Origin of the sequence: Streptomyces sp. NPDC098781, assembly GCF_044759995.1 — a bacterium.
Classification (GTDB): Bacteria; Actinomycetota; Actinomycetes; order Streptomycetales; family Streptomycetaceae; genus Streptomyces.
The window spans coordinates 743683-796876 of sequence record NZ_JBIWAK010000003.1 but is presented as its reverse complement, the minus strand read 5'-3'; the positions used below and the strand labels follow the sequence as shown (position 1 = coordinate 796876).

General features: G+C 72.3%; 58 protein-coding genes (2 of these 58 running past the window's edge). 34 read left to right on the top strand and 24 right to left on the bottom strand.

The window, feature by feature from the left end; all coding sequences use genetic code 11:
• The 7 genes from ACIQWG_RS15380 to ACIQWG_RS15350 form a co-directional block, all read left to right on the top strand.
• Positions 1 to 398 carry the 3' portion of a Fur family transcriptional regulator gene (locus ACIQWG_RS15380; protein ID WP_404095158.1) on the top strand. 52 nt of this gene lie to the left of the window's left edge, so only the last 398 of its 450 coding nucleotides appear in the window; its start codon lies beyond the left edge, outside the window; it ends in the stop codon at positions 396 to 398.
• A gap of 24 nt (positions 399 to 422) precedes the next feature.
• On the top strand, positions 423 to 2636 hold the full coding sequence (katG, locus tag ACIQWG_RS15375; RefSeq protein ID WP_404095155.1) for a catalase/peroxidase HPI: 2214 nt from the start codon (positions 423 to 425) through the stop codon (positions 2634 to 2636).
• Between the two features lie 170 nt (positions 2637 to 2806).
• Entirely contained in the window at positions 2807 to 3913 is a 1107-nt protein-coding gene (locus tag ACIQWG_RS15370; RefSeq protein ID WP_404095152.1) for an NAD(P)/FAD-dependent oxidoreductase, read from the top strand.
• Positions 3914 to 3998: 85 nt separating this feature from the next.
• On the top strand, positions 3999 to 4691 hold the full coding sequence (locus tag ACIQWG_RS15365; protein ID WP_404095149.1) for a hypothetical protein: 693 nt from the start codon (positions 3999 to 4001) through the stop codon (positions 4689 to 4691).
• Positions 4688 to 4975, top strand: coding sequence for a hypothetical protein (locus ACIQWG_RS15360; protein WP_404095147.1), 288 nt, complete (start codon positions 4688 to 4690; stop codon positions 4973 to 4975). Before ACIQWG_RS15365 ends, ACIQWG_RS15360 begins: the two co-directional genes overlap by 4 nt.
• Positions 4972 to 5736, top strand: a complete 765-nt coding sequence (locus ACIQWG_RS15355) for a metallophosphoesterase (protein WP_404095144.1) — start codon at positions 4972 to 4974, stop codon at positions 5734 to 5736. Before ACIQWG_RS15360 ends, ACIQWG_RS15355 begins: the two co-directional genes overlap by 4 nt.
• 154 nt (positions 5737 to 5890) lie before the next feature.
• Positions 5891 to 6418 carry a hypothetical protein gene (locus ACIQWG_RS15350; protein WP_404095141.1) on the top strand — a complete coding sequence of 176 codons (528 nt, stop codon included), beginning with the start codon at positions 5891 to 5893 and terminating at the stop codon, positions 6416 to 6418.
• A 32-nt stretch (positions 6419 to 6450) separates the two neighbouring features.
• Here ACIQWG_RS15350 and ACIQWG_RS15345 read toward each other — a convergent pair whose 3' ends face one another.
• Positions 6451 to 7014, bottom strand: a complete 564-nt coding sequence (locus ACIQWG_RS15345) for a hemerythrin domain-containing protein (RefSeq protein WP_404095138.1) — start codon at positions 7012 to 7014, stop codon at positions 6451 to 6453.
• A gap of 130 nt (positions 7015 to 7144) precedes the next feature.
• Between ACIQWG_RS15345 and ACIQWG_RS15340 the strand changes: the two genes are divergently transcribed.
• Positions 7145 to 7924 carry an SDR family NAD(P)-dependent oxidoreductase gene (locus ACIQWG_RS15340; protein WP_404095135.1) on the top strand — a complete coding sequence of 260 codons (780 nt, stop codon included), beginning with the start codon at positions 7145 to 7147 and terminating at the stop codon, positions 7922 to 7924.
• An 18-nt stretch (positions 7925 to 7942) separates the two neighbouring features.
• On the opposite strand, the gene ACIQWG_RS15335 is transcribed toward ACIQWG_RS15340, so the two are convergent.
• The gene (locus ACIQWG_RS15335) at positions 7943 to 8515 is read right to left on the bottom strand and encodes a GNAT family N-acetyltransferase (RefSeq protein WP_404095132.1); all 573 of its coding nucleotides are present in this window, start codon (positions 8513 to 8515) and stop codon (positions 7943 to 7945) included.
• Between the two features lie 42 nt (positions 8516 to 8557).
• Positions 8558 to 9211: a phosphoribosyltransferase gene (locus ACIQWG_RS15330; RefSeq protein ID WP_404095129.1), complete on the bottom strand. Its 654-nt coding sequence runs from the start codon at positions 9209 to 9211 to the stop codon at positions 8558 to 8560.
• Positions 9212 to 9367: 156 nt separating this feature from the next.
• Here ACIQWG_RS15330 and ACIQWG_RS15325 point away from each other — a divergent pair, with 156 nt between their 5' ends.
• From ACIQWG_RS15325 to ACIQWG_RS15310, 4 genes are all read left to right on the top strand, one after another.
• Positions 9368 to 10258: an SDR family oxidoreductase gene (locus tag ACIQWG_RS15325; RefSeq protein WP_404095127.1), complete on the top strand. Its 891-nt coding sequence runs from the start codon at positions 9368 to 9370 to the stop codon at positions 10256 to 10258.
• 145 nt (positions 10259 to 10403) lie between these two features.
• Positions 10404 to 10643 carry a hypothetical protein gene (locus tag ACIQWG_RS15320; protein ID WP_404095124.1) on the top strand — a complete coding sequence of 80 codons (240 nt, stop codon included), beginning with the start codon at positions 10404 to 10406 and terminating at the stop codon, positions 10641 to 10643.
• 102 nt (positions 10644 to 10745) lie between these two features.
• Positions 10746 to 11102, top strand: a complete 357-nt coding sequence (locus ACIQWG_RS15315; protein WP_404095121.1) for a hypothetical protein — start codon at positions 10746 to 10748, stop codon at positions 11100 to 11102.
• A gap of 81 nt (positions 11103 to 11183) precedes the next feature.
• Positions 11184 to 11825 carry a phosphoribosyltransferase gene (locus ACIQWG_RS15310; protein ID WP_404095117.1) on the top strand — a complete coding sequence of 214 codons (642 nt, stop codon included), beginning with the start codon at positions 11184 to 11186 and terminating at the stop codon, positions 11823 to 11825.
• Positions 11826 to 11827: 2 nt separating this feature from the next.
• Here the strand turns inward: ACIQWG_RS15310 and ACIQWG_RS15305 are convergent, their stop codons facing one another.
• Both ACIQWG_RS15305 and ACIQWG_RS15300 read right to left on the bottom strand, forming a co-directional pair.
• Positions 11828 to 12946 carry a CapA family protein gene (locus ACIQWG_RS15305; RefSeq protein ID WP_404095114.1) on the bottom strand — a complete coding sequence of 373 codons (1119 nt, stop codon included), beginning with the start codon at positions 12944 to 12946 and terminating at the stop codon, positions 11828 to 11830.
• A gap of 56 nt (positions 12947 to 13002) precedes the next feature.
• A complete protein-coding gene (locus ACIQWG_RS15300; protein WP_404095874.1) occupies positions 13003 to 13461 on the bottom strand; it encodes an archease in 459 nt (152 codons plus the stop codon).
• A gap of 99 nt (positions 13462 to 13560) precedes the next feature.
• On the opposite strand from ACIQWG_RS15300, the gene ACIQWG_RS15295 reads away from it, so the two are divergent.
• The 3 genes from ACIQWG_RS15295 to ACIQWG_RS15285 all read left to right on the top strand — a co-directional run bounded on the left by ACIQWG_RS15295 (position 13561) and on the right by ACIQWG_RS15285 (position 16870).
• Positions 13561 to 14013, top strand: coding sequence for a TIGR03668 family PPOX class F420-dependent oxidoreductase (locus tag ACIQWG_RS15295; protein ID WP_404095112.1), 453 nt, complete (start codon positions 13561 to 13563; stop codon positions 14011 to 14013).
• A 154-nt stretch (positions 14014 to 14167) separates the two neighbouring features.
• Positions 14168 to 15505 (top strand): gluconate:H+ symporter, encoded by a 1338-nt coding sequence (locus ACIQWG_RS15290; RefSeq protein WP_404095110.1) that lies wholly within the window; start codon positions 14168 to 14170, stop codon positions 15503 to 15505.
• A 36-nt stretch (positions 15506 to 15541) separates the two neighbouring features.
• Positions 15542 to 16870 carry an enolase C-terminal domain-like protein gene (locus ACIQWG_RS15285; RefSeq protein WP_404095107.1) on the top strand — a complete coding sequence of 443 codons (1329 nt, stop codon included), beginning with the start codon at positions 15542 to 15544 and terminating at the stop codon, positions 16868 to 16870.
• 15 nt (positions 16871 to 16885) lie between these two features.
• Here ACIQWG_RS15285 and ACIQWG_RS15280 read toward each other — a convergent pair whose 3' ends face one another.
• On the bottom strand, positions 16886 to 17698 hold the full coding sequence (locus ACIQWG_RS15280; protein WP_404095105.1) for an amidohydrolase family protein: 813 nt from the start codon (positions 17696 to 17698) through the stop codon (positions 16886 to 16888).
• 23 nt (positions 17699 to 17721) lie between these two features.
• A complete protein-coding gene (locus ACIQWG_RS15275) occupies positions 17722 to 18168 on the bottom strand; it encodes a PaaI family thioesterase (RefSeq protein WP_404095103.1) in 447 nt (148 codons plus the stop codon).
• Positions 18169 to 18237: 69 nt separating this feature from the next.
• Between ACIQWG_RS15275 and ACIQWG_RS15270 the strand changes: the two genes are divergently transcribed.
• From ACIQWG_RS15270 to ppk2, 3 genes are all read left to right on the top strand, one after another.
• Positions 18238 to 18666: a MarR family winged helix-turn-helix transcriptional regulator gene (locus ACIQWG_RS15270; protein WP_404095101.1), complete on the top strand. Its 429-nt coding sequence runs from the start codon at positions 18238 to 18240 to the stop codon at positions 18664 to 18666.
• A gap of 57 nt (positions 18667 to 18723) precedes the next feature.
• A complete protein-coding gene (locus tag ACIQWG_RS15265; RefSeq protein ID WP_404095098.1) occupies positions 18724 to 19185 on the top strand; it encodes an SRPBCC domain-containing protein in 462 nt (153 codons plus the stop codon).
• An 86-nt stretch (positions 19186 to 19271) separates the two neighbouring features.
• Entirely contained in the window at positions 19272 to 20165 is an 894-nt protein-coding gene (gene ppk2, locus ACIQWG_RS15260) for a polyphosphate kinase 2 (protein WP_404095095.1), read from the top strand.
• Between the two features lie 18 nt (positions 20166 to 20183).
• Here ppk2 and ACIQWG_RS15255 read toward each other — a convergent pair whose 3' ends face one another.
• From ACIQWG_RS15255 to ACIQWG_RS15235, 5 genes are all read right to left on the bottom strand, one after another.
• Positions 20184 to 20567 carry a luciferase family protein gene (locus ACIQWG_RS15255; protein WP_404095092.1) on the bottom strand — a complete coding sequence of 128 codons (384 nt, stop codon included), beginning with the start codon at positions 20565 to 20567 and terminating at the stop codon, positions 20184 to 20186.
• Between the two features lie 87 nt (positions 20568 to 20654).
• On the bottom strand, positions 20655 to 21557 hold the full coding sequence (locus ACIQWG_RS15250) for a YceI family protein (RefSeq protein WP_404095090.1): 903 nt from the start codon (positions 21555 to 21557) through the stop codon (positions 20655 to 20657).
• A gap of 47 nt (positions 21558 to 21604) precedes the next feature.
• A complete protein-coding gene (locus tag ACIQWG_RS15245; protein WP_404095087.1) occupies positions 21605 to 22687 on the bottom strand; it encodes a maleylacetate reductase in 1083 nt (360 codons plus the stop codon).
• A complete protein-coding gene (locus tag ACIQWG_RS15240; protein ID WP_404095085.1) occupies positions 22684 to 23541 on the bottom strand; it encodes an intradiol ring-cleavage dioxygenase in 858 nt (285 codons plus the stop codon). Before ACIQWG_RS15240 ends, ACIQWG_RS15245 begins: the two co-directional genes overlap by 4 nt.
• 25 nt (positions 23542 to 23566) lie before the next feature.
• Positions 23567 to 25309, bottom strand: a complete 1743-nt coding sequence (locus tag ACIQWG_RS15235; RefSeq protein ID WP_404095083.1) for an FAD-dependent oxidoreductase — start codon at positions 25307 to 25309, stop codon at positions 23567 to 23569.
• Positions 25310 to 25491: 182 nt separating this feature from the next.
• Between ACIQWG_RS15235 and ACIQWG_RS15230 the strand changes: the two genes are divergently transcribed.
• Positions 25492 to 27228: a helix-turn-helix domain-containing protein gene (locus ACIQWG_RS15230; RefSeq protein ID WP_404095082.1), complete on the top strand. Its 1737-nt coding sequence runs from the start codon at positions 25492 to 25494 to the stop codon at positions 27226 to 27228.
• A gap of 53 nt (positions 27229 to 27281) precedes the next feature.
• Here ACIQWG_RS15230 and ACIQWG_RS15225 read toward each other — a convergent pair whose 3' ends face one another.
• Positions 27282 to 27866 (bottom strand): hypothetical protein, encoded by a 585-nt coding sequence (locus ACIQWG_RS15225; protein WP_404095079.1) that lies wholly within the window; start codon positions 27864 to 27866, stop codon positions 27282 to 27284.
• Between the two features lie 160 nt (positions 27867 to 28026).
• Between ACIQWG_RS15225 and ACIQWG_RS15220 the strand changes: the two genes are divergently transcribed.
• The 4 genes from ACIQWG_RS15220 to ACIQWG_RS15205 all read left to right on the top strand — a co-directional run bounded on the left by ACIQWG_RS15220 (position 28027) and on the right by ACIQWG_RS15205 (position 32852).
• Positions 28027 to 29220 carry an FAD-dependent oxidoreductase gene (locus ACIQWG_RS15220; protein WP_404095077.1) on the top strand — a complete coding sequence of 398 codons (1194 nt, stop codon included), beginning with the start codon at positions 28027 to 28029 and terminating at the stop codon, positions 29218 to 29220.
• Between the two features lie 154 nt (positions 29221 to 29374).
• Positions 29375 to 31462: a molybdopterin cofactor-binding domain-containing protein gene (locus tag ACIQWG_RS15215; protein ID WP_404095872.1), complete on the top strand. Its 2088-nt coding sequence runs from the start codon at positions 29375 to 29377 to the stop codon at positions 31460 to 31462.
• Positions 31463 to 31484: 22 nt separating this feature from the next.
• Positions 31485 to 31940 carry a (2Fe-2S)-binding protein gene (locus tag ACIQWG_RS15210; protein WP_404095075.1) on the top strand — a complete coding sequence of 152 codons (456 nt, stop codon included), beginning with the start codon at positions 31485 to 31487 and terminating at the stop codon, positions 31938 to 31940.
• A gap of 48 nt (positions 31941 to 31988) precedes the next feature.
• Positions 31989 to 32852 (top strand): fructosamine kinase family protein, encoded by an 864-nt coding sequence (locus tag ACIQWG_RS15205; RefSeq protein ID WP_404095072.1) that lies wholly within the window; start codon positions 31989 to 31991, stop codon positions 32850 to 32852.
• Between the two features lie 102 nt (positions 32853 to 32954).
• Here ACIQWG_RS15205 and ACIQWG_RS15200 read toward each other — a convergent pair whose 3' ends face one another.
• Together ACIQWG_RS15200 and ACIQWG_RS15195 are read right to left on the bottom strand one after the other, a co-directional pair.
• A complete protein-coding gene (locus ACIQWG_RS15200; RefSeq protein ID WP_404095071.1) occupies positions 32955 to 33848 on the bottom strand; it encodes a hypothetical protein in 894 nt (297 codons plus the stop codon).
• 90 nt (positions 33849 to 33938) lie between these two features.
• Complete coding sequence (locus ACIQWG_RS15195; RefSeq protein WP_404095068.1) at positions 33939 to 34775, bottom strand: helix-turn-helix domain-containing protein; 837 nt, start codon at positions 34773 to 34775, stop codon at positions 33939 to 33941.
• A 101-nt stretch (positions 34776 to 34876) separates the two neighbouring features.
• Between ACIQWG_RS15195 and ACIQWG_RS15190 the strand changes: the two genes are divergently transcribed.
• The gene (locus ACIQWG_RS15190; RefSeq protein WP_404095066.1) at positions 34877 to 35584 is read left to right on the top strand and encodes an SDR family NAD(P)-dependent oxidoreductase; all 708 of its coding nucleotides are present in this window, start codon (positions 34877 to 34879) and stop codon (positions 35582 to 35584) included.
• Positions 35585 to 35605: 21 nt separating this feature from the next.
• Here the strand turns inward: ACIQWG_RS15190 and ACIQWG_RS15185 are convergent, their stop codons facing one another.
• On the bottom strand, positions 35606 to 36799 hold the full coding sequence (locus tag ACIQWG_RS15185; RefSeq protein ID WP_404095064.1) for a CaiB/BaiF CoA transferase family protein: 1194 nt from the start codon (positions 36797 to 36799) through the stop codon (positions 35606 to 35608).
• A 121-nt stretch (positions 36800 to 36920) separates the two neighbouring features.
• On the opposite strand from ACIQWG_RS15185, the gene ACIQWG_RS15180 reads away from it, so the two are divergent.
• The gene (locus ACIQWG_RS15180; RefSeq protein WP_404095061.1) at positions 36921 to 37853 is read left to right on the top strand and encodes an NADP-dependent oxidoreductase; all 933 of its coding nucleotides are present in this window, start codon (positions 36921 to 36923) and stop codon (positions 37851 to 37853) included.
• Between the two features lie 28 nt (positions 37854 to 37881).
• Here the strand turns inward: ACIQWG_RS15180 and ACIQWG_RS15175 are convergent, their stop codons facing one another.
• Complete coding sequence (locus tag ACIQWG_RS15175) at positions 37882 to 38340, bottom strand: MarR family winged helix-turn-helix transcriptional regulator (RefSeq protein ID WP_404095059.1); 459 nt, start codon at positions 38338 to 38340, stop codon at positions 37882 to 37884.
• Between the two features lie 225 nt (positions 38341 to 38565).
• Between ACIQWG_RS15175 and ACIQWG_RS15170 the strand changes: the two genes are divergently transcribed.
• A complete protein-coding gene (locus tag ACIQWG_RS15170; RefSeq protein WP_404095057.1) occupies positions 38566 to 38925 on the top strand; it encodes a hypothetical protein in 360 nt (119 codons plus the stop codon).
• Between the two features lie 16 nt (positions 38926 to 38941).
• Here ACIQWG_RS15170 and ACIQWG_RS15165 read toward each other — a convergent pair whose 3' ends face one another.
• Both ACIQWG_RS15165 and ACIQWG_RS15160 read right to left on the bottom strand, forming a co-directional pair.
• Positions 38942 to 39934, bottom strand: a complete 993-nt coding sequence (locus ACIQWG_RS15165) for a helix-turn-helix domain-containing protein (RefSeq protein WP_404095056.1) — start codon at positions 39932 to 39934, stop codon at positions 38942 to 38944.
• Between the two features lie 103 nt (positions 39935 to 40037).
• Positions 40038 to 41015 (bottom strand): alpha/beta hydrolase, encoded by a 978-nt coding sequence (locus ACIQWG_RS15160; protein ID WP_404095053.1) that lies wholly within the window; start codon positions 41013 to 41015, stop codon positions 40038 to 40040.
• A gap of 266 nt (positions 41016 to 41281) precedes the next feature.
• On the opposite strand from ACIQWG_RS15160, the gene ACIQWG_RS15155 reads away from it, so the two are divergent.
• A complete protein-coding gene (locus ACIQWG_RS15155; RefSeq protein ID WP_404095051.1) occupies positions 41282 to 42163 on the top strand; it encodes an LLM class F420-dependent oxidoreductase in 882 nt (293 codons plus the stop codon).
• A 9-nt stretch (positions 42164 to 42172) separates the two neighbouring features.
• Here ACIQWG_RS15155 and ACIQWG_RS15150 read toward each other — a convergent pair whose 3' ends face one another.
• Entirely contained in the window at positions 42173 to 42391 is a 219-nt protein-coding gene (locus tag ACIQWG_RS15150) for a hypothetical protein (RefSeq protein ID WP_404095050.1), read from the bottom strand.
• Positions 42392 to 42506: 115 nt separating this feature from the next.
• Here ACIQWG_RS15150 and ACIQWG_RS15145 point away from each other — a divergent pair, with 115 nt between their 5' ends.
• Positions 42507 to 43412, top strand: coding sequence for a LysR family transcriptional regulator (locus ACIQWG_RS15145; RefSeq protein WP_404095048.1), 906 nt, complete (start codon positions 42507 to 42509; stop codon positions 43410 to 43412).
• Positions 43413 to 43472: 60 nt separating this feature from the next.
• Here ACIQWG_RS15145 and ACIQWG_RS15140 read toward each other — a convergent pair whose 3' ends face one another.
• Positions 43473 to 44036 (bottom strand): NADPH-dependent FMN reductase, encoded by a 564-nt coding sequence (locus ACIQWG_RS15140; RefSeq protein ID WP_404095045.1) that lies wholly within the window; start codon positions 44034 to 44036, stop codon positions 43473 to 43475.
• A 100-nt stretch (positions 44037 to 44136) separates the two neighbouring features.
• Between ACIQWG_RS15140 and ACIQWG_RS15135 the strand changes: the two genes are divergently transcribed.
• The 4 genes from ACIQWG_RS15135 (at position 44137) to ACIQWG_RS15120 (ending at position 48636) form a co-directional block, all read left to right on the top strand.
• The gene (locus tag ACIQWG_RS15135; protein ID WP_404095044.1) at positions 44137 to 44811 is read left to right on the top strand and encodes a TetR/AcrR family transcriptional regulator; all 675 of its coding nucleotides are present in this window, start codon (positions 44137 to 44139) and stop codon (positions 44809 to 44811) included.
• Between the two features lie 46 nt (positions 44812 to 44857).
• Positions 44858 to 45904 carry a LacI family DNA-binding transcriptional regulator gene (locus ACIQWG_RS15130; RefSeq protein WP_404095042.1) on the top strand — a complete coding sequence of 349 codons (1047 nt, stop codon included), beginning with the start codon at positions 44858 to 44860 and terminating at the stop codon, positions 45902 to 45904.
• Between the two features lie 84 nt (positions 45905 to 45988).
• Complete coding sequence (locus ACIQWG_RS15125; RefSeq protein ID WP_404095041.1) at positions 45989 to 47167, top strand: 4-hydroxybenzoate 3-monooxygenase; 1179 nt, start codon at positions 45989 to 45991, stop codon at positions 47165 to 47167.
• 32 nt (positions 47168 to 47199) lie between these two features.
• Positions 47200 to 48636: an aldehyde dehydrogenase family protein gene (locus ACIQWG_RS15120; RefSeq protein WP_404095038.1), complete on the top strand. Its 1437-nt coding sequence runs from the start codon at positions 47200 to 47202 to the stop codon at positions 48634 to 48636.
• Between the two features lie 8 nt (positions 48637 to 48644).
• Here ACIQWG_RS15120 and trxA read toward each other — a convergent pair whose 3' ends face one another.
• Positions 48645 to 49031, bottom strand: a complete 387-nt coding sequence (gene trxA, locus ACIQWG_RS15115) for a thioredoxin (protein WP_404095035.1) — start codon at positions 49029 to 49031, stop codon at positions 48645 to 48647.
• A gap of 122 nt (positions 49032 to 49153) precedes the next feature.
• Here trxA and ACIQWG_RS15110 point away from each other — a divergent pair, with 122 nt between their 5' ends.
• Positions 49154 to 50581, top strand: a complete 1428-nt coding sequence (locus ACIQWG_RS15110) for a dihydrolipoyl dehydrogenase family protein (protein ID WP_404095034.1) — start codon at positions 49154 to 49156, stop codon at positions 50579 to 50581.
• Positions 50582 to 50623: 42 nt separating this feature from the next.
• Here ACIQWG_RS15110 and ACIQWG_RS15105 read toward each other — a convergent pair whose 3' ends face one another.
• Positions 50624 to 51271 (bottom strand): peptide deformylase, encoded by a 648-nt coding sequence (locus ACIQWG_RS15105; protein WP_404095031.1) that lies wholly within the window; start codon positions 51269 to 51271, stop codon positions 50624 to 50626.
• Between the two features lie 143 nt (positions 51272 to 51414).
• Between ACIQWG_RS15105 and ACIQWG_RS15100 the strand changes: the two genes are divergently transcribed.
• On the top strand, positions 51415 to 52812 hold the full coding sequence (locus ACIQWG_RS15100) for a PepSY-associated TM helix domain-containing protein (RefSeq protein ID WP_404095028.1): 1398 nt from the start codon (positions 51415 to 51417) through the stop codon (positions 52810 to 52812).
• 73 nt (positions 52813 to 52885) lie between these two features.
• Here the strand turns inward: ACIQWG_RS15100 and ACIQWG_RS15095 are convergent, their stop codons facing one another.
• Positions 52886 to 53194 carry the 3' portion of a tetratricopeptide repeat protein gene (locus ACIQWG_RS15095; RefSeq protein ID WP_404095026.1) on the bottom strand. Its footprint extends 39 nt past the window's final position, so the window shows 309 of its 348 coding nt (coding positions 40-348); its start codon lies beyond the right edge, outside the window; the stop codon is at positions 52886 to 52888.

Here is a 53194-nt window from a genome sequence, read left to right as displayed (position 1 = left end):
TGAGGGTGACCGCCGCGCGTGTCGCGCTGCTGGACGCCGTCCGGGCCGGTGACCATCTCGGTGTCGAGGCCATCGCCTCCGGGGTGCGTGATCGCGTAGGGCATGTCTCCCTGCAAGCCGTGTACGAGGGCCTCCACGCACTCACCGCGGCGGGGCTCATACGTCGTATCGAACCTGCCGGGAGTCCGGCCAGGTTCGAGGGGCGTGTCGGCGACAACCACCACCACGTCGTGTGCCGGTCGTGCGGTGTCGTCGCCGACGTCGATTGCGAGGTCGGCGAGGCGCCATGTCTGACCGCGTCGGACGACCACGGTTTCGCGATCGACGAGGCCGAGGTCATCTACTGGGGCCTGTGCCCCGACTGTTCCACTGCCGGCAGTGCACCCCGAGCACTGTGATCCACCTAGTTCGGAAGGTTTCCCATGGCTGAGAACCCCGATGCGATCGTCACTGACGCGAAGACGGAGGGCACCGGCGGCTGCCCCGTCGCGCACGGTCGCGCCGCGCACCCGACGCAGGGCGGCGGCAACCGTCAGTGGTGGCCGGAGCGGCTCAACCTGAAGATCCTCGCCAAGGACCCGGTCGTCGCGAACCCGCTCGGCGCCGACTTCGACTACGCCGAGGCCTTCAACGCCCTTGACCTGGCGGCCGTCAAACGGGACATCGCCGAGGTGCTGACCACCTCGCAGGACTGGTGGCCCGCAGACTTCGGCAACTACGGCCCGCTGATGATCCGGATGGCCTGGCACAGCGCCGGCACCTACCGCATCAGCGACGGTCGCGGCGGTGGCGGCCGCGGTCAGCAGCGCTTCGCGCCCCTGAACAGCTGGCCGGACAACGGCAACCTCGACAAGGCCCGCCGTCTGCTGTGGCCGGTCAAGAAGAAGTACGGCCAGTCCATCTCGTGGGCCGACCTCATGATCCTCACGGGCAACGTCGCGCTGGAGACGATGGGCTTCGAGACCTTCGGCTTCGGCGGCGGCCGCGCCGACGTCTGGGAGGCCGACGAGGACGTGTACTGGGGTCCCGAGACCACCTGGCTCGACGACCAGCGCTACACCGGCGACCGCGAGCTGGAGAACCCGCTCGGCGCCGTCCAGATGGGCCTCATCTACGTCAACCCGGAGGGCCCCAACGGCAACCCGGACCCGATCGCCGCGGCCCGCGACATCCGTGAGACGTTCCGCCGCATGGCGATGAACGACGAGGAGACCGTCGCCCTGATCGCCGGTGGTCACACCTTCGGCAAGACCCACGGCGCCGGGCCGGCCGACGCGGTCGGCAACGACCCCGAGGCCGCCGACATGGAGCAGCAGGGCCTGGGCTGGAAGTCCACCTACGGCTCCGGCAAGGCCGGCGACGCGATCACCAGTGGTCTGGAGGTCACCTGGACCACCAAGCCCACTCAGTGGAGCAACGACTTCTTCGACATCCTCTTCGGCTACGAGTGGGAGCTGACCCAGTCCCCGGCCGGCGCCAACCAGTGGGTGGCGAAGGACGCGCAGGAGATCATCCCCGACGCGCACGACACGTCGAAGAAGCGTCTGCCCACGATGCTCACCACCGACCTCTCGCTGCGCTTCGACCCGATCTACGGCCCCATCTCCAAGCGCTTCCACGAGAACCCGGCCGAGTTCGCGGACGCCTTCGCCCGCGCCTGGTACAAGCTGACCCACCGTGACCTCGGCCCGAAGTCGCTGTACCTCGGCCCGGAGGTCCCGGCGGAGACCCTGCTGTGGCAGGACCCGCTGCCCCAGGCCGAGGGCGAGGCCATCGACGCCGCCGACGTCACGGCGCTCAAGGCCAAGATCCTCGACTCCGGCCTGACCGTCCCGCAGCTGGTCAAGGCCGCCTGGGGGTCGGCCGCCACGCACCGCGCCAGCGACAAGCGCGGCGGCGCCAACGGCGGTCGCATCCGCCTGGAGCCGCAGCGCGGCTGGGAGGTCAACGACCCCGACGAGCTCGCGCAGGTCCTGCGCACCCTGGAGAACATCCAGGGCGAGTTCAACTCCGGCGCCAAGAAGGTCTCCCTGGCCGACCTGATCGTCCTCGGTGGCTCCGCCGCCGTCGAGAAGGCCGCCAAGGACGCCGGTGTCGCCGTCGAGGTGCCGTTCACCGCGGGCCGTGTCGACGCGACCGAGGAGCACACCGACGTCGAGTCGTTCGCGGCGCTGGAGCCGACGTACGACGGCTTCCGCAACTACCTCGGCAAGGGCAACCGCCTGCCGGCCGAGTACCTGCTGCTGGACCGCGCCAACCTGCTCGCGCTGAGCGCCCCCGAGATGACCGTCCTGGTCGGCGGTCTGCGTGTGCTCGGCGCGAACCAGAACGGGTCGAAGCACGGTGTCCTCACCCAGACCCCGGGCAAGCTGACGAACGACTTCTTCGTCAACCTGCTCGACCTGGGCACGACCTGGAAGTCCACCTCCGAGGACCAGACCACGTTCGAGGGCCGTGACGCCTCCGGCGCGGTCAAGTGGACCGGCACCCGTGCCGACCTCGTCTTCGGTTCCAACTCCGAGCTGCGTGCCCTCGCCGAGGTCTACGCGAGCGACGACGCCAAGGAGAAGTTCGTCAAGGACTTCGTCGAGGCGTGGGTCAAGGTCATGAACCTGGACCGGTTCGACCTGGTCTGACCGTCCGGAGCATGACGGCCGGGCCGGCCCCTCGGGGGTCGGCCCGGCCGTTGTCTTCGGCACATTCACCGCACGCGCCGCACCTTTCACAGGAAGCACACCCCACCCCATCAACTCTTTAAAGTTCAACGGTTAGGGTCGCTCGCAGGTACGAGCACGGGAGACTCGGTGTGAGCGACGGCGACGTAGTGGTGATCGGCGGCGGCTATGCCGGCGTCCGGCTGGCGAAGCGGCTCGACGCGACCGCACGGGTCACGCTGGTGGACCGCAAGGAGGTCTTCTTCCACCGCATCGCCTCTTTGCGCGCCGGAGTCCGTCCGGACTGGTCGCACAGCCCCTTCATCCCCTACGACCGGCTGCTGAGCAACGGCCGCGTGGCCGTGGGCAAGGCCGTCCGCATCGACACCGGCGAACGTCAGGTGGTGCTCGGGACGGGGGAGCGACTCCCGTACGACGTGCTCGTGATCGCCACCGGCGCCGACTATCCCGAACCGGCCCGCTTCAGCGGCACCACCACCGACGAGGCCGTGAAGTCCTTCGTCACCCACCAGCAGCACATCGCGTCGGCCGAGCACGTCCTGATCGTCGGCGGCGGCCCCTCCGGCGTCGAGCTCACCGCCGAGATACGGCTCGCCCGGCCCGACGCCCGCGTCACGCTCGCCCACTCCGGGCCCGAGCTGCTGCACGCCACGGGCAGTGCGCGGGCCGGGCGCAAGGCGCGGACCTGGCTGGAGGCGCACGCAGTGGAGGTACGGCTGGACTCCTTCATGTCGCCGGGCAACGACTTCGGCACCTACCGGGACACCAGGGGCGCGATCATCGAGGCCGACCGCTCCTTCTGGGCCACCGGCACCACCCCCAACACGCTCTGGCTACGGCTGGCCGGACACGGGGACTGGCTGAACGGCACCGGACACGTCAAGGTCGACGAGGCGCTGCGCCTGCGGGGCCGGCAGGACGTGTTCGCGGTCGGCGACGTCAACGACGCCACCGACCTCAAGATCACCCCGGCCGCGCTCGCCCAGGCCGACCTGGCCGCCCACAACATCCGCGCCTACCTCAACAGCGCCGGCAAGCACCGCAGGCGGCCCCGCTTCTACCGGCCGATGCACCGCACCCCGCTCATCGTCCCGTTCGGCTCGGCCGACGGGGTGACCGTCCTGCCCGTGCCGGGCGGCGACGCCGCCGTCCTCGGTGGCCGTACCACCACCGTCGCCAAGGCGAAGACCCTCATGACGCCCTACATGCGACGCCAGCTCGGCTACACCGCCGCGTAGTCGCCCATCCGGGCCAGCATCGAAACCGGGCCCGCCGGGTACTCGAAGCCTTCATCCAGAAGGCCGGGTGGTGAACGGAGGCGTGATGACGCGGAACCCGGACAGGGCGACAACGACTCGGCGACCGGGATCTCCCGAGCTGCGCCCGGTGGTGGGCGGGCCCGATGTGCCGACCTTGGAACCGTTGCCGCCGAGCGCCCAGGAGCCGTCTCCCGACCGCAGTCAGGCGATTCTCGAAGCGGCCAAGCAGGTCGGCGCGCTGCTCAAGCGCGAAGGACACGCCTTCGCCCTGGCGGGCAGCGTCGCCGTGTACGCCCACGGCGGCAACGGCCGGCTGCGCCACGACGCCGACTTCTGCGTGCGCCGCTCGGACGCCGAAGCGGTGGCGGACACCTTGGCCGCGGCCGGTCTCGCCGTGCGTACGCCGCCGGAGGACTGGCTGATGAAGACGACCTGCCTCGGCGAGGAGGTCGACTTCCTCTTCGAACTGGCGCACCGCCCGGTCACCACGGACATGCTGGCCCGCGCGCAGGAGGTCCCGGTCGACTCGGTGCACATGCCCGTCCTGGCGCCGACCGATCTGATGCGGGGCCTGATCGAGGCCTTCTCGGAGCACTACTGCGACTTCGGGCCGGTGCTCGCCGCCGCCCGCGCCCTGCGCGAGAAGGTCGACTGGCAGGACGTACGCGGCTCCAGCGGCGGGGAGCCGATGCCGGACGCGTTCTTCTACCTGCTCGAACGGCTGAACGTGATCGCCGCGCGGGAGGAGCACCGATGAACGGCCACGGCGGCCCCACGGCCCCCGGCGCGGGCGCACCCCGCAACCTCGACTACCGCGTCGCCCATGTCTCCGAGCACCTCGCCGCGGGGGACCTCGCCGAGCTGGGCGTGCGGATCGAGATCCGGGGCGAGGCGGTCCTGCTGACCGGCACCGTGCCGTCCGAGCGCTGCCGGCACGACGTCCTGCGGGCGGTTCGCGAGGAACTGCCGGAAACCGCCGTCCACTGCGACCTCGTGGTCGCGGACACCTCCGCGCCCGACCACGCCGAGGAGGTCGGATGATCCGGGTCGCGGCCGTCGGGGACATCCACCTGGGGCCCGAGAGCGAGGGCACGCTCCGTCCCTCGTTCGAGACCCTGCACCGCAGCGCCGACGTCCTGCTGCTCGCCGGGGACCTCACCCGCCACGGCACCCGCGAGGAGGCCCAGGTGGTCGCCCGGGAGATCAAGGACCTGGCGGTCCCCGTGGTCGCGGTCCTCGGCAACCACGATCACCACGCCGACTGCCCCGACGAGGTCGCCGCCGTGCTTCAGGAGGCGGGCGCACGGGTCCTGGAAGGGGAGTCGACCGTGGTCGCCAGTGGCGCGGCGCGCATCGGAGTGGCCGGCACCAAGGGGTTCGGCGGCGGGTTCGTGGGCCGGTGCGCCGGTGAGTTCGGCGAGCCGGTCATGAAGGAGTTCGTCCGGTACTCGCGCCGCCGGGCCGACAGCCTGCGCGCCGCCCTGGAGGACCTGCGCGGGCAGGACTGCGACGTACGCATCGCCCTGACCCACTTCTCCCCGGTGCCGGACACCCTGGCCGGCGAGCCTCCCGAGATCTACCCGTTCCTCGGCAGCTATCTGCTCGCCGAGGCGATCGACACGGCGGGCGCCGACCTGGCCGTGCACGGACACGCGCACCTCGGCACGGAACACGGCAGGACCAGCGGGGGCGTGAAGGTGCGCAACGTCGCACAGCCGGTGATCGGCCGGGCCTTCCACGTCTACCACCTCGCGGCACCCGACCGGACGGCACTCGGCGTGCAGAGCCTCCCGGAGGAGTGAACCCGGGGGAGCGGGGACCTGTCGCAGGGCCGAGCAACCCTCGCGGTGTGGGCGAGACCACGCCGCTCACCTGCGCCCAGGCATGTCGGCCGCCCGGGATCACGGGCTACCGTTTGGGGGATTCCCCATCGCCCGTACCCCGGACGGCCCCGCTGTGCTCGCAGATCTCTCCCCGCTCATCGCGGCGACCACCGAATGGCTGACGCGTTCCTACCCCGCGTGCGGCGGCGCCATGGCCGCCGCCCTCGGCGAGGTGCAGGCCCGCCAGGCCGTCACGGTCGCGGCCTGGCTGCGCTACCCCACGCCGACGGACGCGGCCCTGGTCCACATGGCCGGGCCCGGTGGCTCGGCCGGGCTGGACCGGCTCACCGGCGCGGACGCGACCGCCCTCGCCGAGCCGGACGACGTCGCCTGGCGCACCTGGGTCGATGAGGTGGTGGCGAGCTGGGCGGCCTGTCTGCTCACCGACGCCGAGCTGGCCCGGCGCGCGGTCGCCACGGTCACCGACCACGGCCGTACGGCCGCCGCACCCGTCGACTTCCGGCGCCTGATGTCACCCGACGCACACGACCGGGAGGCCGCGGCCCTGCTGCGTCACCCCGACCTCGTGGCCCCGGTGGCGGCCCTGCACCGGATGGCGCTTCAGCAACGCCTCGACCCCGGGCAGGCACTGATCGCCTGAGCCCGAGCGGGACGCCCGCGGTGAGCGCGAGGTCAGGCCTTCTTGCCGCGTCCTGACAGGGCGTCGCGCAGCCGGTCGACCATTCCGGCACCGGGGGCCAGCAGCTTGTTGGCCGGCGGCGTGTCCGGGGCGGACGGGTGCGGTCGGGTCGGTGCCACCTTCTTGGCCTGACGCACCTTGTCGCCCAGCTCGTCCAGGGCGTCCGGGGTGCAGGCCGCGCGCAGCTGGGGGAAGAGGCTGCTCTCCTCGTCGGCGATGTGCGAGCGGACCTCGGTCATCAGCATCCCGATGAGCCGGTCGAACTCCGGGTCCCCGGCGTCGCACCCCTCCAGGTCCTTCATGATCCGCTCGGCCTCGGAGTGGTCCTCGATCTCCCGGTCGGCGATGGCGTCGCCGCCGGGCACGTGCTTGCGTACGGCCGGGTACAGGTAGGCCTCCTCGGCCACCGAGTGCCGCACCAGCTCCATCGTGACCTGGTCGGCGTACAGCTTGCGGTCCTTGTGACCGGGCGTGAGCCCCTCGATCCGGCCGAAGAGCTCCTCGACCTCGTGGTGATCGGTCACGAGCTCGTCGATGACGTTCCCGCCATGACCCACGTTCTCCACCTCCAGTCAGGGACGGCGGCCCGGACGGGCGCGCCGTGCGCATCGAGTGCCCTCGGTCGGCGCGCTCACACGATGGCGCCCCGCGCATCCGGGCGGTCGCGGCGCCGCCTAGGGTGCGGGCATGACCTCGCAGGCGTATCTCTCCGAACTGTTCTCCCTGGAAGGCCGGGTCGCCGTCGTGACGGGCGGAAGTTCCGGTATCGGCCGCGCCATCACCGAGGCCCTCGCACGGGCGGGGGCGGCTGTCGTGGTCGTGGCCCGCAGGGAGTCCGAGCTGGCCGCGACGGTCGGCGAGCTGGAGGCGCGGGGCTGCCGGGCGGCCTGGGTGAGCGCGGACCTGGGCACGCGGGACGGGGTGCGCGGGGCGGCGGAGGAGGCGGCCGAGGCGTTCGGGGAACCGGACATCCTCGTCAACTGCGCCGGGATCAACCTGCGGCCGCCGATGGGGGAGCTGGGTGAGGACGTCTGGGACACCACGATGTCCGTGAACCTGGAGGCGCCGTATCTGCTGGGTCAGCGGTTCGGCCCCGGCATGGCCGAGCGCGGCTTCGGACGGATCATCCACGTCACCTCGCAGCAGGCGCACCGGGCGTTCGTGCACAGCGGTGCCTACGGTGTGTCCAAGGGGGCGCTCGAGTCGCTGGCCCGTTCACAGGCGGAGGCCTGGTCGCCGTTCGGTGTCACCTGCAACACGCTCGTGCCGGGGTTCGTCATGACGCCCCTCAACCAGCGGCTGTCGTCCGACCCGGAGAAGGTCGCGGCGCTCGCCGCCCGCACGATGACCGGGCGCAACGGTCTGGCGGAGGACTTCGCGGGCGCGGCGGTGTTCCTCGCGAGCGGTGCCTCCGCCTATGTCACCGGGCAGTCGGTCTTCGTGGACGGCGGGTTCTCCGTGCACTGAGCGCGCTGGAGGGGCCCGTCAGCGCAGGTCGAGCCGCATCAGGACGCGCGGGTGACCGGAGAGCACCGAGGTCGTGTCGGCGGCATGGACGAACCCCGCGCGCTCGAAGTTCTTGCGCAGCCCCGCGTACGCCATCGTCAGGTCGACCCGTGCGTCACCGTTGTCCAGCGGGTACGCCTCGACCACCGGCGCGCCATGGTCGCGCGCGAACTCGACGGCGCCGGCGATGAGGGCGTGCGTGATGCCCTGCTTGCGGTGACCGGGCCGGACCCGGACGCACCACAGCGACCAGACGGGCAGGTCGTCGACGTGCGGGATCTTGCGGTTACGGGCGAACGTCGTGTCCGCCCGCGGGGCCACCGCCGCCCATCCGACCGGCTCCGCACCGTCGTAGGCCAGCACCCCCGGAGGGGGATCGGCGTGGCACAGCCCGGCGACGTACTCACCGCGGGCCGGTCCGAGCAGCTCCTTGTTCAGCTTCGACGGGATCCGGTAGCTCAGGCACCAACAGACGTTCGCCGAGGGCGACTTCGGACCGAGGACCGCTCGTACGTCCTCGAACACGGATGCCGGACGGACTTCTATGGCCATGGCACCACCTTTTCACGCGTCCGGTGTCACGCCGTCCCCGTGTCACGCCGTCGCGTGGAACGTGTGCAGGGTGTTCGTGATCTCGGTGTCGGAGACCTGGCCGAAGTCCTCGTACCACTCTCCGGCCACGTGGAGGCCCGGGGGCTGTTCGAGGCAGACGAGGTCGTCGCATTCGGGGCGCAGGGTGGCGACGGTCAGCGGGCTGCCGACGGGGACCGCCAGGATCAGGCGTGCGGGGCCGTGCCGGTGGATGAGGCGCAGGGCCGCGGTGGCGGTCAGGCCGGTGGTGAGGGCGTCGTCGACGAGGACGACCGTGCGGCCGTTGACGGACGGGGGCGGGCGGTGGCCGCGGTAGAGGTATGCGCGGCGGTGCAGCTCGTTGCGTTCGGCCACGACGACGTCGCCGAGCCGGTCCTCGGACAGATGCATCATCGCCAGGCTCTGCCGGTCGTACAGCGGAGGGTCGTCGGCGACCACCGCGCCGATCGGGGTCTCCGGCCGGATCGGGGTGCTGATCTGACCGGCGACCAGCACGTCCAGCGGGGCGCGCAGGGCACCGGCGACCTCCCGGGCCACGGGAACGCCACCCGGGGGCAGGGCCAGCACGAGCACATTGATCAGGTCCCCGGAGCCGGCCCGCTCGACCAGTCGCAGGCCGAGTTCCTGTCCGGCGTGGGTTCGGTCGCGAAATGGCACGGCGCTCCTCCCTAGTGACGGGGGCAGCCGCCGAGTGCCCGGCGTGCCGTACCGCGAAACGAGCGGGAGGCGGGCCGGAGGCGCTCGAAGCGGCTTTTGAGCGCCGGGAGGTGGGAACCCGGGTCCCGTCCGTCCCCCAGCGCACAGGAGGCAGTCGTGACCGACCCCCAGCCCACCGGGCAGAACCCGGTCACACGGCATCCGCGCCCGGAGTTTCCCGCGCAGGACCAGCCACACCCCGGTTGGACCGGGCCGATGGACCCGCCGCCCGACCACGGTGAGGACAGCTACCGCGGTACCGGCCGGCTGGAGGGGCGCAAGACCGTCATCACCGGCGGCGATTCCGGCATCGGCCGGGCGGTGGCACTCGCCTTCGCCCGCGAGGGTGCCGACGTGCTGTTCACCCACCTCCCGGAGGAGGCGGACGAGGCGCGCGAGACGTCCGGGCTCGTCGAGGACGCCGGCCGCAAGGCGGTCGCCGTCGCCTGCGACATCCGGGACGAGGACAACTGCCGGGACCTGATCGACCGCGCGGTCGCGGAGTTCGGGCACATCGACGTCCTGGTCAACAACGCCGCCTTCCAGATGTCCCAGCCGGACGGCATCGAGGCGATCACGACCGAACAGTTCGACCGGGTCGTGCGCACCAACCTCTACGGCATGTTCTGGCTGACGAAGTTCGCCCTGCCGCACATCCCCGAGGGCGGCAGCGTCATCAACTCCACGTCGGTGCAGGCGTACAAGCCCAGTCCGCATCTGCTGGACTACGCGATGACCAAGGGCGCGATCGTGACGTTCACCCAGGGGCTCGCCCAGATGCTCGCCGGTCGCGGCATCCGGGTCAACGCGGTCGCGCCGGGCCCGGTGTGGACCCCGCTGATCCCGGCGACGATGCCCGACACGGTCGAGTTCGGCAAGCAGAGCCCCTTGGGCCGTCCGGCACAGCCGGCCGAGCTGGCCCCCGCGTACGTCTATCTGGCCTCCCAGGAGGCGGGCTTCGTCACCGCCGAGATCCTGAACGCGACGGGCGGCACTCCGCTGCCGTAGCCGTCCCGTCGGGGGCAGGGCCCCCGGAGCCGGCCGGCGGGGCTTGGTCGGGCTGTACCAACGCCGACGACCCATTTTGGTGACGATTCAACTGTGGCCGGTACGCCGGGCTGCGCGGCCGCCACTCAGAGCGCATGGTGGTGGCATGAGCACGCGTCCCCTAGTGGTGGTGTCCCCGCCGGAGCCGGACGGCGGGCGTCAGGTGACGATCCGTGGCGAGCCGACGGGCACCGCGTACAGCCTGTTCGACGTCATGGACCTGGTGCACCGCGCGGGCCTGCCCGGCGAGGACCGCGCCGTCGACGACCCCGAACTCATCGAGTGGCGCGGCGGCGGCCCGTACGACTGGAACGGCACGGACTCCTCCGAGCCGGCGGACGGCTGACCGCGAGCGCCACCCTGCCAACTCTGAGGTTCCCGCAGAAGCGCCGCCGACCTTCACTGGAGGCGGCAAGTCCGAACGGACCACTACTTCACGGGGACACACATGAACCGCAGGAAGAGCATCGTCGCGGCCGGCTTCACCACCACCCTGTCGGCCCTGGCCCTCACCCTCGGCGGCCTGGCCGCGCCCGCGCATGCGGCGCCCGGCGACGTCGCGACCATGGCGGGCACCGTCGACTGCGACGGCTGGGTGCACAACAACAACCCGGACCACGGCATCGCGGGCTGTCAGAACAACACCGACCGCACGGTCACCTTCCGCGCCGAGGTCGTCTGCGGCTGGGCCCCCGACGTCTCCGGCCAGTGGGTGACGCTCGCGCCGGGTCAGTACGGCGAGTCGTCCGGCGTCTGCGCGATCTACAGCTCGGGCGTGGGCGGCGTCGGCTGGACCATCCAGTAGCCCTCCCCGGCGGGGCCGGGTCCGGTGGGGTGTCCGACCCCGACCGGCGGGGTACGCGGCGACGGACGGAAGGGGAGACCCATGCAGTTCCGTGACCGCACCGAGGCCGGGCGGGAACTGGCGGAGCAACTGCGCCTGCGGCAGGAGAAGGGCACCCTGCCGCGTCCCGTCGTCCTCGCCCTGCCGCGCGGCGGCGTGGCGGTCGCCCGGGAGATCTCCCCGGTGCTGGAAGCCCCACTGGACGTGCTGGTCGTACGCAAGATCGGGGCGCCGTTCCACGAGGAGTTCGGCGTCGGCGCGGTCGCGGGCGACGGCCCGGTGCTCTACGACGAGCCCACGCTGTCCCGGCTGGGGCTGAGCGAGGCCGACCTGGCGGCGGTCGTGGAGCGGGAGCGCAAGGAGCTGCGGCGGCGTGAGGAACGCTACCGGCAGGGCCGCCCGGCGCCGGAGCTGCGCGGCCGTACCGCCGTCGTGGTCGACGACGGTGTCGCGACCGGCTCCACCGCCCGCGTCGCCCTGCGTGCCGTACGCGGTCAGAGCCCGGAGCGCCTGGTGCTGGCCGTGCCCGTCTGCTCCCCGGAAGCGGCGCGGGAACTGGGCAGGGAGGTCGACGAGTTCGTGTGTCTGCACCAGCCCCCGCTGTTCAGCTCGGTCGGCGAGTGGTACGAGGACTTCCGCCAGCTCACCGACGCCGATGTGCTCGAAGCTCTGCGCGGCGACTGAGGTCATCCGAGGGCGGCGGTCCGCCTCAGGGTGAGCGCGCCGTCCGGGGCGAGGGCGACATGGGTGCCGTAGCCGATCCGGTCCAGGGTCGTGTGCAGCCAGCCGCGGTCCCGCTCCGGCGCCGGTTCCAGCCGCATCCGGCGGGCCAGCAGGGGCTCCATACGCAGGTCGACCAGGGCGCCGGTGTCCGCCGCGAGCGTGACGAAGTAGGCGATGCGCAGATCGTCTCGGAACCGCTCGTAGCCGGGGATGCCCTCGTAGTCGTCGATGAAGTCGCCGCAGCCGTGCAGGATCAGCCGGTCCCGGTGGACCTCGACGCCGCGCGGGTGGTGCGAGGAGTGGCCGTGCACGAGGTCGGCGCCGCCGTCCACCAGGGCGTGCGCGAAGAGACGCTGGTCGCGGGGGACGGGGTAGCCCCAGTTCGAGCCCCAGTGCACGGAGACCACCACCAGGTCGCCGGCCCGCTTCACCCGCCGGATGCGCCGGACCGCGGCGGCGGCCGTGGCCGGTGACAGCTCGGGCACATGGGCGACTCCGGGCGAGTCGGCCGTCGCCGCCCAGCTCGCCGGGATGCCACTGCCGGCCGTGCCGAGGGCGAAGACCAGCATTCGGCCGCCGTGCGGGAGCGGCAGCGCCACGGGCGCGTACGCCTCCTCCGCGCCGCGGCCGGCGCCCGCCGTCCGCAGACCCGCTCCGTGCAGGACGTCGAGCGTCTCGCGCAGCCCCGCGGGCCCGAAGTCCCGTACGTGGTTGTTGGCCAGCACACAGACATCGGGCCGGGCCACCGTGAGGGCGGGCAGGTTGGCCGGATGCATCCGGTAGTGGACGGCCTTGCCGGGCTCGAACGCCGCACTGCGCGTGACGGACGTCTCCAGATTGACGATCCGGACGTCCGGGTCGCTCGCCTCCAGCAGCCGCAGCGCCTCGCCCCACGGCCAGGACGGGTCGACCGGCGCCGGGATCGGGCCGTTCACCGACTCGGCCATGCTCACGTAGGACCTGGCGTCCGTGACGTACCCCTCCCGCAGCACCGGGTCACCGGGCCGGGCGAGGATCTGGTCGACACCGCGTCCGAGCATCACGTCGCCGCAGACGAACAGCGTCACCGTGCCGCCGCTCATGTCACCACGGTACGAGCGGGAGCCGACCTCGCGGAACCGCCCCGTACGCGCTCGCCTCACACGTCCACGGTCACCGCGCACGACCAGCCGTAGGGACCCGGCCCGATGCTCAGCCCGTGCCAGGAGACGCCCTGCGCAGCGGCACGGGTGACCGGTACGTCGGCCAGCTCGGCCAGCGCCAGCCGCACGTCCAGGTCGCCGTCCGCGGCGGTGTCCGCCTCCAGGTCGACCGGAACCCGGCCGTCCACGTCGAGCCGCTCGACGACCTCGTCGAGCAGCGCGGTCAGCAGCCCTTCGTCGCTGTCCTCGGCCAGCCGGACCCGCTCCACCGAGGTCGGGCGTACGGCCGCGACGTCGGCGAAGCACTCCACCACCCCCAGCGCTGCCTCCACCAGACAGCGCTCCCGGCTCACCCCCCAGGCCTCGATCCGCACGTCCTCCGGGTGCGGCACGGCCCGGTGGCCGCTGTCCCCGCTCCGCCGCGCCTGGATGTCGTCGTCCGTGTCGCCGACCATCGGCACCACCTGATCCGCCGAGCCGTTCCCGAGGAGTGCTACACGCATAGGGGTACCCGGGACGGAGCATCGCGTACCGCCGGGAGCGAAGGAGCCGACATGCCGAACATGGAGCAGGACGAGGCACGCGGGCGGTTCACCACGGCATCCGTCGCACGGCTGGCCACGGTCGATCCCGAGGGCCGTCCGCATCTGGTGCCGGTCGTCTTCGCGGCGAGCGGTGACGAGATCGTCACGGCCGTGGACGGCAAGCCGAAGCGGTCGCGCGGACTGAAGCGGCTGCACAACATCTCCGTCCGCCCGGCCGTCTGTCTGCTGGCGGACGAGTACGACGGCGACTGGGACCGGCTGTGGTGGGTGAGGGCGGACGGCGGCGCCCGGATCGTGCCGGCCGACGCCCCCGACGAGGCCTCCCGTGCCGAGTACGCCGAGGCTGTCGAGCAGCTGCGGCAGAAGTACGCCCAGTACCGGAAGGAGCCTCCGACAGGGCCGGTGATCGTGATCACCGTCCTGCACTGGAGCGGTTGGCGGGCGGTGCCGGGCGACGGCTGAACCGCGAGGGCGGTGAATCCACCCGCGCAGAACCATTGACCCTTGACCATCCACGAACATAATCTCCGTCCTCATATGTAGACGACGTCTTCATGTGAGGACCCCATTCAGTGGGTTGAACGTAGGCGGCCGGCGTTCAAAGGAGAACTGAGATATGCCGCTCGTGGTGGTCGGGATCAGCGTGCTGGTCCTGCTCGTCCTGATGACCAGGCTCAAACTGAACGGCTTCGCGGCCCTGCTCCTGGTCGCCGTGGGCGTCGGCCTGGTGCAGGGGATCGGGCTGGAGGACATCCCGGACGTGCTCGCCGAGGGCATCGGCGACCAGATCGGCGACACGATGCTCACCATCGGCCTCGGCGCCATGGTCGGCCGGGTGATGGGGGACTCCGGCGCCGCCCAGCGCATCGCCGGCAAACTCCTGGAGGTGTGCGGGCCCCGCTGGGTCCAGGTCGCCATGGTGCTGACGGCGATGCTCATCGGCGTGACGATGTTCTACGAGGTGGCGTTCGTGATCATCGTGCCGATCGCCTTCACCCTGGTCCGGGTCACCCGGGCGAACCTGCTGTGGGTGGGGCTGCCCATGTCGATCGCCCTGTCCACCATGCACAGCTTCCTGCCGCCCCACCCCGGCCCCACCGCGGTGGCCGCCACCTTCCACGCGTCCGTCGGACTCACCCTGTTCTACGGCCTGTTCATCGCCGTACCGGTCGGCGCGTTCATCGCCCTGCTGTGGCCGCGCCTGCCCTTCGTGCGGGCGATGAACCCGTCGATCCCCAAGGGCCTGGTCAGCGAGCGCGTCTTCGAGGACGACGAGATGCCCGGCATCGGCTGGTCGCTCTCCGTCGCGCTGCTGCCCGTCGTGCTGATCGCCGGAGCCGCGGTGACCGACCTCGCGGCCTCCGGCGACAGCGGGCTGCTGCACTTCGTCGCCTTCATCGGCTCGGCCCCGATCGCCCTGCTGCTCACCCTGCTGGTCGCCATCTGGGCGTTCGGCCCACGCGTCGGCCGGAGCCTGGGCGAGGTCAGCGCCTCCTGCAAGGAAGCCGCCCAGGCGATGGCGATGATCCTGCTGGTCATCGGCGCGGGCGGCGCCTTCAAGAACGTCCTCGTCGAGGGCGGCATATCCGACTACATCAAGGACGCCACCGACGGCTGGTCCATCTCCCCGATCATCCTGGCCTGGCTGATCGCGGCCATCCTCCGCGTGGCCCTCGGCTCCGCGACCGTCGCCGTCGTCACCGCCTCCGGCGTGGCGCTGCCCCTGCTCGCCGGCAGCGGCGTCCACCCCGAGGTGATGGTGCTCGCCGTCTCCTGCGGCTCGATCGCCTTCTCCCACGTCAACGACCCGGGATTCTGGATGTTCAAGGAGTACTTCAACCTGTCCGTCCTGGACGCCATCAAGGCGCGCACCACGTACACGACGGTGCTCGCGATCCTCGGCCTCGGTGGCGTACTGGTCCTGGAACAGGCCCTCGACGCCCTCGCCGTCTGACCCCCGCCCGCCCTCACGAGAACGGCACCGCCCGCCATGACCCAGCCCGTCGTCACCCGTCTGTCCGTGTATCCGGTCGCCGGCCGGGACTCGATGCTCCTGAACCTGTCCGGCGCCCACGCCCCGTACTTCACCCGCAACGTCGTCGTCCTGGAGGACTCCGAGGGCCGTACCGGACTCGGGGAGGTGCCCGGCGGGGAGCGGATCACACGGACCCTGCGGGACGCCGAACCCCTGGTCGTCGGCGCCCGGGTGGGCGACTACAAGAACGTCCTGCGCGCGATCGGCGCGACCTTCGCCGACCGCGACTCCGGCGGCCGCGGCGCGCAGACCTTCGATCTGCGGACGACGGTGCACGCCGTCACCGCCGTCGAGTCCGCCCTCCTCGACCTGCTCGGACAGCACTTGGAGGTCCCGGTCGCCGCGCTGCTCGGGGACGGCAGGCAGCGGGACGCCGTACGCGTGCTCGGCTACCTCTTCTACGTCGGCGACCCGGACCGCACCGACCTCGACTACGCCCGCGAGCCGGACTCGGCCGTCGAGTGGTACCGCGTGCGGCACGAGGAGGCGCTGACCCCCGAGGCGATCGTCCGGCAGGCCGAGGCCACCTACGACCACTACGGCTTCCGCGACTTCAAGCTGAAGGGCGGCGTGCTGGCCGGCGCGGAGGAGGTCAAGGCCGTCACCGCGCTCAAGGAACGCTTCCCCGACGCGCGGATCACCCTCGACCCCAACGGAGCCTGGTCGCTGCGCGAGGCCGTCGAACTGTGCCGCCCCCTCGTCGGCACCCTCGCCTACGCCGAGGACCCCTGCGGGGCCGAGGGCGGTTACTCGGGCCGGGAGATCCTCGCGGAGTTCCGCCGGGCCACCGGCCTGCCCACGGCGACCAACATGATCGCCACGGACTGGCGTCAGCTGACCCACGCCCTGGCCCTCGGGTCGGTGTCCATCCCGCTGGCCGACCCGCACTTCTGGACCATGCAGGGCTCGGTGCGGGTGGCCCAGCTGTGCAATGCGATGGGGCTGACCTGGGGCTGCCACTCCAACAACCACTTCGACATCTCGCTGGCGATGATGGCCCACTGCGGAGCCGCCGCGCCCGGTGAGTACAACGCCCTGGACACGCACTGGATCTGGCAGGAGGGGCTGGAACGGCTCACCGTCCGGCCGCCCGCGATCACCGGCGGCGAGGTCGCCGTGCCGGACACACCCGGACTCGGCGTCGAGCTGGACATGGACCGACTCCTCGCGGCACACGCGCTGTACGAGGAGAAGGCCCTGTCGGGCCGGGACGACGCCGTGGGCATGCGCCACCTGATCGAGGGCTGGACCTTCGACGCCAAGCGCCCCTGTCTCGTGCGCTGAGCGCCGCGAGCGGGGTCAGAGGGCGAAGACGCGGCGGGCGTTGCCGTGCAGGAACAGCTCCCGCGTCTCCTCGTCCAGCTCCAGGGCGTCCAGGTGTTCCAGCGCCCGACTCGGCATGATCATGGGGTAGTTGGAGCCGAAGAGCACCTTGTGGCGGCCCCGGCCGCGCAGATACCCCACCAGTTCCGGCGGATAGCGGCGGGCGGTGTAGGCGCTGGTGTCGATGAAGACGTTCTCGTGCTTGTCGGCGACCGCGATCATCTCCGTCGTCCACGGGTAACCGATGTGCCCGCACACGATCGTGAGCTCGGGGAAGTCCAGCGCGACCTGGTCGATGTACGGAATCGGCCGCCCCGTCTCCGACGGCCGCAGCGGGCCCGTGTGCCCGACCTGGGTGCAGAACGGCACCCCGAGGTCCACACAGGCGGCGTACAGCGGGTAGTACAGCCGGTCCGTGGGCGGCAGCTCCCACAGCCACGGAATCACGCGCAGCGCGACGAACCCCAACTCCTCGACGGCACGGCGCAGTTCCCGTACCGCCGCCATGGGTCGGGCGAGATCGGCGCCGGCCACCCCGCGCAGCCGCCCGCCGGACTCCTCGACGAACCCCGCCACCTCGTCGTTGTCGATCAGCGCGCCCCGCGGCCCGTACCAGGCGGCCGCCAGGCCGGTCTCCACGTCCGCGGCTTCCAGCGCCGCCACCGTCACCTGGACGGGAAGCGGCTTTTCGAGCCGCTCCATTCCGGTCCACCGGCGCAGGGACTCGAACATGTCGTGGTTGGCGTGGCGCGGGGTCGGGTGCTGCATCCAGGCGTCGATGACGGGCATGGCCTCGGCCTCTCCGGGAGCGGTCAGGGTGTGCGGGGCTCGGGAGCCGGGGCGCGGTCCGTGGCGGCGAGCGTGCCCTGGGCCACCGCGCACAGGGTGGCCGCGCCGTCGGCGCCGAGTGTCGTGAGGTCGCAGCGGCACACCGCGCGGGTACGGCCCGCCCGGATCACGCGGGCGTGGGAGCGCAGGGTCTCGCCCTTGGCGGGGCGCAGGAAGTCGATGGTGAAACCGGCGGTGACCAGGCCGGGGCCGAGCGCGGTGCCGGCGGCGAACGCGGCGGCGTTCTCCGCCGCGTAGCCGAGGACGCCGCCGTGCGCGGAGCCGTTCTGGTTCAGCAGTTCGTCGCGCAGGTCCAGTTCGAGGATCGCCTCGCCGTCACCGAAGGCCGTCAGTCTGGTGCCCAGCAGAACACTGAAGGGCTGAGCCGCCAGCACCTTGCGGGCGAGGTCCAGGTCGAGGGTCTCGCGCACGGGGACACACCTCACTTCACTAGTGAAGTGAGCATGGCGCCGTCCCGCGGCGTCTGTCAACATCGGTCCATGTCCGAGCCCGATCAGCGACTGTTCTTCCTGCTCCAGCGCGCCGCGCACCAGATACGCACCGCCTCCGACCGGCGCCTGCTCGCCGTCGCCGGCATCACCACGGCGCAGCTGGGCGCGCTGTACGCGGTCCGGGACGAGCCGGGCGTCACCCAGCAGTCGCTGGCCCGCGCCCTGGGGCTGCGCGAGTCCGCCGTCACCGGGCTGGTCGGCCGGCTCACGGCCGCCGGTCTGGTCGCCAAGCGGGCCCACCCGCGCGAACACCGCGCGGTGGTGCTGGAGTTGACCGTCCAGGGAACCGCCGCCCTGGACGCCGCCCAGCCGGAGGTCGACCGGTTCAACGCCGAGGTACGGACGCTGCTCGGCGACGACGGGTTCACCCGGACCGCGGCGGCGATGCGCGCTCTGGCCCACTGGGAGTCGCCGTGACGGGTGCTGGGGCCTGGTCCGGCTGCCGTCGCGCACCCGCGCCACTATGGTGAGGCCATGCACACGACGCGGGTCTCCCGGCACGTGAACTCCACGCGCGCCGCCGTCTACCGGGCGCTGCTGGACGCGGACGCCGTCGCGAAGTGGCGGGTGCCGGACGGCATGACCGCCCGGGTGCACGCGTTCGACGGGAGCGAGGGCGGGGCGTTCCGCGTCTCGCTCACCTATGACATGCCGACCGGCACCGGCAAGTCGGAGGCGCACACCGACACGTACCACGGCCGCTTCGTACGGCTCGTGCCCGACGAGCAGGTCGTCGAGGAGGTCGAGTTCGAGACCGACGACCCGGCCCTGCGCGGCACGATGACGATGACCACCACGCTCACCGACGCCGCGGGCGGCGGCACGGACATCGTGGTCGTCCACGAGGGGATCCCCGACGTGGTGCCCGCCGAGGACAACGAGACCGGCACCCGCATGGCCCTGGACAACCTCGCCCGGCTCGTCGAGTCCGTCTGAACGTCACCCACACCTGACGCGGCGGTCACCTGATCTTTGCCTGTGGTTCGCCGCCCGTATGAAAGCGCTCGCTTCCATGCGGAAGTATGGACACCGAACTGCTGTCAGGGCTGCGCGTCGACTACACCGACCAGGACGACCCCGTGCTGATCCGCCCGGATGGCAGCCCGGTGGACACCTGGCGCGAGAACTACCCGTACGACAAACGCATGGAGCGCCCGGAGTACGAGTGGCACAAGCGGCTCCAGCAGATCGAGCTGCTGAAGCTCCAGAGCTGGGTCAAGGAGACCGGCCGCCGGCTCGTCGTCGTCTTCGAGGGACGGGACGCGGCCGGCAAGGGCGGCACGATCAAGCGGTTCACCGAGCACCTCAACCCGCGCGGCGCCCGCGTGGTCGCCCTGGAGAAGCCGACCGAGCGGGAACGCGGGCAGTGGTACTTCCAGCGGTACGTCGAGTATCTGCCGACCGCCGGCGAGATCGTGCTGTTCGACCGGTCCTGGTACAACCGGGCCGGCGTGGAGCGCGTGATGGGCTTCTGCACCGACGACGAGTACCGGCGCTTCATGCGGCAGACCCCCGCCTTCGAGCGGATGCTGGTCGACGACGGGGTGGACCTGATCAAGTTCTGGTTCTCGGTGTCCCAGGGCGAGCAGCGCACCCGGTTCACCATCCGCCAGGTCGACCCCGTACGGCAGTGGAAGCTCAGCCCCATGGACCTGGCCTCGCTGGACCGCTGGGACGACTACACCGCCGCCAAGGTCGCCATGTTCCGGGAGACGGACACCGAGCACGCGCCCTGGACGGTGGTGAAGAGCAACGACAAGAAGCGGGCCCGCGTCGAGGCCATGCGCAGCGTGCTCGCCCGCTTCGACTACGACAACAAGGACGACGACGTCGTCGGGGAGCCCGACCCGCGGATCATCGGCGCGGCCGCCGGCCTGCTGGAGGCGGGCGAGGACGACACCGAGCACGGGAGCTGACCTTCGCCGGTCCTGGGGCTAGCCGCGGGGCAGCACTGTGACCCGACGGAAGTTGCACTCGTCCCCTGCCGGGCGCCCGGCAGGGGAGCGGTGGCTCTGATGCGCCTTGAGCGCGGCGCTGACCAGGCTCATCAGCAGATCGACATCCGTGTCGCAGTCGAGATGCACGGTCACCCAGCCCGAGCCGGGGACCAGGTGGATCGCGGTGGACTCGCGCAGATCGTGGTGGAACCGTCCGATGGCCGGCACCGTCAGGTGCAGGTCCACGTCCCGGTCGGAGTGGAAGTGCACGATCTCGCTGTGGACGGAGCGCAGGGCCCGCCCTGCGCCACAACTGGCCCGGCCCGAGCTGAGATCGGGCCAGGTTTCCAGCTGTTCCATGGCACGTTGGGCCAGAGTCATGCGTCCATAGTCGCGCGATCACCGCGTCGCAACCAGAGGTTGAGCGATTCGTAACCGTCGCGTGAGGAAGCTCTCGGCCAAATCTCCCTAGTCGGGAGGCCTCGGAGTGTCGTGCGTGCGGTACATCGCCTGTACGTCCAGCTCCAGCTGGACCGTGGGACCCACCACGGCGATACCCCGGGCCAGCATGCTGCGCCAGTTCAGGGTGAAGTCCTCCCGATGCAGCACGGTCTTGGCCAGCGCCGCGCACCGCAGCTCTTCGCCGTAGCCGCCGTTGACCGATCCCAGGTAGGTGGTGTCCAGCTCCACGGAACGGCTGACGCCGTGCATGCTCAGCGAGCCGAGCAGGGTCCACTTGGTGCCGCCTCGATAGGCGAAACGCGTGCTCGCGAAGTCGATGTACGGGTAGCGCTCCACGTCCAGGAAGTCGGCCGAACGCAGATGGTTGTCCCGGGTGGTGTTGCCGGTCGTGATGCTGGCCGCGTCGATCCGCACCGACACCTGGGAGTCGGCCATGTCCGGTGCCACCTTGATGCCGCCCGTGAACCGCTCGAAACGGCCGTGGACATGGGCCATGCCGACGTGCTTGGCGATGAACCGGATCGCCGTGTGCGGCGGGTCGAACAGCCAGGTGCCCGCCGCGGGCAGTTCCAGTTGCCGGGCCGACGTCAGCTGAACCCGGACGGCCGGCTGAGCGGGACCGGCGACGACGTCCAGGGTCTCGCGGTGCGGCGTCAGGCCCTCGGCCGTGATCATCAGGCTGTAGCGGCCCTGCGGCAGCGCGGCGAAGAACAGGCCGTACGGGTCAGTCGTACCGGACGCCACGACCTCGTGCGAGTCCAGCGCGGTCACCGTCACGTCGGCGCCGCGCATCGGCAGCGCCATCGGGTCCACGACCTCGCGGCCCACGAGGCCCGCTCCGGGCGGCACGGGCAACGGGACACCCGGAGCTCCTCGGGAGCGTCGACTCCTGAGCAGACCGAGGGGCATGCTGATCACCATTCTTCCGGCGTGGGGGGAATCTGAGAGGGGGGAAATCAGTGGGCCGGCGTCGTGGGCGGTGCGCCCTCGTACGCGGCTCGCAGCAGGGCCAGGACTCCGTCGGCGGTGACCGGACGGGGATTGGCGTACGCCTGGCCCGCGATCTGTGCGGCCGCCGTCGCCAGGTCGGCCTCGGTGAGGCCCAGTTCGGCCAGTGAGCGGGGTGCGCCGAGGCGCCCGGAGAGCTCCCACAGCGCTGTCGGCGCGTCCGTCGAGTCCAGGGCGCGGGCCACGGCGGCAGCCGCGGCCGGGGCGGCGGGCGCGTTGTGGGCCAGGACGTAGGGCAGCACCACCGTGTGTGTCTCGGCATGCGGCAGCGAGAAGGTGCCGCCCAGGACATGGCACACCTTGTGGTGCAGCCCCATGGTGGTGGCGCCCAGACAGGACCCGCACAGCCAGGCCCCGTACAGGGCACGTCCCCGCGCGTCGAGCGACGTCGGCTCCTCGGCGACCGCCGGGAGCGCACCCGCCATCGCCCGCACGCCCTCCTCGGCCATCAGCGCCACCAGGGGCGAGGTGTCGGGGGCGTACAGAGCCTCCACGGCGTGCGCGACGGCGTTCACGCCACTCGTCACCGACAGCGGTACGGGCAGGGACAGGGTGAGCTCCGGGTCGTAGACCACGCTGCGGGGCAGCACCTTCGCATCGCGCCCGGTGCGCTTGACGCCGTGCTCGGTCAGGCCCCACACCGGGGTCATCTCCGAGCCGGCGTACGTCGAGGGCACCGCGATCAACGGCAGTCCGGTGCGCAGGGCGATCGCCTTGCCCAGCCCGATCGACGAGCCGCCGCCGACGGCCACGCACCCGTCGGCGCCCGCCGCCCGAGCCGCCCGGACGCCGGCGTCCGCCACCTCGACGGGGACATGCATCCGGGCCCGGTCGTGCACCCCGGCGCAGGCCGGGCCGAGCGCGTCCGCGACCGCCCGCGCGGTCCCTACGCCCCGCGACCCGCACACCACGAGCACCCTCCGCAGCCCCAGCCGCTCCACCTCGCCCGGCGTCGCGGACACCGCGGCACCCGCCCGGAAGACGACCCGCACGGGCCGGCTCTCGTAGGAGAAGTCGAGGGCGTCGGTCACGACGGCTCCAGTACGAGGTCGAAGCGGGCGTGCCGGAAGGGGTTCTCGACGCCGAACTCCCGGGCCGCCGAGGGGTCGTCGGTGGACGCGAAGTCCTGGACCAGGCTCGGCCGGACGGCGAACACCGCGTCGGAGTCCAGGTAGTCGCTGCCCGCCACGAAGATGTGCGTGGTCACCGGCGTGTGGCCGTCGGCCGAGGCGATGAAGTGGATGTGGGCCGGCCGGTAGGGGTGCCGGCCGGTAGCGCGCAGCAACTCGCCGGCCGGGCCGTCCGTGGGGATCGGGTAGGGGCTCGGCACACAGGTACGGAACCAGAAACGGCCCTCGGCGTCGGCCGTGAACAGACCCCGCCCGTTGCCCTGGGGCTGTGTGTCCGGGCGTTGCACGTCGTAGAAGCCGTTGCCGTCGGCCTGCCAGACGTCGACGACCGCGCCGGGCAGCGGGACGCCGCCGTGGGAGAGCACGCGCCCGCTCACCACGCAGGGCTCCCCGCCCCCCACCAGATCGATGGTCGCGCCGAGTTCGCGTACCGGCGAGGCGGTCATGTGGAACGGCCCCAGCACCGTGGACTCGGTGGCTCCGGGCCCCTGTCGCTCGTTGATCGTCTCGACGAGCATCGACAGGCCGAGCACGTCCGACAGCAGGATGAACTCCTGCCGGGTGTCCGTGCACATCTTCCCGGTCGCCGTCAGGAAGGCGATCGCCCGTTCCCACTCCTCCTGCGTGAGCCGGGTCTCCCGCGCGAAGGCGTGCAGATGCCGGACCAGGCCGGTCAGCAGCTCCCGCAGACGTGGCTCGGCCGTCCCCTGGAGACTGGCGACGGCCTCGTCCGTGACCGTCGTGTCGCCGCTCATGTCGGCTCCCTTCTCGGCGCTCATCTCAACCGTGCCCGAGAATCCGCCGCAGCGCGTCCGTGAGCAACCGTTCGGCATCCCCGGCCGAGGCCGCGTCGGCGTGCCGGAACGCCACATACCCGTCGGGTCGTACGAGGAGGGCGCCGGCGTCGGAGATCTCGCGCAGGCCCGCCCAGTCGCCGTACGGGTCCTCGTACTCCTGGCCGGGACCGACCACGACCGTGGCGATGTCGAGGGGCTGGACCTCGGCCGCCCTCAGCCACGCCTCGCCGCCGATGCCGGTGAGCAGCGTGAAACGGCCCTTGCCGACGGTGTCGAGCGTGGACACGGTCCGGGTTCCGCAGGTCAGCCAGGCGTGCGGGAGTTTGGCGCCGGGGCGGGAGGAGGGCTGGTGGTGCAGTTCGGGGTCGCGGTCGAAGCCGGGGTCGGGCGTGCCGTCGGGGACGATCGCGGTGGAGGCGTAACGCTGGTTGAGGTCGACGCCGTGCGCGTTGAACTCGTACACCTTGAAGGCGATGGCCTCGCGCAGCGCGGTCCGCTGTGCGGCGGCGGCTTCGGTGGTGTCCTTGCGGGCGGCGATGTTGGCCCACAGCTGCTCGGGGGTCTGCGGCGAGAGCCCGTCGAGCGCCTCGAAGATCGGGGCCGTCTCGGCGATGGACCTGTTCGCCCGGGTCACGATCTGCCGGCCGACCGGGGCGCGTTCGGCGGTGTAGGTGTCCAGGAGCGCCGGTGAGGCGACCCCGTCGAGGACGAGCTTCAGCTTCCAGGCCAGGTTGTAGGAGTCCTGGACGGAGGTGTTGGAGCCGAGCCCGTTGGACGGCGGGTGGCGGTGCACGGCGTCACCGGCGCAGAGGACCCGGCCGTTCGCGTACGTCTCGGCGTACATCTCGTTGACCGTCCACGCCGACGACGACCTGATGGTCACCGGGATCTCGTCGTCGCCGACCAACTGCCGTACGACGGACAGGGCGTACTCCTCGGTCAGGTCGGGGGCGCCCGCCGACACGTCGTAGCCCCACACGATCAGCCACTCGTTCCAGGGCCGCACGCAGCGCACCAGGCCCGCGCCGATGCCGCCGACCGTCGCGCCGGGCGCGAGCACCCAGTAGAGGGTGGAGGGGCGGTGCGCGGTGTACTTGGCGAGGTCCGCGTCGAAGACGATGTTGATGCTGCCCGCGACACCCATCTGACCGCCCATCGGCAGCCCCGCGTCCTCGGCGACCTTCGAACGGCCGCCGTCGGCGCCGATCAGGTACTGGGCGCGGATCGTGTACGAGTCGCCGCGCAGGCGGTCCTCGACGGTGACCGTGACGCCGCCCTCGTCCTGCGCGAAGGACCGGTAGACGGTGCTGAAGCGGAAGTCGGTGCCGCGCGCGATCGCCGCGTTCACCAGCACCGGCTCCATCAGGTGCTGCGGCAGGTCGCACATCCGGGTCGGGCTTGCCAGCTCGTGCGCGGCCTGCACCAGCGGATCGTTGCCCCAGGAGCGGACCCGGCCGAGCTCCTCGCCGGCCAGGCTGGTGCAGAACGTGGTGTTGCCCATCAGGTGCTGCGGTGTCGCCCGGTCGACGACGTCCTGCTCCACGCCCAGATCGCGCAGCACCTCCATGGTGCGCTGGTTGGTGATGTGCGCGCGGGGCGTGTCGGCGAGGCTCGCGTACCGCGTCACGACCATGTTGCGCACGCCGTACGTGCTCAGGGCGAGCGCGGCCGACGCCCCCGCCGGCCCGCTGCCCACGATCAGTACATCGGTCTCGACGGTGTGCACGACAGGACGCTCCAGGAGATGAGACAGGGGGGAGGACGCACTCCCGACTTTCAAGATCATGGAGCGGTACGGCCGGACGTGGGTGTCTCAATACGAGACAACGCGTCGTGGCCGGCCTCAGGTGGAGCGGGACAGACCGCCGTCGCCACGCGGGTGAGGCCCCCGATACGGTGAGGGACGCCATGACCACCGCGGAACATTCCCCTGCCCTCGCCCCACTGCGCCAGGCCCGCGAACGGTTCCTGACGGGGCGTCCGCTCCCGGACGGCGTGCCGGACGACCTGGTCGACGCCTGGCGGCGCGCCCGCTTCTTCGGTGTGCGGCCCGATCTCGACGGCCCGCTGCGGGAGTCCGCCCAGCCGGTGAACTCCCCCCTGCTGGAAGCGGCGCGCCCGGTGCTCACCCGTCTCGCCCCGGCACTCGACGCCGGTCGCTCGGCGCTGGTGCTCACCGACGAGCGGCTCAGGGTGCTGTGGTCGACCGGCAGCGCACCCGGCGACGACACCTGCGCCGACCTCTCCGAGCGGGAGGTCGGCCACAACAGCGCCGCGCTCGCCCTGCGCACCGGACGCCGAGCCGAGGTGCACGGCCCCGAGCACTTCCTCGACGTGTGGCAGGACGTCTCGGCGGTCAGCGTGCCGCTGCTCTCCTCGGACACAGGGCAGGCGCTCGGCACGGTGACCGTGGCCTGCGGCCTGTGCGCGGGCTGCCGGCCGCATCCCGGTGCCGCCCTCGCCGAGGCAGCCGCCGCGGCGGTGGAGGCGGAACTGCGAGCACGCGCGCGTACACCGGAACGGGCCCTGCTCGACGCCTACGAGCGCGCCGCGCGGGGACGGGAGCGCGCGGTCGTCGCGCTGGACGGCCGCAACCGGCTGGTCAGCGAGGCCGCGGCCCGCCTGGCCTCGCCGCAGGTGCTGGAGGCGCTGGAACGCGGCGCGGGGGAGTGGGGGAGCGGCACCGGCGAGTCGTACGACATCGCGCTGCCCGAGGACGCCGGGTGCAATGTGGAGATCACTTCGGTACGGCACGAGGGCCGCGTCCTCGGCCTGGTCGCGGTGCTCGAACCGCGTCCCGTGGAGCCGACGCCCGCGACCCCCGGGCCGGCTAGCGGGTTGGCGGGAGGCTCGCTGCCCTGGCGACACGCTCTCGCGCGGGCGACGGAACTCTTCGGCACCCCTGGCCCCATGCTGGTGACCGGCGAACGCGGCACCGGCAAGGCCGCCCTCGCCCTCGAACTGCTCGACGGCACGCGCCCGTTGGTCGTCGACGCCGCCGAGTCGCCGGAGCTCGGTGTCACCCACGACGAGTGGCTCAGCGGCCGCCGCACCCTGCTGCTGCGGCACGCCGAACGGCTGGCGCAGCCGGACGTCGCCGCCCTCAACTCCGTCCTGGACGAACGCCCGGACGCCCCCCTCGTCGTCACCTACACGCCCGGCACCGAGCCCGGCCCCTGCCTCCAGCGCCTCCTCGACACCCTCGCGGCCCGCTCGGTGACCCTGCCCACGCTGCGGGAACGGCCCGAGGACATCAGGGAGTTGCTCCCCGCGCTCGCGCCCGCGCCAGTCCCCGGCACCCCGCCGCTGACCTGGACGCTGGACGCGCTGCGCGCGCTGGAACGACACCCCTGGCCCGGCAACGTGACCGAACTGGCCCACGTCGTACGGGCGTTGGCGAGCCGACGGCGGGTGACCGGGCCGGTGCGGCGCGGTGAACTGCCCGATCCCGTCCGGGAAGGACCGGCCGGCCGGACCCTCAGCCCCATGGAACGGGCCGAGCGGGCCGCGATCCTGGAGGCGCTGCGCCGCCACGGCGGCAACAAGGCACGCGCCGCGGCGGCGTTGGGGATCGCCCGCGCCACCCTCTACCGGAAGCTGCGGGAGTATCAGGGGCGGGACGCCCTGATCGGGCCCAGCCCCTGAACGCTCCGGTCCGCGTCACACGGGCCCGGACCCGCCGCCGCGCTCCGCGCCGCTCAGCGCGCCCCCGTCCAGTTGTGCGCGACATCGACGACGATGCGCCCGTCCGCCGTCCACACCCGGAACGGCAGCCGCGCCCGGACGCCGAGCCCGAGCTGCGTGTCCCCCTCGAAGCTGCCGACGAACCGCGCGTCCCGGAAGGTGCGGTACCCCGTGAGATCGACACCCTTCAGCCGCTGACCGGCTTGCACGGGATAGGTGGGCTTCCCGGTGGCCGGGTCGTACGCGGGCGCCGCCACGCGCACCTCGATGACGGCTCCGCCGCCCACGGCGATCGGCCGGCCCGAGCCGTCCTGGTGGAGCCGGCTGACGTACTGGACGGAATAGCCGAGTTCACCGCTGTCCGCGCCGGGGACGTCGACGACCATGCGGTCGAAGCAGGTGTGCCGACCGGTCCTGATGTTCGTCACCGACTCCGTCGTGGCGGCGGAGCGGGTCTTGGCCTGGCTGCCCCAACCGGTGGGGCAGGCCGTGGCCCGGGCGGTGACGGTGGTGCTGGCGTCGGCCGGGACCGCCGCCACGCCCAGCGCGGCGACCATGAGCGCGGTGGCCGTCGCCCATGAGTTTGCTTTTCGTCCCATTGTGTCCCCTGAGAGGTGATGTGTCTGATATCAGGGAAGACAGCCGTCCCGGTGGAATGGTTGCATTGCCGCGGAGGCCGGCTGTGCGGACCGCGCGGAGATCGGCGGCTCGCTCGGGAACCCGCGCCGGACCTGGGGCGTTTCACGAAGTACGGCCGCGATGAGCGGAGTCGAAGACGTACGAGGGGGTCTTGTGGCGCGGTTACTGGTCGTAGGAGGCGGAATCGCCGGCACGGGTGCGGCGCTGGCTCTGCACAAGGCCGGACTGGACGTCACCGTGTACGAGGCGCACCCCGACTCCGCGGAGGACATCGGCGCCTTCCTCACGCTGGCGAGCAACGGTATGCGGGCCCTGGCCGAGGTGGACGCCTCGGCGGCGGTCACCGCGATCGGCTTCCCGCTCACCTCGATGCGGGTCCTGGACGACACGGGCGCCGAGGCGGCCCACGTACCGCTCGGCGAGGCCGGCACCGCGCACCTGCGGTACCGCTGCGTGCGACGCGGCGACCTCAACGCGGCCTTGCAGGCCGAGGTCGACCGCCGGGGCATCCAAATCCGGCACGGCACCCGTCTGGTGTCGGTCGACGACCGACCCGACGGCATCACCGCGCACTTCGCCGACGGCACCGCCGCGACCGGTGACCTGCTCATCGGGGCCGACGGTCTGAACTCCACCGTCCGCGGACTCGTCGCCCCCGACTCCCGCCCGGCTCACGCCGGTCAGCAGGTGTTCTACGGCTACACCCGCGAAGTGCCCCCAGCGGGAAGGCCCGAGACCATCACCATGGTGCGCGGCAGCTCCGTCGCCTTCGGGTACACGGTGTCGCCGGAGGGGGAGACCTACTGGTTCGCGCGCGTGGCCGCCGAGCCCCTGGCCGCGGCCGACATCGAGCAGGGCACCCCGGCCCACTGGCGCGACCTGCTCCTGCCGCTGCTCCGCAAGGACGCCACCCCGGCCGCGGACCTCGTCGAGGCCACCGCCGACGACCTCATGGTCACCAACGCCACCGAACTCCCCACCGCCACGCCCTGGCGCACCGGCCGGACCCTGCTGATCGGCGACGCGGCCCACGCGGCCTCCCCGGCCACCGGGCAGGGTGCCTCCATGGCCCTGGAGGACGCCGTGGTCCTCGCCAAGTCCCTGCGGGACACACCGGACACCGACACCGCGCTGTCCCTCTACGAGTCCGTCCGCCGCCCCCGCGTGGAACACAACATCACCGTCAGCGGCGACATCTCCCGGGGCACCCACCACCCCTCGGGCCCTCGCGGCGGCGGTGCGAACCGGCCGGGCGACGACGAGATCGTCCGGCAACTGGACTGGGGTACGGACCTTCGAGGGGCCGAGTCGTAGACGCCCGACGGGCGTCGCGGATCGGCCGGCCTGGATCGATGGTGCTGCCAACCGGCGCAACCCCGACGCGCGCAGGGCCCTCATAGAGGTCGAACCACACCGGGTTCGCGGAGAGGAGCGCCTGTTGGACCGTCAGTTGTCCCGTCGACAGTTCGTGGTCTACTCGCTCGCGGCGACCACCCTGACCGTCGCGGCGCCGCTCGGCTGCGACGGCTCGACCGCCGAGGGCGCCGAGAAGGGGGCGGACGGCCGACGGCAGGCGTCCGACGTCCTGGTGACCGGCACCGACTCCGAGATGCTGGTCCTGGAGATCACGCCGGCCAACAAGGTCGTCGTACGGCTGCCGCGCGCCGAGGTCGGCCAGGGCGTCACCACCGCCGTCGCCATGATGATCGCCGAGGAACTGGACGCCCGGCTCGCCGACGTCGAGATCCCGCTCGCCGAGGCCCGCAGGGAGGGCAACCAGTTCACCGGCGGTTCCAGCTCGGTCAGTTCGCTGTACGGGCCCGCCCGGCAACTGGCCGCCACCGCCCGGGCCAAGCTCGTGACCGCCGCGTCCCGCCGCTGGCACGTGCCCGCGCGGACCCTGCGCACCCGGGGCACCCGGGTCTTCGCACCGGACGGCCGCATGGCCACCTTCGGCTCGCTGACCAGAAGCGCCGCCCAGATCACCAGACCCACCGTGCCGACCGCGCCCAAACCGGCGTCCCGGCACCGGGTGATCGGACGGCCCACGACCCGCATCGACGCCCGCGACCTCATCACCGGCAAGGCCAGATACACCGGGGACCTCACGGTGGCGGGAGCCAAGCCGACGGTCGTGGCCCGGCCGCCGACGATCGGCGGGAAGGTCGTCTCGGTCGACTCCGCCGCCGCCCGCGCGATGCCCGGGGTGCACGCGGTCGTCCGGTTCGACGGCGGTGTCGCCGTGGTCGCGGAGACCTTCCACCACGCCTTCCAGGCCCGCGACGCCCTGCGCGTCAAGTGGGCGCCCGGACCGCTGGCGAACCTCTCCGACGCCGGCATCCGCGCCCGGCTGCGCGCCGCGGTACCGAAGCTGGGCGATCCGCCGCGCGGTTCGGCGCAGACCGAGGCCGAGTTCGAGTTCGCCTTCGTCAGCCACGCACCGATGGAGGTGCTGACGGCCGTCGCGGACGTGCGGGCCCGGCGCGCCGAGATCTGGTTCTCCTCCCAGACTCCGCAGTCGGCGCGGGAGGACATCGCCTCGGCGATCGGACTGCCCGCGTCGCAGGTACGGATCCATGTGATCCGCGGCGGTGGCTCGTTCGGCCGGCGCCTGAACCACGACGCCGCGCTGGAGGCGGCCGTGATCTCCAAGAAGGCCGGCCGCCCGGTGAAGCTGATGTGGAGCCGGGCCGACGACATCCGGCACGGCAGGATGCGCCCGGCCTCCCACCACCGCATCCGGGCCAGCCACGCCGGCGGCCGGGTGGTGGCCTTCGCCCACGCCACGGCCTCGGTCAGCGAGTCTTTCGGGGAGCGGGGGCTGTCCACGCAGGGCGCCTCGCGTGCCCCCGCGGCGGCCCCGCTCCCGAGCGACAGCGGCCTGTACAACTTCGGCCGGCTGTCCGGCGATTCCGGCTCGGTGGACCTGGCGATCCCGCTGGGGGCCTGGCGGTCGGTGGACTCCGGCACCGTGCGCACCGCCGAGGAGATCGTCGTCGACGAGATCGCCCGGAGCCTCGGCCGGGACCCGGTCGCCTTCCGCCGTACGACCCTGCGGAGCAAGGCCGTCAAGGCCGTGCTGGACAAGGTGGCGAGCGCCGGGAAGTGGGGCCGGAGCATGCCGCGCGGGCACGGGCAGGGTGTCGCCGTGCACGAGGAGTACGACTCCTGCGTGGCCTGTCTGGTCGAGATCGACGCCGCCGATCCGAGGAACCCCCGGGTGACCAAGGTGGTGATGGCGGCCGACGTCGGAACGGCCGTGAATCCGCGCGGACTCGAGGCCCAGCTCATGGGCACCGCCGTCGACGGCATCTCCACCGTGCTGCGGGCCGGACTGCACATCGACAAGGGCGCCGTACGCGAGAGCAGCTTCGCCGACTTCCACTACGCCCGCACACGGCACGCTCCGCTGCACTTCGAGGCGCACATCATGCCCTCCCGGCGGGCCCCCGGCGGAGCCGGTGAACTCGGCGTCCCCGCGGCGTCGGGAGCCGTCGCCAACGCCTACGCCCGAGCCACCGGCACCAAGCCGCGCCGCTTCCCCCTCGACTTCTGAACCATCCGAAGAGAAGGTCCCGATGCCCTCCTACACCTTCACCCTCAACGGGAAGCAGGTCACCGTCGAGGCACCCGCCGACATGCCCCTGCTCTGGGTCCTGCGCGATCTGCTGCACGTCACGGGCCCCAAGTACGGCTGCGGGGTCGGCGCCTGCCGCGCCTGCACCAGCCATCTCGACGGCGACGAGATCCAACCCTGCGTGGTCCCGGTCGCCGACTGCGCGGGCCGTCAGGTCACCACCATCGAGGGCCTGGCCGACGGCGACCGGCTGCACCCCGTGCAACAGGCCTGGCTCGACTGCGACGTCGCCCAGTGCGGCTTCTGCCAGCCGGGCCAGATCATGGCGACGGCCGCGCTGCTGAAGAGGACACCCCGGCCGACGGACGCCGACATCGACGGCATCGAGAACGTCTGCCGCTGCGGCACCTACTCCCGGATCCGCGAGGCGATCAAGAAGGCCGCCGCCCACAGCTGACCTCGCGGCACAGCTGACCTCGCGGCACGGGGCCGTACGCTGAGGGCCGTGGACAGCAGCTCCGAGAGCCCCGGCGCCCTGGCGGCGCGCTGCACCGGGCGGGCGGTGACCGGTGAGCGCCGCCTGTCCCGAACGCTCGCCGAGGTCACCCTCGACGGCGGCGGAACGGTGATCGTCAAGCGCGGCGAGGGCGACCGCGCCGCGTGGGCCGAGGCGGCCGGGCTGCGCTGGCTGGCCGAGGCCGGCGCGGTACGCGTCCCGGCCGTGCACGGGCGGAACGCGCGTCGGCTGGTCATGGACCGGGTGGCGACCGGCCCGCCCGGTACCGGCGCGGCGGAGCGGTTCGGCCGCGATCTGGCCGCCCTGCACGCGTCCGGCGCACGCGCGTTCGGCGCCCCACCGCCCGGCGGCCCCGAGGACGCGTACATCGGGCTCGCCCCGATGCGCAACGTCACCGGCCCCGACTGGCCCCGCTGGTACGCCGAGCACCGGGTGCTGCCGTATCTGCGCCGCGCGGTCGACGAGGGCACGCTCAGCGCTGCGGAGGCAACCGTGATCGAGCGCGTCTGTGAGCGGCTCCCCGAACTGGCCGGTCCCGCCGAGCCGCCCGCCCGGCTGCACGGCGACCTCTGGAACGGCAACGTCCTGTGGGGCGCCGACGGGCACGTCTGGCTGATCGACCCGGCGGCGCACGGCGGCCACCGGGAGACCGACCTCGCCATGCTGGGTCTCTTCGGCTGCCCCCACCTGGACCGCGTCCTGGCCGCCTACCAGGAGGCCACGCCGCTCGCGGCCGGCTGGCGGGACCGTATCGGCCTCCACCAGTTGTTCCCCCTCCTGGTGCACGTCGTCCTCTTCGGGCGCGGCTACGCGGACCAGGCCCTCGCGGCGGCCGGGGCAGCCCTGGCGTGATCCGCTCTACGGCAACGGGCGGGCGCCGCGCAGGAACTGCTCGACCGCGATCTCCACGAGCCCGTCGGGCAGCTCGGGTTTCACCAGGTTGCGGGCAGAAAGTCAACGCCAGCTCGGCGACGGCCCGGTGAGGTTGCCGTGCGGCACCGGGCGGCCCGTGAAAGCGTCCAGCAGGATCCGGTCGGCGAGCGGGCGGTCCAGCTCGACCGTCACCTTCTTCGAGCGCAGGTCGGACGTACAGAGAGCGCCCTCGTCCGAGGTGTCGACGACGTAGGCGGACAGCACCACGCTGCCGTCCGTCTCCAGCACGTCCACGGCGGGCCCGTCGTCACAGGACCCGTGGAAGGCGTGCACCGTCACCGACCGGCCGTTCTCGCTCACCTCCACGAGCTCGTTCAGTTCGCCCAGTTCACCCGTGGGCGCGTCCCGGGCCGGACCGATCGGCGGCTCGGGCAGCTTCGACGGGTCCAGCGCGACGCGCTTGAGCGGGGTGTCGTAGCCCTCGATCGTGAACAGCCAGGCCGGCACGGTCGCCGGACCGCGGCTGGTGGCCAGTGTCGTCTCGCCCAGCCTCGCCCCGGTCACCGTGAGGTGCGGACCGGGGCCGCTGCTGCGGCCCACCCTCTCGTACGCCTCCCGCGCCCCCATGAGCGGCAGCGTGAGCGAGCCGCCGCGCTCCCAGGTCACCTTCCCCTCCTCCTCCGGCGTCCCGGGGAGCTCCCCGCGCAGCACGAAGTTGTCGGTGAGGTACGCCTCCTTGTCGGCGTCGTTGTGGAAGGCGTCCTCGGGCAGCTGGACCGTGTCGGCCATCGGGTAGTAGCCCTCGCGCCAGATCTCGGCGGCCGGTGACCCGTCCCAGGCCTTGGCCACCTTCTGTGCGCGGGCCCTGGTCTGCGGCGGAGGCTCGGCGGCCTGTTCCGTCGCGGCGCCGCACCCGGCGGCGAGCAGACCGAGCGCGGTGAGCAGTTGGACGGTGCGTGAGACGGACGTACGCATGGTTCCCCCCGGCGGACGGCGACGAGCGCGGACGGGACGGTGCCGCGACCACCCCGACACTGTGACGCACGAAGCGCCCGCGGCGTTCGGTCAGACCAGGGACTGGGTGCCGAGCACCGCGAGCAGGGCGAGGCGTTCGGCGTCCTCGGTGCCGGGGGCGGCCGTGTAGACCATGAGACGCAGGTCGCTGCCCGCGACCGCGAGGATGTCGCAGTCCAGGGTCAGCGGGCCGACCCGCGGATGGTCGATGATCTTGCGACCGGCCTCGTGGCGGCCGACCGTGCCGGTGTCCCACAGTTCGGCGAAGCGGGGACTGTGCGTGCGCAACTCCGCCACCAGGGCGCGCAGTCGGGGGTCCGCCGGATACCGGCTCGCGGTCGCGCGCAGGTCGGCGACGATCCCGGCCTGGAAGGCGCGCCTGTCCGGCGGGGTCATGCGCACCCGGCTGCCGGGACCCAGGAAGGCCCGCCATACGCCGTTGCGTTGGAAGCCGTGCCATCCGGAGGGGTCGCCCATCAGCGCGGCATAGTGCGGGTTGGCCACGAGCAGCGTCCAGGCCGCGTCATACACCCCTACCGGTGTGCCGTTCAGACGGTCCAGCAGGCGCTGCACGCTGGGTGTGATGTGCGCGGGGACGGTGTCGGGGCCGGGCGGTACGAGGCCCGCCAGCCGGAACAGATGCGTGCGCTCCTCCGTCGACAGCCGCAGTGCCCGCGCCAGCGCCTCGACGATCTGCGCGGACGGATTGCTCGCCCGGCCCTGTTCGAGTCGGGTGACGTAGTCGACCGAGATCCCGGCCAGCAGAGCTAGTTCCTCGCGGCGCAGCCCGGCCGCGCGTCGCTGCCCGCCCGTCGGCAGACCCGCCGCCTCCGGCGCGATCCGGTCGCGCCAGCGGCGCAGGGCCCTGCCGAGTTCCGTCGCGGTCATGCCCCCAGTCAACACCGCCGCCCACACCCGTGCCTGGTACCGCTGGTCCCAGGAAGAAGGGACGGCTGGCTGCCCCGCTCGCCGCGCAGGACGCTGAGGGCATGACGACAACACTCATCACCGGAGCGAACAAGGGACTCGGTTTCGAGACCGCCCGTCGGCTCGTCGAAGTGGGTCACACCGTCTACGTCGGCGCCCGGGACGCCGAGCGGGGTCGGGACGCGGCCGAGCGGCTCGGGGCACGCTTCGTCCAGCTCGACGTCACCGACGACGCCTCCGTGCGGGCCGCTGTGAAGTCCGTCGAGGCCGAGGGCGGGCTCGACGTACTGGTCAACAACGCCGGCATGGAGGTACGGGGCGAGAACAACGCCGTTCCGGCCGCCGCGGACACCACCGCCGACGAGATGCGGACGGTGTTCGAGACGAACGTGTTCGGCGTCGTCCGCGTCATCCACGCCTTCCTGCCGCTGCTCCAGCGGTCCGAGGCCCCCGTCGTGGTCAACGTCAGCAGCGGGCTGGCCTCCCTGACCACGCTGTCCGACCCGGACTCACCGGCCCACTTCTACCAGGCCGTCGCCTACCCGGCCTCGAAGACGGCGGTCAACATGATCACCGTGCAGTACGCGAAGGCGTTCCCGAAGATGCGGATCAACGCCGTCGAGCCCGGCTTCACCGCCACCGACCTCAACGGCCGCACCGGCACCCAGACCATCGCGGAGGGCGCCGAGATCATCGTACGGATGGCACGGCTCGGCCCCGACGGCCCGACCGGCGGCTATGTCGACGTGAACGGCCCGCTTCCCTGGTGACACCGGGCCCCGGCGGGTCCGTCAGACGACGCCGTCGGCCCGCAGGGCCGCGATCTCCTCGCGGCTGCGGCCGAGTTCGGCGAGGATCGACTCGGTGTGCTCGCCCGCCGCGGGCACCGGGTCCATCCGCGCGGGTACGCCCGCGAGGTCGGCCGGCGGCAGCAGGGCCTGCACCGTCGCCCCGCCGGGCACCCCCACGTCGCGCCAGCGGTCGCGGCCGGCCAGGACCGGGTGGTCCAGGAACGCGGCCACGTCGTTGACCCCGGCGCAGGCGATGGCGACGGCCTCCAGGTCCTTGAGGATCTCCTCGGCGTCGGAGCGGGCGCAGCGCTCGGCCACGAGGGCGTTCAGCTCGTCCCGGTGGGCCACCCGCGCGGAGCTCGTGGCGAACCGCGGGTCGTCGGTCAGCTCGGGCCGGCCGAGGAACTCGGCGCACAGGACGGCCCATTCGCGCTCGTTCTGGATGGAGAACAGCACCTCCTTGCCGTCGGCGGCGGTGAAGGCGCCGTACGGGGCGAGGGTGGGGTGCTGGGTGCCCAGACGCGGGGGCTGAACGCCGCCGTGGCGCGTGTAGTAGGCGGGCTGGCCCATCCACTCGGCCAGCGCCTCGAACAGGGACACCTCCACCGGGTGGGCGGTGCCCGTGGTGGCCCGGGTGTACAGGGCGGTGAGGATGCCGCTGTAGGCGTACATCCCGGCGGCGATGTCGGCGACGGAGATCCCCACGCGCGCGGTGTCGGCGTCGGTTCCGGTGAGGGAGACCAACCCGGTCTGGCACTGGACCAGCAGGTCGTACGACTTGCGGTCGGCCCAGGGGCCGGTCGTGCCGTACCCGGAGATGGTGCACGGGATCAGCCGCGGCCACCGCTCGCCGAGCGCCTCGACCCCCAGGCCGAGACGGTCGGCGGCGCCCGGGGCCAGGTTCTGCACGAACACGTCGGCGTCGTCGAGGAGCCGGTGCAGGATCTCCTGACCCCGCGGTGCCTTCAGGTCCAGCGTGAGGGACTCCTTGGACCGGTTGAGCCAGACGAAATAGCTGGACTGTCCGTGCACGGTCGTGTCGTACCGACGGGCGAAGTCCCCGTCCCCCGGCCGCTCGACCTTGATCACCCGCGCCCCGAGGTCGGCGAGCTGCCGGGTGGCGTACGGGGCTGCCACGGCCTGCTCCAGGCTGACGACGGTGACACCGGACAGGGGAAGTCGGGGGGCGCTCATGGGGCCATGTGTACGGCCCCGCCGGAGATCGCGTCAACGGCGTACAGTGGACGGAAGGGCATCTGCATGTCAGTGCATATATTGCACATGCGGGTATAGCTCGTGTGGTTACATGGTCGTCATGAAGGCCATCACATTGCAGAGCTACGGTCAGCCCGAGGATCTGAAGCTGGTGGACCACCCCGAGCCCAAGGTGGCCCCGGGCGAGGTCCTGGTCCGCGTGAAGGCCGCCGGGGTCAACCCGGTGGACTGGAAGCTCGGGGCGGGATACCTCGACCCGATCATGGAGACCCACTTCCCGATGATCCCCGGCTGGGACGTCGCCGGGGTCGTCGAACGGGTCGGGCTCGACGTCGACGAGTTCGCGCCCGGTGACGAGGTGTACGGCTACCTCCGCAAGGACTCCGTACAGCTCGGCAGCTACGCCGAGCTGGTGTCCGCGCATGTGCGGATGCTGGCCCGCAAGCCGGCCTCGCTCAGCTGGGAGCAGGCCGCCGGAGTGCCACTCGCGGGGCTGACCGCGTACCAGTCGATCAAGCGCGTGGACGTGCGCGAGGGCGAGACGGTGCTGGTCCACGCCGCGGCCGGCGGGGTCGGCATGTTCGGGGTGCAGATCGCGGCCGCGCTCGGCGCCCGGGTCATCGGCACCGCGAGCGAGCGCAACCACGACTTCGTACGGCAGCTCGGCGCCGAGCCCGTGGCCTACGGCGACGGCCTGGCCGACCGGATCCGCGAGCTGGCGCCGGACGGTGTGGACGCGGCCCTCGACTTCGTCGGCGGTGACGCCGTGGACGTCTCCCAGCAGGTGCTGCGACGGCGTGAGCGGGTGGTGTCCATCGCCGACCCGGAGGCGGTCGCCAAGGGCGCCCACCTGCTGTGGGTGCGCCCCGAACCGGCCGATCTGACGGCCCTCGCCGAACTCGCCGACACCGGTCGGCTCGCCGTACACGTGGAACGGGTGCTGCCGCTGGAGGAGGCCGCCGAGGCCTGGCGGATCAGCCGCGAGGGACGGGTGCGCGGAAAGCTGGTCCTGTCGGTCGGCGAACCGCGGTAGCGGCAGGCGAGGGGGACGCGGCGTCGTCTCAGACGGGTACGCGAAGTGTCTCGACGGCCCTGACCAGCGGGGCCAGTTCGGGATCCTTCGCGGCCTCGTCGAGGGCCTCGCGCAGCGCCGACTCATTGGTCGGGCGGGCCTCTTCCAGGAGCTTGAGGCCTGCTTCGGTGACGTCGGTGTAGATGCCGCGGCGGTCGGTGGGGCAGAGGTAGCGGGAGAGCAGCCCGCGGTCCTCCAGGCGGGTCACGAGCCTGGTGGTGGCGCTCTGGCTGAGCACGACGGCGTCGGCGACCTGCTTCATCTGGAGGTGGCCGCCTTCTCCGTTGTGCTGGCGGCTGAGGACGTCGAGCAGGGAGTACTCGCGCACGCTGAGGTCGTGCCCGGTCTGTAGGGCGCGCTCGATGTGCGTCTCGATCCTGCCGTGCAGCAGAGAGAGAGCGCACCAGCCCTGGGCGAGGGCGGTGAGTGCGGGGTCCGTGGCGGTCATGGCGCCGGTGTCCTCCGTCCAGAGATGGATGACACCCAGGATAGGGCATCGGCGAAATTTCCCGCGAATGCGTTTATTGGGCGCGTGCAAGTGGCTCGGCGCGTGCAACTGGCTGGTCGGGTGCGTGGGTGCGTCGGGTGTCTCGGGTGCGTCCGGTGCCTTCAGGTGCCGTGCCGCCGAAAACTCCGTCGCCGCCCTCAGGTGGCATGGCTATCGTCAACGCCCATGATCAGCCGACCCGCCTCCTCCACCACGACCCTGTGGCGCCCCACCGGCCCCAAGGAGCTGGACCTGGTCCGCGAGCTCAACTGGCGCGCCTGGCCCCCGCGGTTGCCCGAGCAGCCGATCTTCTACCCGGTGCTCAACGAGGACTACGCGGTCAGGATCGCCCGCGACTGGAACGTCAAGCACGACGGCGCCGGCTTCGTGACCCGCTTCGAGGTCGAGTCGGATTTCCTGCGCCGGTACCCCGTCCAACAGGCGGGTGGCGAGACGATCCTGGAGCTGTGGGTGCCCGCCGAGGAACTGGACGCGTTCAACGCCCACATCGTCGGCACGATCGAGGTCGTGCACGAGTTCCGGTGACGGCGGGCCCGCGCGACTAGCAGCGCGTCAGATGCCGCATCGCCAGCGCCAGCCCCAGCCGGAACCGGCCCTGTGGGGTGCGCAGGGGCCAGCCCAGCAGATGCTCGGCCTGTGTCAGGCGCTCCTGGAGCGTGGAGTGGTGGACGTTGATCTCGACCGCCGCCGCTCGCAGACTCGCCGTCCCGGCGACGGCGTGCAGGGTGCCGAGCAGCCAGGGCGTGGCCGAGGCGGCCGCCTCCAGGGCCTGTACGTCCGGGGGCGGTTCGGCACCCGGCGTGACCAGGTCGGCGAGCAGGGCGATGCCGCCCAGTTCAGCGGCGTGGACCACGCGGGGGCCGGGGTCCTGGGTGGTGCCCTCGGCCGTGAACCGAAGGGCGACGCGGGCCTCGGACCAGGAGCGCGGCAGGTCGAGCACCGGCACGGCCGGCCCCACCCCCACGCGGCCGACGGGCAGTTCGGCGGCCGACTGTGCCGCGACGATGCGTGGGCGCCCGTCCGACGGAGCCAGGACGCGGGCCGGCGCGGCGGTGTCGAGTCCCAGACGCCGGGCCGCGTGCAGCCGTGCCGACTCCGTAGCCGTGGCGTCGAGGACGGTCTCGACCAGCGCCGGGTCGTCCGCGGGGGCCTTCCCGCGCGTCCGGTCGAGAACCAGCCGTATGACCCCGGCGGCGCGCTCCAGGATCACCGCGTCCACGACACTGGGCTCCGCCTGCTCGGCCCGCTCCAGCCACAGCGCCGGCGCACCGCCGGGCATCAGCGCCACCGAGGGCCACGCGGGATCGGGCGCCGTACCGCTCTCCTGCCGCGTCCCGTCGGGCTCGACCCGGACATGGACCCGGCGGTCCGCGTCGACCAGCCGGGCCGGCACCCCGGCGAGCACGGCGGCTCCGCGCACCAGCGTCTCCAGTCCGGCCCGTGTCTCGGCGAGCCGATCGAAGTAGGCGATGACCCGGACCGCGGCACCGGCATCCGGATCGAGCGCGGTCAGGCGCCCGGCCAGCTCTTTCATAGGCCAATGGTGCGGTATGCGGTCAAGAGGCAACCCCCCTCGCACCTACCCGCGCCCGCGACACCCCACGGCCTGGCGGACGATCAGGCGCCACCTGGCGTCTTCACCGGCTCAACAGCCGCCGCAGCCAGCCCAGATGCGCGGCCCGGCAGGCCTGCGAAACGGCGGCCTGAGGCGCGAATCCGTCGAATCCGTGGAAGCCGCCGGGCCACACATGCAGCTCGGCGACGCCACCGGCCTGCCAGAGCCGGGAGGCATACGCGACGACCTCGTCACGGAACGTCTCCGCCGAGCCGACGTCCAGGAACGCCGGCGGCAGTCCCGTCAGATCCTCGGCACGGGCCGGTGCCGCGTACCCGGGCACGTCGGCCCCACCCCGTCGCTCGCCGAGCAGCGCCGTCCAGCCGGTCTCGTTCGCCGTGCGGTCCCAGACGCCGAGGCCTGTCATCTGGTGGGTGGACGGACTGTCGTTGCGATCGTCCAGCATCGGGCACATCAGCATCTGACCGAGCAGCTCCGGACCCTTGCGGTCCCGCGCCAGCAGAGCCAGCGCCGCGGACAGCCCGCCGCCGGCGCTCGCCCCGGCGACGACGATCCGCGCCGGGTCGCCCCCGAGTTCGGCCGCGTGCCGCGCGGTCCACTCCAGACCGGCGTAGACGTCCTCGATCTGCGCCGGATACGGGTGCTCCGGCGCGAGCCGGTACTCCACGGACACCACCACCGCGTCCAGTTCCCTCGCCCAGGCCAGGGGCGCGTCGACGCCGACGCGGTTGTTGCCGAGGATGAGGCCGCCGCCGTGGACGTGATAGATCACCGGCCGCGCGACCGCGTCCACCGGAGCGACCGGCCGGCAGACGAGCAGGGAGATCTCGGGCGCACCAGGGGGACCCGGCACCGTACGGTCCTCGACCTCGAAGAAGCCGTCCAGGGTCAGATCGAGCTCGGCCAGCAGCTGGATCCCGGCACCCCGGCGGACATCGGCTATCCCGTCCATCGTCAGTCCGGGCGAGACCACGTCCTTGATGAGTTCCAGCGCGGCGGCGAGCTCGGGATCGAACGGGGGTGGCGGGGCCTGGGTCATGGCTTCTCCTCGGACAGGGGCACGACGTGCCCGGCGGCTCTGCGGCCAGCATCCGCGCACCGGACCCCGGCGGAGGGCCGCCGTTCGGCGGTACCTGCCCGCCGCCCGGCGGGTGGCACCTCCGTGCCCCGGAGCTTGCCAGACGCCCCGTCGTTCACCGGTCCTCGGTGGCGGTGGCCGACTCGCGCACGGGCTTGACTTCGAGAGCGCTCCAAGTTCTAGCGTCATAGAGGTCCGTGCAAGGTCCCGGTGAACGGAGACGAGACATGCGGGTCGGCGTGCACATCAACCGGTTCGACCATCCCGGAGGAGGTCCCGCGCTCGGCCCCGAACTCGCCGCCGCGGGTGCCGCCGCCGAGGAGGCCGGGCTGAGCTGGCTTTCGGTGATGGACCACTACTTCCAGATGGAGTTCAACGACCGCGCCGAGGACCCCATGCTGGAGGCGTACACCACCCTCGGCTACCTCGCCGGCCACACCTCGACGGTCCGCCTCGGCGCGCTGGTGACCGGCGTGACCTACCGCCACCCCGGCCTGCTCGCCAAGATCGCCACCACGCTGGACGTGCTGTCCGGCGGCCGGGCCACCCTCGGGATCGGCGCCGCCTGGTACGGGCGCGAGCACGAGGGGCTCGGGGTGCCCTTCCCGCCCGTCGCCGAGCGCTTCGAGCGGCTGGAGGAGACCCTGCGGATCTGCCTTCAGATGTGGGACCCGGCGGCCGACGGCCCGTTCGAGGGCCGGCACTTCCGGCTCGCCGAGACGCTCTGTGTCCCGCCGCCGGTCAGCACCCCGCACCCCGAGATCATGATCGGCGGGGGAGGGGAGAAGAAGACCCTGCGACTGGTCGCCCGGTACGGCGACGCGTGCAACCTCTTCACCACCTCGCCCGAGGAGGTCAGGCACAAGCTCGACGTGCTGCGCGGCCACTGCGACACGGAGGGACGCGACTACGACGAGATCCGCAAGACCGTCGTCTACTCGGGCGAGGCCGCCACGGCGGGCGACCTCGACGCGTTCACCAGGGACATCGCGGGCTACACGAAGCTCGGCATCGACACGGTGATCCTCGGCCCGCGCACCGGCGAACCGGCCGCGTTCATCGAGAACTTCGCGGCGCCCGCCGTACCGCGGCTGGCCGGTCTGGACTGACCGGAGCGGTCACCGGCACGGCGATTTCGTCGGGCTGCCGGTGGGCCGGCTGCGGGAGACGACACGCATGCCGCCGGCGTCCACGGCTCGGACCTGGAGCGAACCGCAGGCGCACCGCGTCCACACCGTGCTGCCCGCCGCGGTGCCGTGCCGGGACACGACCTGGTAGGGCTCGGCGGCGTCGGGCCACCCGCAGTGCGGGCAGACGATGCCGGTCGTGCTGGTCATGGCGACTCCTCGTGACTCGTGGCTGGTTCGACCGTCGCGACACAACCAAGGGTGCGATGCGCCTTCGTACACGTCCAGGTTGACTTTCTGGACCTCACCTTGAAGCGTGGGCTTCATGATTGACCTGCGCCGACTGCACGTACTCAGGGCCGTGGCGCACTACGGCACGGTCACCGGGGCCGCCCGCGCCCTGCACTTCACCCCGTCCGCCGCCTCCCAGCAGATCCGCCAGCTGGCCCGTGACCTGGGCGTCGACCTCCTCGAACCGCAGGGCCGGGGGGTGCGCCTGACCGCGGCGGCCGAGAGTCTGCTGGCACACGCGGACGCCATCCAGGCCCGCTGGGAGGCGGCCGAGCTCGATCTGCGGGCCGAATACAGCGCCCCCTCGGGGCAGTTGCGCATCAGCGGCTTCTCGACGGCCGTGTCCGTGCTGCTCGCGCCGATGGCGGTACGGCTGCGGGAGCGGTATCCGCGGCTGACCGTACGCATCCAGGAGACGGGTGTGCCGGAGAGCTTCGACCTGCTCTTCGAGGGGAAGGCCGACCTGGCGGTGGTGGAGGTGTCCCCGCACAACCCGCCGCTCAGCGACGCGCGCTTCGACCAGCAGCCGCTGCTCGACGACCCGTACGACCTCGTCGTGCCCGACGGTCACCCGCTGGCCGGACGCGAGGGGGTCGACCTGGCGGAGGCGGCGCACGAGCAGTGGATCGCGCCCATGCCGGACAGCCCCTGCCGGCCGCATGTGATGTCGGCGTGCGGGGCGGCCGGGTTCACCCCGGACGTGATTCATCACGCGCTGGACTGGAACGTCACCGCGCACCTGGTCGCCCATCGGCTCGGCGTAGCCCTGGTCCCTCGGCTGGCCCGGCTGACCGAGCAGCTGCCGATCACCCGGGTCCGCTGCGCGGGCCAACCGCACCGCAGGGTGCTGACCTGCACCCGCCGGGGCGGACGGGAGCGTCCGGCGGTGGCGGCGGCGCTGGCGGAACTGCGGGAACTGGCGCCGACCGCGGTGGCCTGACCCACGAGGAGGGGCCGGAGCGCTTGGCTCCGGCCCCTCCTCGATACGTCCGCCCGGCTGTCAGGCGGCGACCACGTCGCCCGCGTGACCGTGGACGCGCGCGATGACCTCGGTCAGCTGGGCGGCGACCTCGGCGTCGTCGACCGGGTGGGTCTCGGCGAAACGGGTCACCGAGCCGGGGATGGACAGCTTGACGTCCTCCAGCACCTTGCCGCCGGCGATGCCCACGGCCTTGCGGGTCTCGTCCTGCGCCCACACGCCGCCGTACTGGCCGAAGGCGGTACCGACCACGGCGACCGGCTTGCCGCCGAAGGCGCCCTGGCCGTAGGGGCGGGACAGCCAGTCGATGGCGTTCTTCAGCACGGCCGGGATCGTGCCGTTGTACTCGGGGGAGAAGAGCAGGAACGCGTCGGAGGCCTGCGCGGCCTCACGCAGCTTGGCCGCGGTGGCCGGTACGCCGCCCTCGACGTCGATGTCCTCGTTGTAGAAGGGGATCTCCGCCAGGCCCTCGAACAGCACGACCTCTGCGCCCTCGGGGGCGAGCTTGACGGCGGCCTCGGCCAGCTGACGGTTGTGCGAACCGGCACGAAGGCTGCCGACGAGCGCGAGGATGCGAACAGACATGCGAACTCCAAGGGTGCTGAAACACTGCCGTTACGATCCGGACCGAGGTCCGTTTGCCTTTCTAGCATCCTAAGCGGACCGCGGTCCAGTTTCATTCCCCATGCTTTACTCTGGCTTCATGTCCGCCGCCCTGCCGCCCTTCCCGGAGCCCCAGGAACCCCTCGACGCGCCCCAGCTGCTGGAGGTCGGCTCCGCCCCCGAGGAGCCCTGCCTGCGCGCCGACGCGGCCCGCAACCGAGCCCGGCTGCTAGAGGCCGCCGCCCGGCTGATCGCGGAGCACGGCGCGGCCGGCGTCACCATGGAGGCCGTGGCCGCGGCCGCCGGGGTGGGCAAGGGGACGGTCTTCCGCCGCTTCGGCGACCGCACCGGCCTGCTGATGGCGCTGCTGGACCACTCCGCGCGCACGCTCCAGGCCGACTTCCTCGGCGGCCCGCCGCCGCTGGGCCCCGGCGCGCCGCCGGTCGAGCGGTTGCGCGCGTTCGGCGTGGCCGCGCTGTACCGCTCGGCCGAGCAGCTCGATCTCCAGCTGGCGGCGCAGTCCGATCCGTCCCGCCGTTTCGCCCACCCCTCGTACCGGGCGCTGCACACCCACGTCACGATGCTGCTGCGCCAGATACACCCCGACGCCGACTGCGAGCTGCTCGCCCAGACGCTCATGGCGTACCTCGACCCCGCCCTGATCAACCACCTGACCCGGCAGTGCGCGATGCCCATGGAGCGGCTGGAGAAGGGCTGGGGCGACCTGGTCGACCGGATGGCACGTACACCGGTCTGAACGGGCGAGGACCCTCAACGGAGTTGCGTACACAGGTTCTGCAAGGATGCGGTACGTCATGGTGCAGATACCGAAAACGCCCGCGCCCGCTTCCTCCGCAACGCGCTCGGTACCCACGAGCGCCGACGTGGCCCGCCTGGCCGGCGTCTCGCGCGCGACCGTCTCCTACGTCCTCAACAACACCAGCGCCGTCCGGATCAGCGAGCCCACCCGCCGCCGGGTCCACGAGGCCGCGAAGGAACTCGGTTACGTCCCGCACGCCGCGGCCCGCAGCCTGCGCGCCGGGCACAGCCGTATGGTCCTGATGCCCGCCCCGAGCTTCCCGATCGGCTCCCTGTACGGGCAGTTCCTCAGCGACCTCCAGCTCGCCCTCGGCCGCCTCGACTACACGGTCGTCCAGCACGGCAGCGTCGGCCTGCACGGCGACGAGGCCGCCCGCGCCTGGGCCGAGCTGCGACCCGTCGCCGTGCTGGTCTCGGGCTGCGGCCTCGGCCCGAAGGGCGTGACGGTGCTCAAGCGCTCCGGCGCCCGGGCCGTGGTCAGCCTCGGCCCCGAGTCCGTCGAGGGCGCCCACGCCCTGCTGATGGACTACGAGGCGGTCGGCCACTGCGCGGGCAGCCACCTGTACGCCCGCGGCAGGCGCCGCATCGGCGTCGTCGTGCCCGCGGAGCAGGGCCTGGAGTCCTTCTCCGCGCCCCGGCTGGAAGGCGTGCGCCGGGCCCTCGTCGGCACCGACGCGACCGTCACCGAGCTGCCCCTCGCCTACGAGGAGGAGCCCGCCGCGCGACTCGCCGCCCGCTGGCGCGACCTCGGCCTCGACGCCGTGTTCGCCTACAACGACGAGTACGCGATGCTGCTGATGCGCGCCTTCCAGGACGCCGGCGTCCGGGTCCCCACCGACGTGGCCGTCATCGGCGCCGACGACCTGATGCTCGGACGGCTGCTGCGGCCCAGGCTGAGCACCGTCCACATCGAGCTGCCGTCCGGCCGCGACCTCGCGGAACTGGTCGACCGCGCCGTACGCAACCCCGGGACCGCGCCCGAGACGCACAAGGTGCTGGGGGCGACGGTGGTGCAACGCGAGTCCAGCTGAAACCCGTGGGCCGGTCCGGCGCCGCCCCTCGGACAGGCCCCGGCGGCCCGGCCGACGTACCGTCGAAGCCAGGGAGGCGTGGGAATGCGCACGACGGTCGGCATCATCGGCGGGGGCCCCGCCGGGCTGCTCCTCGCCCGGCTGCTGCACCGCGCGGGCATCGACTGCGTGGTGCTGGAGGCCAGGACGCGGGAGTACGTCGAGCAGCGCCAGCGGGCCGGAATGCTGGAACAGGGCACGGTCGACGCGCTGCGCGAGGCCGGCGCCGCCGACCGGCTGGACGCCGAAGGGCTGGTCCACCAGGGCATCGAGCTGCGCTTCGACCGGGAACGTCATCACATCGACTTCCCGGCCCTGACCGGCGGCCGTACGGTGACGATCTACGCACAGACCGAGATCGTGAAGGACCTGGTGGCGCTCCAACTGGACGGCGGACCACCGCTGTTGTTCGAGGCCGAGGCGTTCGCCGTCGACAGGCCGGAGAGCGCCACGCCGGTCGTACGGTTCCGGCACGACGGCCGCGAGCAGACGCTGACCTGCGACTGGGTCGCCGGCTGCGACGGCTTCCACGGCATCTCCCGGGGGGTGTTCCCCGAGGGGAGCACCCGCTCGTACGCCCGCGAGTATCCGTACTCCTGGCTCGGCATCATGGCCGAAGTCGCCCCGTCCTGCGACGAGTTGATCTACGCGCGCGGCGAGCGCGGCTTCGCGCTGCACAGCATGCGCTCACCGACCGTCTCCCGGCTCTACCTCCAGGTTCCCAACGGCACCGACACCGAGGACTGGCCCGACGACCGCATCTGGGACGAGCTCGCCGCACGTTTCGCGATCGACGCCGACTGGACCCTGTGCCGTGGTCCCGTCACCGCCAAGTCCGTGACCCGGATGCGTAGTTACGTCCACGAGCCGATGCGCCACGGCCGCCTCCTGCTGGCCGGGGACGCCGCCCACATCGTGCCGCCCACCGGCGCCAAGGGCCTCAACCTCGCGGTGTCGGACGTACGGGTGCTGGCCCGCGCCTTCATCGCGCTGCACCGCACAGGGGACACACAACTTCTCGACAGGTACTCGGAGTTGTGTCTGCGCCGGGTGTGGCAGGTGACCCGGTTCTCGGACGACATGACTAAGATGTTGCACGCTCAACCAGACGGGGATGCGTTCGACCACCGGATGCAGCTCGCACGTCTGCGCCGGATCACCGCATCCCGCTACGCGGCCGCCGAACTGGCGGTCAACTACTCGGGACTTCCGCTCCCCCCGTGAGTCCCGCCCGGTGATCGAACGGAGAGTCGTAAATGCCGTTGCTCGACCCCAAGGCCTGGCAGCCCCGCTCCCTGTCGGGAGACGAGTACGCCGTCACCGAGCCCGCCACCGGCGACACACTCGGCACCGTCACCCTGGCCACCGCCGAGGACGTCGGCACGGCGGCCGAGGCCGCCCGCGCCGCCCAGGCCGAGTGGGCCCGCCTCCCGCACCTCGTCCGCGCGGGAGTGCTGCGCAAAGCCGGCGACCTGTTCGCGGCACACGCCGACGAACTGCGCGAATGGCTCGTCCGTGAATCCGGCTCGATACCCGGCAAGGCCGACTTCGAGCTGCATGTCGCCTCCCAGGAGTGCTACGAGGCCGCCGCGCTCGCCTCCCGGCCCGCCGGGCACGTCCTGCCCAGCGAGGTGCCCAGGCTGTCGTACACGCGCCGCGTCCCGGTGGGCGTGGTCGGTGTGATCGCGCCGTTCAACGCCCCGCTGATCCTGTCCATCCGCTCCGTCGCCCCCGCCCTCGCGCTCGGCAACGGGGTGCTGCTGAAGCCGGACCCCCGTACGGCGGTGTGCGGCGGTCTCTCGCTGGCCGCCATCTTCGCGGAGGCCGGTCTGCCCGAGGGGTTGCTGCACGTCCTGCCGGGCGGTCCCGAGGCGGGTCAGGCGCTGGTCGAGGACCCACGGGTGCCCGTCATCTCGTTCACCGGCTCCACCACCGCGGGCCGGGCCGTGGGTGAGGCCGCCGGGCGTCATCTGAAGCGGGCGCATCTGGAGCTGGGCGGCAACTCCGCCCTGATCGTGCTGGAGGACGCCGACATCGACGCGGTGATCTCCACGGCCGCCTGGGGCTCGTTCTTCCACCAGGGCCAGATCTGCATGACGACCGGCCGCCACTTGGTCCACCGGTCCCTGTACGAGGACTACGTCGAGCGGCTCGCCGCCAAGGCCGACTCCCTCGCCGTCGGCGACCCGCACCGCGCGCAGGTCCACCTCGGTCCGCTCATCGACGCCGGACAGCTGGGCAAGGTGCACGACCTGGTGCGCTCCAGCGCCTCCCGGGGCGCCAAGCTGGCCGCGGGCGGCACTCACGAGGAGCTGTTCTACCGGCCGACCGTGCTCGCGGGCGTCGACGACGACACCCCGGCCTACACCGAGGAGGTCTTCGGGCCGGTCGCGCCGATACGCCCCTTCAGCACCCCCGACGAGGCCGCCGCCCTCGCCGCCGCCGGGCCGTACGGCCTCTCCCTGGGCATCGTCACCGGCGACACCGCTCGCGGCCTCGACCTGGCCGAGCGGATCCCGACCGGCATCGTGCACATCAACGACCAGACCGTGAACGACGAGGCCGTCGCGCCCTTCGGAGGCGTCGCCGCCTCCGGCACCGGCGCCCGCTTCGGCGGCGAGGCCAACCTGGAGGCCTTCACCGACGTGCGCTGGACGACGGTGCGCGGGGACGTGGCGGCCTACCCCTTCTAGAGGGGGCCTTACTGGCCGTTCTGCTCGGCCTGGGCCTGCTGGGACTCCACGGCCTTGCGGACCTCGTCCATGTCGAGCCCACGGGCCTGCCCGATCACGTCCGTCAGGGCGGCCTCGGGCAGGGCACCCGGCTGCGCGAACACGGCGACCCGGTCCCGGACGATCATCAGCGTCGGGATCGACTGGATACCGAAGGCGGCGGCCAGCTCGGGCTGCGCCTCGGTGTCCACCTTGCCGAACACGAGGTCCGGGTTCTCCTCGGCGGCCTTCTCGTAAACGGGGGCGAACTGACGGCACGGCCCGCACCAGGACGCCCAGAAGTCGATCAGGACGAAGTCGTTGTCCGTGACCGTCTGGTCGAAGTTCTCCTTGGTGAGCTCCACGGTGCTGCTCATGGCGTATGTCCCTCTTCCTGGTATCGGGGGTGAGGCCGTCGTCGACAACACGACCGTACGGTCACGTATTCCGCGCACGTACCCGTGTGGCCACTCCGCACACCACCCGCAAGACTGACCTCATGACGGAAACGGATTCCATCGCTTACGACGTGGTTGTGCTCGGTGCCGGACCGGTGGGGGAGAACGTGGCGGACCGCACCTGTGCGGCCGGTCTCTCCACCGCGGTCGTGGAGAGTGAGCTGGTCGGCGGCGAATGCTCGTTCTGGGCGTGCATGCCCAGCAAGGCACTGCTGCGCCCGGTGATCGCCCAGGCCGACGCCCGCCGCCTGCCCGGTCTCAGGCAGGCGGTGCAGGGGCCCCTGGACACGGCCGCTGTCCTCGCCCGGCGCAACTACTTCACCGCGGACTGGAACGACGAGGGCCAGGTCGAGTGGCTGAACGGCATCGGCGCTCACTTCCACCGCGGCCGCGGCCGCCTCGCCGGGCCCCGCACCGTGGAGGTGACCGGCCCCGACGGCGAACGGCAGGTGCTGACCGCCCGGCACGCCGTCGCCGTGTGCACCGGCAGCCGGGCCGCACTGCCGGACCTGCCAGGGCTGGCCGAGGTCAAGCCCTGGACCAGCCGCGAGGCCACCAGCGCCCAGTCCGCGCCCGGCCGGCTGGTCGTGGTCGGCGGGGGAGTGGTCGCCACCGAGATGGCCATGGCCTGGCAGGCCCTCGGCTCACAGGTCACGCTCCTCGTCCGCGGCAAGGGCCTGCTGAACCGCATGGAGCCCTTCGCCGGCGAACTGGTCGCCGAGGGGCTCACCGAGGCCGGGGTCGATGTCCGCACCGGCACCTCGGTCCAGTCGGTGACCAGGGAGAACGGCACCGTTGTGGTCGTCACCGACCAGGGCGGGCGGATCGAGGCCGACGAGATCCTCTTCGCCGTCGGCCGCGCGCCGCGCACCGACGACATCGGCCTGGACACGGTCGGTCTGGAACCCGGCTCCTGGCTCCAGGTCGACGACAGCCTGCGGGTCACCGGCAGCGACTGGCTGTACGGGGTCGGCGACGTCAACCACCGAGCCCTCCTCACCCACCAGGGCAAGTACCAGGCCCGCATCGCCGGTGCGGCGATCGGCGCGCGAGCCGCGGGTGAACCACTGCTGGACGCCGCCTGGGGTGCGCACGTGGCCACCGCCGACCACGGCGCCGTCCCCCAGGTCGTCTTCACCGACCCCGAGGCCGCCGCCGTGGGCCTGTCCCTCGCGGAGGCGGAACAGGCCGGTCACCGGGTCCGCGCCGTCGACCTCGACATCGCGGTCGCGGGCTCGTCCCTGTACGGCGACGGCTACCGCGGGCGCGCCCGCATGGTCGTCGACCTGGAGCGCGAGATCCTCCTCGGCGTCACCTTCGTCGGCCCCGGCGTCAGCGAGCTGATCCACTCGGCGACCATCGCGGTCGCCGGCCAGGTGCCGATCAGCAGGCTGTGGCACGCGGTTCCGTCGTATCCGACGATCAGCGAGGTGTGGCTGCGGCTGCTGGAGGCGTATCGCGACAACTGACGCACGGCTCGCGACAACTGACGTACAACGCCGGCCCGCGCGTCAGTCCGGCAGTTCGAAGCCGAGGGCCCTCGCCGCCTCGTCCGGGGCGGGCTGGGCCCAGTACTCGGCCATCGCCTGGTTCGACGACAGGGAGCGCGGCTCCGCGCGGTCCAGGTAGAGCACGCCGTCGAGGTGGTCCGTCTCGTGCTGCACGATGCGGGCGGGCCACCCCGAGAACACCTCCTCGACAGCGCGCCCGTGCTCGTCCTCGCCGGTCAGCCGCACCTCGGCGGGACGGGCCACCACCGCCTGATAGCCCGGCACGCTCAGACAGCCCTCGAAGAACGCGGCGCGGACGGCACCGACGGGCGTGTACGACGGGTTCACCAGCACCCGGAACGGCTGCGGCACCCGCGCCCGCACCTGCCGTACCTCCTCCGGCACCGGCGCCGGGTCCTCGATCACCGCGATCCGCAGCGCCACCCCGACCTGCGGCGCGGCGAGGCCGACTCCGGGCGCCGCGTGCATGGTGATCCGCAGCGCCTCCACGAAACGGGCCAGCAGCGCGGGGTCCAGCTGCCCGTCGAAGCGTTCGGTCGGTCGCCGCAGCACCGGGTCGCCGGCCGCCACGATGGGCAACGGGCCCTCGGTGGCCAGAAGTTGCTCGACCTGTTCGGCCAGCGGGGCGCGATGGTTCGGAAGTGCCATCGCGCCAGAATGCCATGACGGTTCCGTCCCGGACGCATTCCCTTGTGGCGCACGTCACGTGAAGTGGCGGGAACTCGGCGGCACCTCTCTCCGACTACTGGTCCGCTACCGCCCTTACGTCCCCACCCCCGGAGAAGCCGCCGATGACCGCTCCCACGACCTCCACGGCGGAGGCGACAGAGCCCGACGCACCGGCGTCGTCGCCCCGCACCTGGGCACCGCTGCGCCCGCTGATCCTGCGTCTGCACTTCTACGCCGGCGTCCTGGTCGCACCGTTCCTGCTCGTCGCCGCGACCACCGGCTTTCTGTACGCCGGGGCGTTCCAGGCCGAGAAGATCGTGTACGCGCACGAGATGTACGTGCCGGTCGGCGACGCCAAGCTGCCGATATCGGAGCAGGTCGCCGCAGCGCGCGAGGCCCACCCCGAGGGCATGGTCTCGGCGGTACGGCCCTCCCCGGCCGAGGACGAGTCCACCCGGGTGATGCTGTCCGGCGTCAAGGGCGTCGACGCCGACCACGCGCTGGCCGTGTTCGTCGACCCGTACACCGCCGAGGTGCGCGGCGCCCTGGAGCAGTACGGTTCGACCGGCGCCCTGCCGTTGCGCACCTGGATCGACGAGTTCCATCGCGACCTGCATCTCGGCGAGTCCGGCCGCCTCTACAGCGAGCTCGCGGCCAGCTGGCTGTGGGTGATCGCGGCCGGCGGACTGGTGCTGTGGTTCTCCCGCCGCCGCGCTCTGCGCAAGGTGCGGGGCACCAGCGGGCGCCGCCGTACGCTCGGTCTGCACGGCTCCGTCGGCGCCTGGGTCGCCGTCGGCTTCCTCTTCCTCTCGGCGACCGGCCTGACCTGGTCGACGTACGCCGGAGCCAACATCGACGAACTGCGCACCTCGCTGCGTCAGGCGACCCCGTCCATCTCGGCATCGGCCGGCGGCGAGCACGGCGGCCACGGCGGCGCCGCCGGCACCGGTGGCAGCGGCGAGCACGGCGTCGGCCTCGACCAGGTCCTGGCCGCCGCGCGCGCCGAGGGCCTCGGCGATCCCGTGGAGATCGTGCCGCCCGCCGACGACTCGTCCGCGTACGTGGTACGGCAGGTCCAGCGCAGTTGGCCGACCAAGCAGGACTCGGTCGCGGTCGACCCGTCGACCGGCGAGGTCACCGACACCCTGCGGTTCGCCGACCACCCGGTACTCGCCAAGCTGACCCGCTGGGGCATCGACCTGCACACCGGAGTCCTCTTCGGCCTGGTCAACCAGATCGTCCTGATGGGGCTCGCGCTGTGCCTGATCCTGCTCATCGTGTGGGGCTACCGCATGTGGTGGCAGCGCGGCCGCGGCTCCGCCTTCGGCCGACCTGTCCCGCGCGGCGCCTGGGCGCAGGTGCCGCCGCAGATCCTGCTCCCGCTGGTGGCGGTCGTCGCCGTCATCGGCTACTTCGTGCCGCTGCTGGGCATCTCGCTGGCGGTGTTCCTGGCCGTGGACGTCGCCCTGGGCGAGGTGGCCCACCGGCGGGGGAAGCGGACGCCTGCCGCGGTGAAGTAGCGGCGGCGCATGACTCGGGGACCGGTCCAGCCGGACCGGGCCCCGAATCATGATCTCTACAGACCTGCTCTCCCTACAGCTCCTCGAAGTCACCCGCCAGCGCCGAGGCGAGGCGCAGATGGGCCTGCGCCTCGTCTTGCCGACCCTGCCGCTCCAGGGTCCGGCCCAGCATCAGCCGGGCGTACCCCTCGACCGGGTCGCTCTCGACGATGACACGCAACTCGCTCTCCGCGCGCCGCAGTTGGGCCGAGTGGTAGTAGGCACGCGCCAGCAGCAGCCGAGGTCCGGTCTGCTCCGGCACCTCCTCGACCAGCTTGCCGAGAACGCGCGCCGCGGCGGCGTAGTCCTTGGCGTCGAAGAACAGCTGCGCGCGCTCCCAGCG

Excerpts from the sequence above, each read along its gene's own strand:
- katG (WP_404095155.1), top strand. The coding sequence starts at position 423 with ATGGCTGAGAACCCCGATGCGATCGTCACTGACGCGAAGACGGAGGGC.
- ACIQWG_RS15365 (WP_404095149.1), top strand. The coding sequence starts at position 3,999 with ATGACGCGGAACCCGGACAGGGCGACAACGACTCGGCGACCGGGATCT.
- ACIQWG_RS15360 (WP_404095147.1), top strand. The coding sequence starts at position 4,688 with ATGAACGGCCACGGCGGCCCCACGGCCCCCGGCGCGGGCGCACCCCGC.
- ACIQWG_RS15355 (WP_404095144.1), top strand. The coding sequence starts at position 4,972 with ATGATCCGGGTCGCGGCCGTCGGGGACATCCACCTGGGGCCCGAGAGC.
- ACIQWG_RS15340 (WP_404095135.1), top strand. The coding sequence starts at position 7,145 with ATGACCTCGCAGGCGTATCTCTCCGAACTGTTCTCCCTGGAAGGCCGG.
- ACIQWG_RS15335 (WP_404095132.1), bottom strand. The coding sequence starts at position 8,515 with ATGGCCATAGAAGTCCGTCCGGCATCCGTGTTCGAGGACGTACGAGCG.
- ACIQWG_RS15320 (WP_404095124.1), top strand. The coding sequence starts at position 10,404 with ATGAGCACGCGTCCCCTAGTGGTGGTGTCCCCGCCGGAGCCGGACGGC.
- ACIQWG_RS15315 (WP_404095121.1), top strand. The coding sequence starts at position 10,746 with ATGAACCGCAGGAAGAGCATCGTCGCGGCCGGCTTCACCACCACCCTG.
- ACIQWG_RS15310 (WP_404095117.1), top strand. The coding sequence starts at position 11,184 with ATGCAGTTCCGTGACCGCACCGAGGCCGGGCGGGAACTGGCGGAGCAA.
- ACIQWG_RS15305 (WP_404095114.1), bottom strand. The coding sequence starts at position 12,946 with ATGAGCGGCGGCACGGTGACGCTGTTCGTCTGCGGCGACGTGATGCTC.
- ACIQWG_RS15300 (WP_404095874.1), bottom strand. The coding sequence starts at position 13,461 with ATGGTCGGCGACACGGACGACGACATCCAGGCGCGGCGGAGCGGGGAC.
- ACIQWG_RS15295 (WP_404095112.1), top strand. The coding sequence starts at position 13,561 with ATGCCGAACATGGAGCAGGACGAGGCACGCGGGCGGTTCACCACGGCA.
- ACIQWG_RS15290 (WP_404095110.1), top strand. The coding sequence starts at position 14,168 with ATGCCGCTCGTGGTGGTCGGGATCAGCGTGCTGGTCCTGCTCGTCCTG.
- ACIQWG_RS15285 (WP_404095107.1), top strand. The coding sequence starts at position 15,542 with ATGACCCAGCCCGTCGTCACCCGTCTGTCCGTGTATCCGGTCGCCGGC.
- ACIQWG_RS15280 (WP_404095105.1), bottom strand. The coding sequence starts at position 17,698 with ATGCCCGTCATCGACGCCTGGATGCAGCACCCGACCCCGCGCCACGCC.
- ACIQWG_RS15270 (WP_404095101.1), top strand. The coding sequence starts at position 18,238 with ATGTCCGAGCCCGATCAGCGACTGTTCTTCCTGCTCCAGCGCGCCGCG.
- ACIQWG_RS15265 (WP_404095098.1), top strand. The coding sequence starts at position 18,724 with ATGCACACGACGCGGGTCTCCCGGCACGTGAACTCCACGCGCGCCGCC.
- ppk2 (WP_404095095.1), top strand. The coding sequence starts at position 19,272 with ATGGACACCGAACTGCTGTCAGGGCTGCGCGTCGACTACACCGACCAG.
- ACIQWG_RS15255 (WP_404095092.1), bottom strand. The coding sequence starts at position 20,567 with ATGACTCTGGCCCAACGTGCCATGGAACAGCTGGAAACCTGGCCCGAT.
- ACIQWG_RS15250 (WP_404095090.1), bottom strand. The coding sequence starts at position 21,557 with ATGCCCCTCGGTCTGCTCAGGAGTCGACGCTCCCGAGGAGCTCCGGGT.
- ACIQWG_RS15240 (WP_404095085.1), bottom strand. The coding sequence starts at position 23,541 with ATGAGCGGCGACACGACGGTCACGGACGAGGCCGTCGCCAGTCTCCAG.
- ACIQWG_RS15230 (WP_404095082.1), top strand. The coding sequence starts at position 25,492 with ATGACCACCGCGGAACATTCCCCTGCCCTCGCCCCACTGCGCCAGGCC.
- ACIQWG_RS15225 (WP_404095079.1), bottom strand. The coding sequence starts at position 27,866 with ATGGGACGAAAAGCAAACTCATGGGCGACGGCCACCGCGCTCATGGTC.
- ACIQWG_RS15220 (WP_404095077.1), top strand. The coding sequence starts at position 28,027 with ATGAGCGGAGTCGAAGACGTACGAGGGGGTCTTGTGGCGCGGTTACTG.
- ACIQWG_RS15210 (WP_404095075.1), top strand. The coding sequence starts at position 31,485 with ATGCCCTCCTACACCTTCACCCTCAACGGGAAGCAGGTCACCGTCGAG.
- ACIQWG_RS15200 (WP_404095071.1), bottom strand. The coding sequence starts at position 33,848 with ATGCGTACGTCCGTCTCACGCACCGTCCAACTGCTCACCGCGCTCGGT.
- ACIQWG_RS15195 (WP_404095068.1), bottom strand. The coding sequence starts at position 34,775 with ATGACCGCGACGGAACTCGGCAGGGCCCTGCGCCGCTGGCGCGACCGG.
- ACIQWG_RS15190 (WP_404095066.1), top strand. The coding sequence starts at position 34,877 with ATGACGACAACACTCATCACCGGAGCGAACAAGGGACTCGGTTTCGAG.
- ACIQWG_RS15185 (WP_404095064.1), bottom strand. The coding sequence starts at position 36,799 with ATGAGCGCCCCCCGACTTCCCCTGTCCGGTGTCACCGTCGTCAGCCTG.
- ACIQWG_RS15180 (WP_404095061.1), top strand. The coding sequence starts at position 36,921 with ATGAAGGCCATCACATTGCAGAGCTACGGTCAGCCCGAGGATCTGAAG.
- ACIQWG_RS15175 (WP_404095059.1), bottom strand. The coding sequence starts at position 38,340 with ATGACCGCCACGGACCCCGCACTCACCGCCCTCGCCCAGGGCTGGTGC.
- ACIQWG_RS15170 (WP_404095057.1), top strand. The coding sequence starts at position 38,566 with ATGATCAGCCGACCCGCCTCCTCCACCACGACCCTGTGGCGCCCCACC.
- ACIQWG_RS15165 (WP_404095056.1), bottom strand. The coding sequence starts at position 39,934 with ATGAAAGAGCTGGCCGGGCGCCTGACCGCGCTCGATCCGGATGCCGGT.
- ACIQWG_RS15160 (WP_404095053.1), bottom strand. The coding sequence starts at position 41,015 with ATGACCCAGGCCCCGCCACCCCCGTTCGATCCCGAGCTCGCCGCCGCG.
- ACIQWG_RS15155 (WP_404095051.1), top strand. The coding sequence starts at position 41,282 with ATGCGGGTCGGCGTGCACATCAACCGGTTCGACCATCCCGGAGGAGGT.
- ACIQWG_RS15150 (WP_404095050.1), bottom strand. The coding sequence starts at position 42,391 with ATGACCAGCACGACCGGCATCGTCTGCCCGCACTGCGGGTGGCCCGAC.
- ACIQWG_RS15145 (WP_404095048.1), top strand. The coding sequence starts at position 42,507 with ATGATTGACCTGCGCCGACTGCACGTACTCAGGGCCGTGGCGCACTAC.
- ACIQWG_RS15140 (WP_404095045.1), bottom strand. The coding sequence starts at position 44,036 with ATGTCTGTTCGCATCCTCGCGCTCGTCGGCAGCCTTCGTGCCGGTTCG.
- ACIQWG_RS15135 (WP_404095044.1), top strand. The coding sequence starts at position 44,137 with ATGCTTTACTCTGGCTTCATGTCCGCCGCCCTGCCGCCCTTCCCGGAG.
- ACIQWG_RS15130 (WP_404095042.1), top strand. The coding sequence starts at position 44,858 with ATGCGGTACGTCATGGTGCAGATACCGAAAACGCCCGCGCCCGCTTCC.
- ACIQWG_RS15125 (WP_404095041.1), top strand. The coding sequence starts at position 45,989 with ATGCGCACGACGGTCGGCATCATCGGCGGGGGCCCCGCCGGGCTGCTC.
- ACIQWG_RS15120 (WP_404095038.1), top strand. The coding sequence starts at position 47,200 with ATGCCGTTGCTCGACCCCAAGGCCTGGCAGCCCCGCTCCCTGTCGGGA.
- trxA (WP_404095035.1), bottom strand. The coding sequence starts at position 49,031 with ATGAGCAGCACCGTGGAGCTCACCAAGGAGAACTTCGACCAGACGGTC.
- ACIQWG_RS15110 (WP_404095034.1), top strand. The coding sequence starts at position 49,154 with ATGACGGAAACGGATTCCATCGCTTACGACGTGGTTGTGCTCGGTGCC.
- ACIQWG_RS15105 (WP_404095031.1), bottom strand. The coding sequence starts at position 51,271 with ATGGCACTTCCGAACCATCGCGCCCCGCTGGCCGAACAGGTCGAGCAA.
- ACIQWG_RS15100 (WP_404095028.1), top strand. The coding sequence starts at position 51,415 with ATGACCGCTCCCACGACCTCCACGGCGGAGGCGACAGAGCCCGACGCA.